We start from the raw sequence: 57,671 nt of genomic DNA, 5'->3' as shown, positions 1-57,671 counted from the left end.
GGATGTGCTGGCTGTCTCCAGGCCCGGTCCGCCGCTGGTATCAAGATCAGCCAGCAACTGCCCGTAAACCGTATGACCCATATGAGCCACATGCGCACCGCAAACAACGCCCGGTTGTCCGGTGCGCGGGCGATCGTATAGGGCATACTGGACAAGCTCTGGCCAGAACAGATAGGAATATCGGCAACTAAAACGTTAACCTGAGGCCACATGGCATTTCTGGAGAAGTGGCGGGACCTGAAGCAAGAGGTGCTGCTGGTGCTGGCCGACGGCCAGTGGCTGCAGGCCGGCGAGCTCTACGCCCAGGTCAGGGCGCGGTATGACGAAGCGCCTAGCGACAAGACCATCCGGCGCGCGCTCGAATCCCTGGAGTACGACGACGGGCTGGTGCAGAAGCACGGCGAGGCCAGGGCGCGGCGCTGGCGCGCCAACGCCAGAGGCCTTGCCGCCGGGCCGCGTCGGACCCTGCCGGTCGACTTGTCGCTAGCGCTACTAACGCTTGAGCGCCTGGCCGCCAATCACCTCCCGGGCCACGTCATCCACGGCCTCGCGGCCTACTTCGAAGGCGCCCGCCGCACCCTTGGTGCCAGCCCCATCGCGCCGGACCTGGTCAGGGCCCGGGCATGGGCAGACAAGACGGTGCGCATTGAAGCCGGCTACCCCTTGATTGCGCCCAGGCTGGACGGGCAACTGCTTGACACGGTGCGCCATGCGCTCTACCTGAACGAAGCGCTCAAGGTGCTCTACCGGAATTCGAAGCTGGCGGGCGAGCCCGCATGCTTCGACGTCGTGCCGCCGGCGCTGGTCGAGAGAGGGCCGCTGATGTTCCTGGTGGCCTGCAGGCGCCGCCGCAATGGCGAATTCCGGCGCTACATCCTGAGAATGGACAGGCTGATCAAGGCAACCAGCACCGGCCTGCCCGGCACGCCGGATCCCGCCTTCAACCTGGACACCTATGTGCGCGGAGAACACGTCTGCGACTTCTTTCCCCAGCCAAGGGAACAAGTTTTGCTGCCCGTGCGGGAACACGGCGAGCTGCGCAATCTCTTTCGCGAGCAGAAGCTCGCCGAAGACCAGGAGATCATCCAGCAAGGCGATGGCTTCCTGCTGACCGCCTCCGTCATCCCCTCCGTGGAGTTCACCAACCTGCTGCTGGAGCGCGCGCACTTTGTCGAGGTGGTGTCACCCGCCCACCTGCGCCGCGATATCGCCACCAAGCTCAGGCAAGCCTGCCTGCCCTATGCCGACGATCTCGTTGCGCAAACTCCGGTACCGGACAACGTTTCGTCCGGTAGCCCGCGTAGGATCGCTGGTCGGCGTTGTTGACGCACAGCAAGCCGGCACGGCAACGCAGCTCCACCTTGCACCCCACTGTAGAGGGGGTATTCAAGGTAGGCTGCATCTTGAATCATGCGCGAGGCATTGTGTAGGCGTGGAGGTACTCATCTTGAAAGAATATCATCGTCGGACAGTCGTCCTCCAAGGCCGGCTGGCCGCACGTGAGTGGCGCCTGAGGGCCGCGCGCGAGCGCATCCTGGGGCTGCATATCGTAAGCATCGAGCAACTGGCGGCCCGCCTCGCGGGCGGATTCCTCAAGCCGCTGGACGACGAGAGCCTGCGCGCCGCCATCCAGGCGGCATTGCCCGAGACGCAACTGGGCGAGCTCGACAGTATCAAGGACCTGCCCGGCATGGTCGACGCCGCCGCCGACAGCCTGCGCAAGGCCTGGCGCGCCGGCATCGACCTGCAGGCGCGCGCAGCCCGGCATCCCCGCCTGCACTCCATGGCACAGCTGGAAGCCGCGGTGCTGGCCCATCTGCCCGCCGCGATGAAGCGGCCCACGGACCTCGCAAACGCGGCCATGCAGCGTCTTGTCCATGTACCGGCGCTGTTTGGTCCCATTGACCTGACCAGCCTTGCCGATGTGGCGCCGTGCTGGCACGCACTGATCAAGGCCATTGCCACGCGCACGCCAACGCGCTGGGTCGCCGGGCCCCACGCGGTGCCGTCCTGGCTCGCGGGCAGCGCGCTCACGATCGAACAATCGGCGCCGCAGCAGCCCGCGTTGCAGGCGGTGAGCGCCGCCACCGCTTACCACGAGGCCATCGAGGCCATGCGCTGGGCCCGCGGCCTGCTCGCCTCCGGTCGCGCGAAGCCCGCCGAGATTGCGATTGCCGCGGTGGCTCCTGCGGAATACGACGACCACTTCCTTGCGCTGCGCGCCGATGCCAATCTCGACCTGCATTTTGTGCACGGCGTGAAGGTGAGCGCGAGCCGCGACGGGCAGGCCGCCGCCGCATTGGCGGATATCCTGGTGCGCGGCCTGTCCCAGACACGGATGCGCCGGCTGGCAGCGCTGCATGCGGGCGCGAAGGGCGCTTTCGAGACCCTGCCCGCCGGCTGGACGCGTATCTTGCCGGCGGACGCCCCGCTGACTTCGGCGCAGGCCTGGGATCGCCTGCTGGATCGCGTGCGCGCCGAGTCGTGGCCCGACCAGACCGATCACAACGCCGCGTTGCGCGCACTCATTGCGTTGCTGGACAAGGGCATCCACGCAGCAGGCGAAGTCGGCGAGGCCGTGCTCAGCGGACGCGCGCTGGGCATCTGGCGCAAAGCGCTGCTGGCGGGCCCTGCCGCATCGATCGACACCACGCTGGAGAACCTGAAGCAGGATGACGGGCTGGAGGCCTGCGTCTCGGTGGCATGGATGCCGGCCAACGAGCTGGCGGCCGCGCCACGGCGCTTCGTGCGGCTGCTGGGCCTGAACTCCTCGCGCTGGCCGCGCGGCATTGCCGAAGACCGGCTGCTTTCCGACCACATCGTGCCGGGGAAGGAGCTGGACCCGTTCCCGGTTGCCGTCGCAGACCGGCACAGCTTCAACACCATTCTCTCTAGCACCACGGACGAGGTCGTGCTGTCGCGCTCGCGGCGCGACGGGGAAGGACGTGTCATGGGACGCAGCGCCCTGTTGCAGGGCATGCCCGCCGAGACGTACCTGCGCCGCAATGCTGTGCCCGAGCACGCCTTCAGCGAGACCGACCGCCTGCTCGCGCGGCCCGCTGAGTTCCGCGAATCGGCGCAGGCGATGGCAGCCAGCCAATGCTGGCACAACTGGCACGTGGCCGAACTCACGCCGCATGACGGCCTCGTGCGCGCCGATCATCCCGTGCTGCGCGCGATCCTGGACCGCACACAATCGGCGAGCTCGCTGCGGCAGCTGCTGCGCAATCCGCTCGGCTTTGTCTGGCAGTACGGCATGCGCTGGCGGACTCCGGAAGGCGGCGCCGAGCCGATCATGCTGGACGCCATGAGCATGGGCAACTTTGTCCACCTGACGCTTGACACCGCCTTGCAGACGCTGGAAGCTGCTGGCGGCATGGCGAAGGCCAGTCAGGAACAAGTGGTGGCCGCCGTGTGCGATGCCGCCAATGCCGCAGCCGCGCAGTGGGAGGCCGAGCAGGCCGTGCCGCCGCGCGTGATCTGGCAGCGCACGCTTGACGACGTACGCATGCTGGCGGTCCGCGCGCTGACGTGGGGCGAATCGCTGCCTGGCGCACGCGCCTACGGCGAGGTCCCGTTCGGTAACGCAGCGCCTCGCCATGATGCCGCGCTTCCCTGGGACGCGACAGCGCGCGTGGAGATTCCCGGCACAGACTTTCATATCGGCGGGTATATCGACAGGCTGGACATCTCCCAGGATGGCCGCCGTGCACTGGTGCGCGACTACAAGACCGGCCGCGCGCCCGCCACCGCAATCCGGCTGGACGGCGGCAAGGAACTGCAGCGCTGCCTCTATGCCTTCGCCGTGAAGGCGCTGCTTGGCGATGACGTGCAGATCACGGCATCGCTGCTGTACCCGAGGCAAATGGTCGAGCTGCCTCTCGAGGACGCGGATAGCGCACTGGCCGATATCTCCGGCCACCTCAGCGTCGCCAGAAGCGGCCTGCTGGCCGGCACCGCGGTCATCGGCACGGACACCGGCGGCGCTTACGACGACTTCGCCTTCGCCCTGCCGGCCAACGCCGCGGCCACATACTGCAAGCGCAAGTTCGCCGGCGCGAACGCGCTGCTTGGCGACGCGACCCTCGTCTGGGGGGCCGAATAATGAACACGACTGCCATGCCACTGAACGACAACCACGCGCGCCGCACCGCCATGGCCGACCATGACCGCTCCCTGCTGGTGGAAGCCGGCGCCGGCTCGGGCAAGACCGCGGTCATGGCCGGCCGCATCGCCATGATGCTGGCCGAAGGCATCGCCCCCCGGCACATCGCCGCCGTGACCTTTACCGAACTGGCCGCCAGCGAGCTGGTCATCCGCGTGCGCGAGTTCGTCGCCGAACTCGCCGAAGGCCGCATCCCCGCGGAGCTGAGCGCCGCCTTGCCCGATGGCCTCCATTTGCACCATCAAGGCAACCTGCACGCCGCCAGCGCGCTCATCGACGAGATCACCTGCTCGACCATCCACGGCTTCTGCCAGCGCCTGATCAAGCCCTATCCGGTCGAAGCCAACATCGACCCCGGCGCCGGCATTATGGACCGCGACCAGGGTGCACTGGCCTTCTCCGACATCATCGATGGCTGGCTGCGCGAGCAACTGGACGGCGCGCAAGCCGGGCTGATTGCCGAGCTGGTCCTGCACGATCCCGATGGCACGGTCAAGCTGGTGCACCGGATCGTCGCGGAGTTGCGCAATCACCGCAATGCGACGGTGCGGCCAGCACATCCGCTGGCCCCGCTGGTTTCCGCCTTCCGGCTCGGGGCGGCAGAACTCAGCGCATTCATGGATGAGTCGGAGATTCAGGAAGCCGAGACCATGGAGATCGCCGGGCTATTCGCCGCCATGGGGCAAGCGCTGGATTTCCGGCTCGACGAGGCACATCCCGCCGACCTCGCGCGCTTGCTGATGACCCGCCCCGACCCCGCGCTTTGCAAGGCTACCGGCGAGTTCAAGGGCTTCCGGCGCAAAGGCAAATGGGCCGACGCCGCCAGAGACGCCGGCAGGCCCCGGGCCGAAGGCGAGCTGCGCTTTGCGGCAGCCGCGCTGCTCTACCAGGCGTGCTGCGAGGCCTGGGAGGAACTGGAAGAACAGGCTGCTACCCGCGTGCTCGCCGGCCTGGTTGCCGCCGTGCAGCCCGCCATCGAGCGATTCAACGACTACAAGCGCTCCGCCGCGCTGCTCGACTTCGACGACCTGATCTTCGCCGCCCGCGACCTGCTGCGCGATCACGAGGCCGTGCGCCAGGCGCTGGCCGTGCGCTACCGCCACGTGCTGGTGGACGAGTTCCAGGACACCGATCCCCTCCAGGCAGAAATCGTCTGGCGCCTGTGCGGCGAGCCCGCCAGCGCGGACGCCCGCGACGACTGGACCCGCTTCACGATCCGCCCCGGCGCCCTGTTCCTGGTCGGCGACCCCAAGCAAGCCATCTACCGCTTTCGCGGCGCGGATGTCGCCGCCTATGTGCAGGCACGCGACGCCTTTGCCACGCTGGACGCCGGCAGCGTGCTGCCCATCGCCACCAACTTCCGCTCGCGCGCGCCGATCCTCCAATTCGTGAACGAGCGCTTCGAAGCCATCCTTCGCGCCGACGGCCAGCCGGGATTCACCGCACTCGATCCGTTCCACAATGCGGACAACGCGCAGCGCTGCGTCGTCGCGCTGCACGTGGAGGTAAAAGCGGAAGGCGACAGGGTCACCGCCGAGAACCAGCGTGACGCGGAGGCCGAAGCCGTCGCCGACATGTGCGCGCGCATGATCGGCAGTCACCCCATCGCCGACCGCAAGAGCGGCGCGCAGCGACCGTGCCGGCCCGGCGACATCGCGCTGCTGGCGCCCACGGGCAGCGACCTGTGGCGCTACGAAGCCGCGCTGGAACGCCGCGGCATCCCCGTCTCCACACAAGCCGGCAAGGGATTCTTCCAGCGGCAGGAAGTGCAGGACCTCATCGCCGTCACCCGCGTGCTGGCGGACGTGCGCGACACCCTCGCGCTCGGCGCGCTGTTGCGCGGCCCGCTGGTCGGCCTGACCGAGGAACAACTGCTCGACATCATCTGGGCGCTGCCCCGCCCGGAACACGCCCCCGACACGCTGCCGCGCCTCGATATCAACGTGGACCTGACGGCCATCCAGCATCCGCTGGCGCGCGACGTCATCGCAAAGCTGCAAGCGCTGCGCCGCAAGGCCAACGCCACCACGCCGTACGACCTACTGTCGCAAGCCATCGACATGCTGCGCATGCGGCCCATCCTGCAAGACCGCCACCGCGGACAAGCAGAGCGCGCGCTGGCCAATGTGGATCTCTACCTCAACCTCGCTCGCGCCTACGCCGTGCGCGGGCTGCGCGCCTTCGCCGAAGCCATGACGGCGGCCTGGACCGACGCATCCCGCGCCAGCGAAGGCCGCCCCGATGCACAGGAAGAAGCCGTAGCCCTCTACACCATGCACGCCGCCAAGGGGCTTGAATGGCCGATCGTGGTGCCAATCAACACCATGACGCAGGTAGTGGCGGCAGACACCGCGGTGACCGAGCGCGCCACCGGCCATCTCTACTGCCCGGTCTTCGGCATCAAGCCCGCTGGCTACGAAGATGCGCGCAATGCCGAGAAGGCCGAGCTCGAACGCGAAAGGATTCGCCTCTGGTACGTGGCCGTCACCCGCGCTCGCGAGCTGCTCGTGCTGCCGAGGCTCGACGTGCCCGTTCGAGACTCGGCGTGGATTTCTCTGCTCGACCTCTCCCTCTCGCAACTCGACGCGCTGGACCTGGACGGCCTGGAACCCGGCATCGTGGCTGCAGCTGCAACCACGGCGAATCACCAGACCCACGACAGCTTCAGGAAAGAAGCGCTCAACATCGTGCTGCAGCGCAGGCACCTCGACTGGCTCGCGCCGAGCCGCGACGAAGGCGCCAACGGCCCGCTGATGCAGGAGGAAGTGCCCGAGATCCTGATTGCGTCCGAAGACGGCGAAGCAGGCCCGTCGGCCTTGTTCCCGGTGGTGCAGGGCGGGCGCGAGCGCGGGCTCATCATTCACAAGCTGCTGGAAGAAGTGCTGACCGGCGAGACCGACGATGCCGTTGAGGCACTGGCCGCGCGCGCGGCCGAGCTGATCCCAATGCTCGGGGAAGATGCACATGAGGACGCGGCAGTCGGCCTGTCGGCCGCTGAGATGGCCGGCTGCGTGGCACGCACGCTGGCCTTGCCCGAGATTGCGGCGCTGCGGCTCACGCTGGTGCCGGAGCTGCCGGTTTATGCGTCGACGGACAACGTGACTACGGAAGAGGCCACAGTGGGTATCGCGGATGCCGCAAGCTTTGCGCACGACGGTACCCCACAGGTCATTATCGACTGGAAGAGCGATGTCAATCCGGACCCGGCCACGCTTGAGCACTATCGGGCGCAGGTGCGGAGCTATCTGGGCATGACTGGGGCGGCGCGTGGGCTGATTGTCTTGGTGACGCCGGGGTTGGTGATTCCGGTGACGCCGTGGTCTGGCGCCAGCCAGCCTGCCAGCCATTGACACGGGACCCGTTCCCTTCCACAACATGCCTTCCAATCAGACTCAATGAGCGAACTTGACCCTGGCGCTACGGCCACAATGGTGCCCTCGGGGCTCCCATACTTCACGGACGCAGACCCTTCGCTGAGCCGGTCGGCCGGCGGCCGCGACCCACTTGGTCTGCTGCCGGTATGGAGCGCGTTCGGCCGCCGACTGGTACCGAACCTGGCGTCGCCGGTTTTCCAGGTCAATGGCATCAAGGCCGTAGTCCTGATCGAATGGCTTGCGCTGCAAAAGCCGATCCAGTCTCTGCTCGATTCCGACGAGCGTGTGCGCGGGTACTTTCGGCTCATGGAAGGCCTGATCGAATACTGGCTGTTCCGCAACAACCGCCCACATTGTTTCGGCACCAACTCGCTCACCGCCGCAAAGGACGGCTTCACAGTCGACACAAGAACGACAAAGACCGTGGCGAACGGCCTCTTTCAGTACTACCGCGGCAGCTGTCGGCGAGCGGGTTTTCTTGCTGACGACGGAACAATACATCCGGGCGCGGCCAGAGAGCTGGCTCGAATCTGGCCGCAAAAGGCCATGAATGAACTAGCAGGCGCGCTTGGAGATCCCCTCGAGGCAACGGCTGCACTAGTTCCAGCCGTGCATCTGGAAGGCACTGCACTGTCGAAGGCCCTCGACACCGTCTTCAGCGATGAAGCGCTATCTACCATGCTGCGCGAGGAGCTGTTCGGCCAGACCGCACAACGCCAGCTAGCGCTCGATTTCCTGCAGCTCCGCAGAGTGGCCACCCCAGGCAAGCTGCGCCTGGACGAGCGAATCGCACGGCTTGCCTCGTCGGAGCTGCGGCACGCCATCGACTGCGTGCAGTGGTGCGAGCCCTTCCTGCTCGTGATGCAGGACGTGTTTGACCTGCTGCGTGCCTCGCCCGGGAAGCGGCTTGATCAAGTCGCCGCCGAACTCAAGCACCTGCACGCCCGGATCGCAAGCCGGGCGACAAACTTCCTGCGTCTGCGTGGAGATCTGGATTCGCAGCGCATGAAGCAGATGCTCATCCTCGCCGAGACATTGGCTGGCACCTCCGTGCCTGCCACCGGCACCACCGACACCGCGCGCCTGGTCGCCTTCATGCGAGAACTGGTGCTCTATCACGCCCGATGCATGACCGAGCGGGCACGTGACCCGCTAGTTCTGATCGAGGGAGAAGTCGTGGTTGCCCCCGTAGCCGCGGACCGTGATCCTGCCGACGCCAAGGCGCGGCTCCAGGCCGGCTATCCGTGGATGAACGACTACTACCTCAACACCGCCTCGAGCCTCTACGGGCAAGTATTCAAGGATGCGCAATGAGCACGGCGCCCGACAAGCTGGCGCGCGTGATGCGCGGCACGCTCGAACACATACGCGATCGCTTCTCTACGGAGCATGAGCGCTACGCCCTGTTCACGACCTTCAACTTCGTTTCGCAGTTCTTCGAGGCGAACGTGCTGCCCTTGCTGGTGGGAGACTCGGTTGACGACCTCAAAGGCGCATCCGAGACCCGCTATGCGATCAACGACGAACTGGGCAAGCTCAAGTGCGTTGTCGCCTGCGACCGATCCACGGGACCGGAGCCGAAGGGCGACCTCCGCTACGGCGTACTACCGGTAGGACTGCCCAGTGGCCGCTTCCACCCGAAGATCATGCTGATGGCGGGCACGCTGCGGCAGACGCGGAAGCCGGGCTTATGGCTGTCTGTCGGTAGCGGCAACCTCTCGCTGTCGGGCTGGGCGATGAATCGGGAAGTCGTGGGCATGACGGCCGTCGGCGAGCAACATGCCCGCGAGCTGATTCCATTGATTGAATGGCTGAAGGGTGAGGCGCAGCGCTATTTTGAAGCCGCCGAAGCCCGTGAGGAAGGCGATATACGCACCGTCCTGGACAAGCTGTTGATGGCACTCTCGGCCAAGGACCAACTGGCCCCGGCCGCCGCCAGTGCCCCTACCTTGCACCTCTCGCTGCCCCTCGGCGAAGGCCCGCACCGCTCCCTGCTCGATTCGCTGAGCCATGGAGGGCCGTGGCGATCGGCGACCATTGTTTCGCCCTACTGGAGCAGCGTGCCGGCTCTCGTGCAAAAACTGGGGGTCAAGGAATGCTGCTTTGTGCCATCGCTGCTGCCCGACGGAACGTACCGCTTCCCCCATGAGCCGGACGCCCGGCCCCAAGCGGTCAAGCAGCGTTATGGGAAATTCTCCGCCGATGGCGAGCGCTACACACATGCCAAGGCGTTGATGCTGGAAGACGCAAGCAAGCGACAGGTACTGTGCATCGGTTCCGCCAACTTCACGCAAGCGGCCATGCTTGCGCCGGAAGGCGACGCGTTGGCAAACGTCGAGGCCATGCTTCGCTACGATCTCGGCAAATCTCCTAATCCCTGGGCCGCACAGATTGAGCCCTTGGTGGACCCATCGCTCGTGGAGCCTGACCCGGACCAGGAAGATGAGCATGCGCCGCCGCTCCCGCCCTTCGAGGCTGTCGTCCTATGCAACTGGAAGGCACACGCGTTTAGCGGGCAACTCACGATGACCAGCAAGGAGCCAATCCGCGACATCGTACTGCACATGGACGGTTTTTCCCATCGGCTCGCCCTAACGCCGATCCATCAGAAACAGGTCCTGCCAGCGTTGCCGTTCCGCGGCTCGCAGCCAGTGCGCACGTTCTCGGTCTCCTACCTATCGGCGCGCGGCACGCGCGAGACGTTCCGTGGCCTCGTCACCCAGGTCAACGCAGAACCGGACCAGCTCGGCTACCAGCCGCGCCCCCGGTTGACGAAGGTCCTTGAACTGCTCCGCGGGCTCGATCCGGATGCCCCGGGCGGCAAGACGCGACGCCGCGCAGCAGGCACCGGTGAAGGCGAGGGTGACGGTGAAGAGGAATCCGCCGAGCCGACCTACGACTTCTTTGCCCTGTTCCAGGGGACATGGAAGCTGCTCGAGTACCACCGCAAGCGCAGCGCCGCTGGCGATCCGCCCGACCCCTACGATGCACTCGCGCCCTATGGCGCAAGGAACCTGTTCCGCGCCATCACGCTGCAGCCCGCTATTACCCCGGAAGAGAAGATCGGCAGGTACATCCAACTGGCCGAAATGCGCGATGTCTTGCGCCGGCTCAACACGATCAAACTGCCTCCTCCGGAGGAGTTTGAAAGCGAGATCGAGAACAGCATCGAAGACATGCGTGACGACATCGCCTCGATGCTACGCAAATCGCCCTCATTCACGGCGATGTTTGGCAGGTACACCGACGACCGCGCCGAGCGATTCCTTGAATGGTTCCACGCGCAAATCCGCGCCGAGGTCGTTACCGAAGGCGACACGAACACCATATCCCGCACCCAGGCCCGACATGCCGACTAGCAAGAACCTGATACCCGAAAAGCTCACCGCGAGCATGGTTCGGGAATATATCGACTTTGACGGTATTGACGCGGTCGCACCGGAGGCCGCCAGCGCCCAAGCCAAGCTCCAGAGCGCAGGCGTTGCCGGGCTATGGCATCTGCTGGAGAGCAAAGGCTTCGCCTATCTCTGCGATGAGGTCGGGATGGGCAAGACCCGCCAGGCGATGGGGATTATCGCCACGCAATTCCTGCGCAAGCCCGATTCCCGCGTAGTCATCATCTGCTCCAGCGCAACGCTGCAGCGCCAGTGGCAGAGCGAGTGGTCGGAGTTTCTTCGCACCTGCTACAAACTGCTTGACGGCAGGCTGCTCGACGAGACAAACGGGCGCCAGCTCGAGACCTTGCACTTTCATGGCAATCTCCGCGACTTCGTCGCAGCCCTGCGCCTGGGTGAAGCGCGCATTCACCTGCTGCGCTATTCGTCGTTGCGCCGCCCCCTCAATCTTCAGGGCGACAGCCCGGAAGCCATCCTCCAGGACTACGCGAACCTGGTGGGCGTGGACGGCGTGGAGCGGTTGAGCGATGAGGAGCGCAAGATTGCCCAGGCCCACGCCAAGCCGTCGCAGACAAGCAGGGAGGACATTACCCACGCTCTGAGCGAGGAATACTGCAAACGCATCGGGGCGCTGATGACGTGTGGCAGGATAGGCGACGAGCCCGTCCAGCCGCTTGACCTGGCGATCTTCGATGAAGCGCAGTACCTGCGTCATACGGACAACTACCAGAACAGCCATATTGCCGGCATCTTCCGCCGTAACGTCCATCGCTGGCTGTTCATGAGCGCAACGCCACTGCACTCCAGCGCCGGAGACATCCGCAGTCTCGACGCCTATCTATGCCGCTTGCCTTCGCGGCTCAATGCCGAAGGCAAGTCGGCAATCCCCGGCGCGTGCGGGGATTGCAGCCACAAAGCGCGATGCAGCCGCGCCACCTGGACGCTCGACCCTAAGCTTGGCCTCAAGGTCGACGTGATCGACCTACTTGCCGAGATGATGGTGCGCCGGACCCGCACTTACGCGGACAGCCAGCATCAGCGCTACGGCAAGATCGAGTATCGGAAGTATGAGCGCGTGCGCTACACGGGAGCCGACGATCCCTTTCTGTCGCTGACCATGGCATTGGTGCAGAAGCGTCTGGTTGGCGTGCTGGCGGGCAAGCAAAACAGGTTCCGTCAGGGCGAATGCGCGTCGTTCGAGTCTCTGTCGACCTCGGTCCGGCGTTCCGAGGCCAGCCGCAAGGCCTTCGTAGCGAAAGACACCGTAGAGCGTGAGTACGAAACCGCACTCGACCGAAAGCAAGCGGGCGCTGACGACAAGGCAAACAGGGCAATGGACCGGACCGTCATCGACGAGCTGAATCACAGCTTTGTCAAAGCGATGAACGGACGCACGGGCGCGGAGCGCCCGGGGCAGCATGCCATGGCGCTGCCCCATGCCAAGCTGAACCGGACGGCAGAGGCGCTGTTCGAGCGCAGCCTGAAGGACGGCGCAGGCGACAAGACGCTGGTGTTTGTCCGCCGCATCGATACGGTCGAGGAAATCCGGGACCTGCTTCACGTGCAATTTCAGCGGCAGGTCGACCGGCGCATTGAGGCATGGGAAACGCTGGCCGGCCTCGACGCATTCGGCGGAAAGGGCAACCCGGGAATGACGCCTGATGCATTCTGGGCGAGCCGACTGGCTGAAGATGACTCGCATGATGCGAATGAGGGCGAAGACGCGCCGAGCGACAGCCTCGACGGCAATGACGACGATGAAGACGATGAAGATGGCGAGAACGGCGAAACATTCCGGGCCAGCGAGTTCCGCGAGGCGATCGCGTTACCGTACTTCGATGCATTGAAGCGCGCGTCGGGTGAGAGGAAGCAGAACGGCAAGCTGGTCTCGTTCATTCAACGGCTGCTTAGCGCAACCTTGCCCTCGCAGAAGCCGCTACGTGGCTTCCTGCTGAGGCGGCCCGAAGAGCCGACTGGTACCGAGGAGCAGAACGAGCGCATCTGGCGGAAGAACGCCGAACGGTGGGCGCGTTTTCTCGACATCGTTCTCGGCGCAGCCCGCATCGATGCGCTTCGCGTCGATCCGCGCAACAAATGGCTCTTCGATGACACGGATGAACCTGCGGATGCGGGGTGGAAACGCGCGGCTTTGCAACGCTGCATACTGCAGTCGATGCGGCAGACCGACTTCATCGTGGATCTGTACGTGCTGCACTCGCGCGTGGCCCGCACGCCCGACAACGCAACCGAGCTGCCGGAGAAACTCCTGTGGCTGTTGGAGCATGCCGGCGACCCGGTTCTGGGTGAGCTATCCGTCTACGTAGCCAACTGGAAGGAGAAGTTTCGGCGCTGGATCGAACACTTCGACTTGATCGTCGACAAATGCCTGCGCGGCGGTGACGCCACAGACTGGAAAGGGATCTGTGAAGAGGAGATCAATCGTGCATTCAGTTTGATGTCGCCAGTGATAGGGCGATCCAGCCGGCTCAAGAACCAGAATGCGGTCAGGCAATTCAAGTTCCCCACCCATCCGAACGTGCTGATCTGCACCGACGTGCTCAAAGAAGGGGTGGACATGCACCTCTTCTGCGACTCAGTTGTGCACTACGGCGTCGCCTGGACCTCCGGCGACCTCGAGCAGCGCATCGGACGCGTTGACCGGCTCGGCAGCCTCATCGGCCGGCGCATCGAGCAGTACGCCCGGGCTGAGCAAGCCGGCGGGCCGGCCGAGCTACCACGCCTGGGCGTAGCCTTCCCCTATCTTGACGGCACGCTCGATCGATACCAGGTGGACCGAATCATCCGTGCAAAGATCACCAGCGACCTGCGGATGGATCTTGGCAAGCGCAAGGACGAGATGGGGGAGGTCGATGTTGCCTCGCTGGAAGCCGACGAGCGCGTTTTTCTGACGGCAGCAGGCAACAGCGCGTCTGATGAGCCGTTCTTCCCCGAGTCAGCCAGGTTCGTAATGAATGACGAGGCCTCGGTGCCGCTAATGTTGCCCACCAACCTCCGCGACGGGCAAGCCGAACGCGGCAGCCCTCGCGAAGCGGGCACGGTGGGAGAAGGTCAGTACCTCACCGCCATCGACGCCGTCCGCGTGCGGCGGCATGTGGACAGCCAATCGCCCTTGCTGCGCGTCGTTCCAGGCGAAGACAACGGAGCACGCAAGAAAGGCAAGGCATCGCGCAAGGAAACTGCGGTCAGGCGAACGGAAGAAGTGCTGGTACCCTGCGCAAGCAATCAAGGCGGCACGACTGCGGCCAGTGCCGACCGCGCCGGATCGCCCGCTGCGGAACTTTGCATCACGGTTCCGGCGGGGGTGCGCAGCGTCCATGGCCACGGATTCGCTATCGATGACAAGTTGAAAACGCTGACATGCACGGCGGACGTGTCGTTTGCGCTGGCTGCCGCCGGCCCCATGAGCGGCAAGGCGTTGCTGGAATCCATCGGCGACACGCTCTGGCTGCTCCGCGCAGCCGTATGCGATGCATGGGATGAGAAGAACAAACTGGACGACACGCTGGCCGGCCACAACGCCATGAGGCAATGGGGCTACCTGATGAAGGATGCCGGCATCATCTGGCTAGCCGCCGTCGTCCAGAAGAGCGCAGGCGATGAATGGCACTTGCTGACGCGGCTCGCAGCCGACATCGCACGCGCAGCGCTGCATTACCGCAGGGTGCTCCCAGTCTCGGCTGACGACAAGGTGAAGAGCTTTCGATCGCGTAGCGCATTTCCCTCATTAATCGCATTCAGCAGCCCCCGCAGCAATCCGGCAATGCGCCTCTCTGCGCTAGCCGGACAATTTACCAACAATACTCTCCCAAATATGCAGAATGATGACCTGTTGGCCTGCGGCCAGATGCTCGCCGGCGTGAGGACCTGGTTCTCCGAAGCTTTCCAGGCCGTATTAGACAGCCTCCACGAAGCCAGTGGTGACAGTGCCGAGCGCAAGCTGGCCGTCGCGCCACTGGCATTCCTGGAAAACGGATTGCTGCATCTGCGCACTACCGGCAAACAGCGCTACAGCCTGCAAGGCTATCTGGATCTAAGCGGCGTGATCGCAGGTAAGGGCGTGATGGACGGGCCTAAGCTTGTCTGGGAACTTACCGCCAGCCCGATCCAATCCGGCAGGTTTCCCACTCTTGAGCATTCGGGGCTTGAGCAACTGCCTCACGCCCTGCCGGACATCTGGGAGGGGCAACCCGCAGACGGCTACGGCGCATTTACCTGCAAGGACGACAGGTATCGCTATCTCGCGCTCTACCATGAGCCTGCGTTCTGGGACAGCGCCCGTGACGAGCTGCTGGGCGCTTGGCAGGTGGCACTAGGGAAGATGCAATCGTCCCCCAATTTTTTACGACAAAGCTGTCGCGACGCGTTTCTCGAGGCCATGATCGCGCAGCGCATTGCGGCGTGAACCTAAGCGCATTGTGGCTGGGTCCTCTCCCCATGAGGGCTCAGGACCCACTGCCTGCCCCCTCGATTCAATAGCCATCCATGAACAATACCATTTCCACCAGCCGCGCGGTCCAGCGTGTCGCCTTGCCGTCGATCAGCAGCGCAGCGATGCCAAGGCGATTTAGTTCATCGCGGATCTCCCGCACCAACGCGCTGCCCGCAAACACCGCGGGCCAGCTGCGGTAGCCACTCGGCCAGGGCAACGTGTAAGCGACCTGCTTGCGCGTGCCGCCCCTGCCCGGCACATGGCCAATATGCTGGAGGTAAGATGGGATACCCAGCTGCCCGTCGGCAACCAGCAATGCATCGATGCGCCGGATAAGCGAGTGCGCAACCCGGCTGTCCCAGATGACCAGACCGTTGTCTTCCCCAACGTGCCCGGTGGCAAACGCAGCCACCTTGGTCCAGCCGCTGTTCATCAGCGCGCCAGGCTGGGAGATGCCGCCGATGGCGGACAGGAATACCGCTTCCACCGTGCGGGCATCGAACGGCTTCTGTGGCACACCGCCCCATTTGAAGACCGCTCTGGCAAAGTCGTTTGCCTGCTCTTTCTCCTGATGCGTCCAGCGTCCTGCGGTTGCTGCAAGCGCCTGCGCAGTGTTCAACAGGGGAGTCAGACGCAGCTGCGTAGCGCGATGATCAACGTCGGGCGTTGGCCAGAAGTAGGCCTCAAGCCGTTCCGCCCAGCCCTGCACTTGCCCCCGCACGGCCTTACCGCGGTATCGCGGCTGAAACGGCTCTTGGTCAATCCACTGAACCAGGCGCGCAACCAGGTCGCCACGGCTGCCGGCTCCGCCAACAGGAGCGGCCATCACTGCCGCCGTGCCCTGCTCGACATAAGGATCCAGCGACGCCGCTAGCAATTCGTCCACGCCACCAGCCTCCACCTCAATATCTGCCGCCAGCAAGGCCTCGATTTCTTCGGCCCATGCCGGATCGCTAGCAGATGTCTTCAATAGTGTCTGGGCGTCCGGCGTGAGCCGCGCCCCTTCCACAAGCCGTCCGGACGCCGGGTTGCGGACGCCACCCAGAGGTTCCAACAGATGAGCATTCGCCGCCATCAGATCGCCGGTAGCCTGCATCGTGTTCCGGTACGGCGGCGTTGCGAGGGTCCGGCAAAGGACATTTAGTGAGAAATGTCCGCCCGCGGCAAGCTGCAGCGCCAGAGGATCTATGCTAGGCAACCTCGGCATGGCGTCAGTCAGGGGGTCAAGCGATGGCTGAAAGCGCTGGAACCAGATCGACCATGCAGCGAGGAATTTCTCATCGGGAATTTGCTGCCCGTTTGCGTGGGAAAGTGTGAACACTGTCTTGTCTAAATATTGTGTGGATGGAAAGCCAATGGGGAGACTGCCTAGATCTTCTCCAGCAATGTCTCCGCAGCCCGCTCCGAGATCACCAGCACCAGCTTCATCGTCGCCCGGGTAGCACCAACAAAGAGCCGCCGGATCTCCTTCTCGGTCATCGACTCAAAGTCGATCTCAGCAAAAACCACGGCTGGCGCCGACTGCCCCTTGAACCGAAACACCGATTCCGCCAGCACATCGCCCTGCGAGTAAATCGGCCGCCCCAGCGCATCGTAGTTGCCCGTGAAAGTGCGCAGCTTGTGTGGGCCAAGCTGGTCATAACCAAGCAACCGCGAATTCTCCCGGCCACGATAGCTCAGTAGCGCAACGTCTTCCTTGCGAAAGCCCGCCGAGTAGCACATGCGGATGCCATCCTTCACCGACTGCAACAACCCCGCGTTGTCCTCATAGACTAGGAACTCCACCTCCGCCGCAGAAATCGGCGCGGTAGCTTCAATCTCCACATCCGGCGGCAGCAACGGCTGCAGCATCTTCACCACCGGCCGCGGGCTACGGAAGTTGCTCTTGGCGCGCAGGCGCACCCACCCCGGCAACTCCGCCGGCGGGTGCCCGTACAGGTTCTGCATCGGATCCTCCAGCCACAGCACGCGCGCTGCCGGCCTGGCATGCCGCAAGACCAGGTCGCGCCACTCCGGCGCAAGGTCCTGACCCTCATCCACAATCACCGTGTCGAAGAGAAACGCCTCCGGAACGGCAAGCCGCGCCACGTCCGCAACCAGCTCCGAGAACGCCTCCGGTCGCGTGAAATCCGGCAACCCACCGCTATGCCTGAGCAACTGATCGCACAGCATGTGAAACGTACAAACCAACCCGCCAGCCGGCGCAATGCGCCCGAAGTGATCAGCCAGCGGCCGGTTGAAGCAAACATAAAGCGGACTCCGCCCACGATCGATGGCATCCCGATACTCTGCCAGGGCCAGCTGCGTCTTGCCCGATCCGGCCGTGCCGGTTACCCGCAAGCGAAACGGCTCGATATCCAGCTGGCGCGCCCAATGCGACAAGCCACCGGAAACCCGCGTAACCAAGGTACGAGCCTGCCCGATGAGCGCGCTAACGTCTGTTTCCAACTGGATGGTGTCGCACAAGAAACGATGCACCCGCTCCGCCAGCGCCTGCTTTTCGCCAAGCGGCAGGAACGTCTGAATCAACCCGCACAGCTGGTCGCGCCGCCTGGCATCGACGATGCGCTCAGGGGTCAGGCCCGCCGTCGACGGAGACTGGACCGTATAGTCCGGGCAGTAAAGCAGATGCTCGATGACCACCGGCTGCCCATGCAGGCAGCGCATCAACTTGTTGCGAAGCCCATCCGCCGTGCGGCCCATCTGGACCGACACAAACTTGATCTTGCCGGCATAGTTCTTGGCCAGGCCGTCGGCAGTCTCCTCAAGAAAGCCGCTCTTCTGCTCAATGATCAGTAACTGCCCCGCGCGGTTCACGACGACAAAGTCGATTTCCCCGTAGATTGCATGTGCGCGCTCGACGTTGGTCCAGTGGACGGAGTGGTAGACGGAATAACCATCAGGGAGCCCATTGGCCAGGGTAGCTAGTGTGTCGAGCTCGCGCTGAACGGGGCCGCTGGCTTCCATGGTTTCCCAGCCGTCGGGGATGACGCGTGCCACTGGTGTTCTCCGGTGTATTTTAGGATGGGGGGAGGATACATCAGTGGAGCGTATTTGGTGGGGCTGGTTAGCAATGGTTGAGTACCATGAACCGTTCGCAGTCAACGCCTCTTGCGGCGGCATCCCAGCTAGGGAATCGCTTATGTGGACGCCTCCCGGACTGCAAGCTGATTGACATGGTGGTCGACAGGTGAAGGCAGCACGCTTATGTCCGGCCTGTTTGTGCAGGCCGTACAGCCTGCTGGCCCATATGGAATTCGCTGACGAGGTCCCCATCTGCTCATCGAGCATGGCTGCTCACATTCCCTATCGGGTTTTCCTCGTCCCGGTCCAACCTGTTAGCCATCATGCGATCGTTGCTTGCGCTCCTTGAGAAAGGTAAGTTCAGGCCATTGTGAGGCACCCGTCTGGCTATAAAGCGGTGGCGGGTGCCGTGTATCTCATGTCCTTCGCCAATACCGCCCAGATGGTCCTGGCGAGTTTGTTGGCTACCGCAGCCACCACGACATTAAAGGGACATCGTTTGAGCAATTCCTCGAGCCAGGCGGTTCGTCCACCTTTGGTGACCACTGATCTGGCGCCGTGTATGAGCAGGGTACGGAGATAGGTGTCGCCTCGCTTGCTAATGCCGAGCTGGCGCACGCGACCTCCGGTGCCCGTTTGTTTCGGTACCAGGCCTAGCCAGGCGGCGAACTCACGCCCGGAGCGAAAGGTCTTGGCATCCCCGGTGGCGGCTACCGCGGCGGTCGCTGTGAGCAGGCCCACGCCAGGAATTTCAGCGATCTTCTGGCATTCCTGATTGTCGCGAAGCGCAACCTTGAGTCGACGCTCCAGCGCAGCGATTTCCTTGTCGGTTGCCTGCACGCGTGTCCATTGCTCTCGTAGGCTGTCGATGAGCATGGCCGGCAAGCGATCCGCGATCTTGGCAAGCGCCCCAGAAATCTTCGTGGCAAATTCCCGGTAACCTTCCGGAAGCACTTCACCAAACTCATAGAGTAAGCCGCGCAATGCATTAGTCTGCATGATCCGGAACTTCATCAGTTGAGCCCGGATGCGGTGCAGCGCCAGAATGGTCTGTTGCTGCTCGCTCTTGATCGCAACAAACCGCGCCTCGGGCTGCCGGACTGCTGTCCAGATAGCTCTGGCATCGGCAGCGTCGGTTTTATTACGCAACACAAAGGGACGAACCGATCGCGCAGAGATCAGCTTTACCTCGTGGCCGAGTGCCTGCAACTGCCGCGCCCAATGGTGAGCGCTGCCGCACGCTTCGATAGCAACGAGTGAGCGCTCCCGCTTTGTGAAGAACTCTGTCACTTGGCCTCGCTTGAGCTTGATCCGCTCGATCTCGCCAGTGTTCGCATCGACCGCATGCAGTTGGAAGATATGCTTGGCAATATCCATGCCGATCACAGTGAGCTTCATTTGGGACACCTCCCGCTAAGGTGGTTGCACGCTCTCCACTTTGGCACAACGGCGCCCTCGTGGTGAAGTTCCTCTCGCAGGTGAGCACCCGTTGCCGGGGGGAGGCGTCCATACCATCTGATCAACGAGGTCTTCGTATGACGCTGCCAACGGCTTTAGCTTTGGCTTTTCACAAAGAGGGAGAAACGGGCCAGCTTCGCCACGCTTTTCGCTCATTTCGCGCCATTTCTGGCGCGCTTTGCGCGATCAGGACGGATTGCTCCCCTGTGAGGCCAACAACAGCTTCCTGGCGAGCACCAGATTCGCCAGACCAAACAGGCTGAACAACTGCGCCGTGTTCTCGACCAGGCCCTTGTAGCGAACCTTGCGATGACCGAAGAGATTCTTAATGACGTGGAATGGATGCTCGACCCGTGCCCGGATCTGGGCCTTGGCCCGTTCGACGGCGATCAGCAAGTCCTTGACCGCACCGTCACGCATCGCCTTGATTTTGCCGCGCTTGACGGCCACCTGCCACTTCACGGACTTGCCTTGCATCTCCTCGCGCTTCTCCACGCCCGTGTAGCCCGCGTCGCCAAACGCGTGCTTCTCGTGGCCATGCAACAAAGCGTGTGCCTGCGACACGTCCGACTCGTTCGCTGCGGTGCCCGCCACGCTGTGTACCAGCCCAGAAGCCGCATCCACGCCGACATGGGCCTTCATGCCAAAGTGCCACGCATTTCCTTTCTTGGCCTGGTGCATCTCCGGGTCGCGGCTCTTCTCTTTGTTCTTGGTCGACGGTGGCGCCTCAATTATGGTGGCATCCACAATCGTGCCTTCCTTCATCATCAGCCCCCGCTCGCACAGCATGATGCCGATCTCGTCGAACAGTTTTCGCGTCAGTTCATGCTCGACGAGCAGGCGGCGAAACTTGAGCAGCGTGGTCGCGTCTGGCACCGCTTCGACTGCCAGGTCGATCCCGGCAAACGCCCGCATCGCCATGCTGTCATACAGCGCGTCTTCCAGCGCCTCGTCCGACAGGCCGTACCACTGCTGAAGGAAGTAAATGCGCAGCATTCGCTCCAGTCCGATCGGCGGCCGTCCACGTTTGCCCTTGGGGTAGTACGGCTCGACCGCCGCAATCAGGCGCGACCACGGCACCACGCTTTCCATCTCCGTCAGGAAGCGCTGGCAGCGCTGGCGGCGCGTCACCCGCTTCTTGCCGTGGCTTTCCGCTTCCGCAAAACTGATCTGTCGCTTCATCACCGGACCTGAATCATGGACACGCTTATGACAACGCACTCACCCAATGCCTCGATGACTCGCGCACTGATTTAGCGGGCCTAGTGTCTTGCGCGGACATTCGTTGAGCCGCCTGGCTCCAGCTTTTGTGGGCCCGAGCGGCAATTGGGCGTTGTCAGAAGCAGACATTTCAAATGGGTCAGAAAGGGGTGCTGGCAGTTGAGGCACACCTAATCGCGAATGAGAGCTGTCAGCTCACCGGCGCGCCATGCCTTGATGATCCGCATCCTCTCCTCATTCGTTAGAACACCCGTGAAAGGCGATGCGTTTCGCAATCGGATGCCCCGTGGGCCGGGATCCACCAGGATGGCCAGGATACCGTCAACCGGCCCTTGCAACAGTTCGCGCCATTCCAGACGATCAGCCGATTCCGTGCCGTCAGCGGACTTCCAGCGGTTCAGAGTGCTGATTGCCTGTCTCAGTAGCGATGGATCAGCACGAAGCTTCTCCGCGATAATCTTGTGAAGGGCGAGGCTACGCACTTCCGGCCGTGGAGGCGGCGCCCACGTCGAACCGCTGTCACCTTTCATGGCTATACTCCGGTCGAATAATTCCTCAATGCTGGTGTCTGTGCCGGGCCGCAGGCTCCTCGATGGGCTGCATCCCAGCGAGCATCTTTGTCCTGGCCAATGAATGGGCTGAGTGTGCCGTGATTTTCGCCGGCACGAACCCGCGGACAGCGATCGCGTCCTCAATCCAGCAGATCACGTCGTAGTCCCACCCACGCTCGTCGTCGCCAAGGTCTTGGTCAAGGCTCAGTTCTTCGACCCGAGCGGTCTGCAGCATGCCGATGACTTCGCTTGGCCAGTAGGCTCCTACCTATCCACAAGATCGGCTTGAGTTCCCGCACCAAATCGGGTCGGCGCTGGCATAGGTACCGTTGGCGGGCGCCCTTGGCGGCCGTTGTTTCCCCGAGCGTAGCATTGATCGCGCCTCCCGGAACACCCAAGTGTGACACCATTCACAAAGATGCAATCATACTATCCCGATCGTCACAGCAGATGAGCAAAGTGCATCTCCAGCTTCTTACGCTCGCAGGGGATCGCTGATATTCCGCGATGGTCGTAATCAGCCGGGAAACATTTCTGGCTTCCTCTTGACCGCGCCGCAGTTGATGATGCCTTCGTCCGGGAAGGCGGTATGCTGCTGCGACGCCGAACATGGGGCAATCTCGAGCTTGCGAGCTTCAGCCCCGATGGCGTTGATGGTGTCTGCCCTATCCAGCGGGACGGCCCGTATGTGCCGGCTCAATGCTGGCGAGAGTCCCGACGCCAGAGCCACCCGCATAGCCTTCTGTTGTCGCTTATGCGGCATTTTTTGTGCTTATGGATCAAGTGAGGTAATTTCCAAGATCGCCTCGAATTCTCGGAGTAAGTCGGGTTGTCTTTGACTCAGATATTTCACTAACGACTCGTTTTCCAGTAGCTTTGCTAGATAGCCCCGCGCGAGGACAAGGTTGAGCACGTCTTCGCCGTATGTTTGCTCGACAAGTTTGTATTGCTCCTGTAAGTTGCCCATCTCCCGCTCCATTCTTGCCATCTGTTCCGGGCTAACGCCACTCAACTTTCCAGGCTTCTTGCCATTAGTCAGACGGCCCGCCGGTGTCGCAACGAGCAAGGCCTCGGCGTAGGCCACGGTGATGTTGTTCGCTGCCACCATCAACTCCACGCACTCAACTTGGCGCGTTGGCTTCATCTTGCGTATAGCCCGCGCTACTTCGGGTGAAAACTGCCGCTCCTTGAGCAACTCGACTGCCTCCGGGCAGATCCCATCGAGCAAGTTCACCTTCTTCATGATTTGGCTTACGTCAACTGAAAGCGCTCTCGCCAAGCGCTCGGGCGTCACACCCCTGTCGATAGCGCGACGAATCATGTAGTGCTCTTGAATGGTGGCTAGGCGGTTGATGCGGTTGTTATACGTGTACGCCTCGTCGTCGGTAGCCACTAGGCACGCGGCCTCAACGAAGCCTAGTTCGCGTAGTGCCATCAACCGGATATGTCCGTCTAGCAGCATGTGATGGCCGGACTGCTGATCGACGGCAGTTACAGACAGCGGCTCAATCAGACCTATTTCTTCAATGGAGGATCGGATCTGCTTAAACTTGCGCGTGTTCGCGACGCCGGCAGGCGTCTTGCGAGAAGGAAGAATGCAGATGACAGGAACGGAGAGAGGTTCGGGCACAAATCCGAGCGTCACACTTGTCATGGCCCGCTCCCACCAGGCCACACCCGGTCAGCAAGGTACTTTGGCAGTGTTGCCAATGACTCTGCTCGTAGAAGATTCATGAAATTCTCGTCGGCGAACAACTGCCGAAGGGCTCCAACGACGAACAGTAAACGTTGCTGGGTGAACTCGGCCTTGCGGACCATAGTCTTCTGGCGCTCGACCTCCGTCTCATACGTTCTTACTAGACTCGACGTCGTGATATCTGCCTTTTTACTCTTCATGTATCTCGCGGCCGATATCCCCAATGTCTGTCGTCGCTCGATGATCCGGCGAGCGGTCATGAGTTGCTTGCCGCGGAGTTTGCCGGATTCATATGCCTCCTGTAGCGCTGCCTGTATCGCTTTGTCGTCGTCGCCCGCGCCGGCAATTGCTAGGGCTGCAGTCATTGGGATCGTACCCTTCTCAACGGCAATCAACAGGCGCTCCTCCCCATGTTGAAGTAGCGTCAGGATCCCCTGGACATATGCTTGGGTCAGGCCGGTCTTCTCGGCGATGGTCTTCGGAGAGTAGCCCTGGTCTTGCAGTTGCCGGATACCGGCGAGCAGTTCAAGCGGACGACATTGCCGGCGTGCGATGTTTTCAGCGAGGCTCATGATGAAAGCGTCCTCGTCGCTAACGTGGACTACCATTGCTGGGATGGTGGTTTCACCGAGCGAGCGAAATGCCTTCAGGCGGCCTTCGCCACACACCAGAAGAAATTTCTCCGCCCCATTCGAAGCAGTTCTCGGTGTCACGGTAATTGGCTTCTTAAGCCCGATCGTCTTTACGTTGCCTACTATCTCTTCGAAGACGCGACTGTTGCGCTCGCGTGGATTAATCACCTCGATCTGATCAATCGGGATCATGCGGATCTCTCCGGCCCGCTGCTTCACATTCATGCTGTCCTCCGCAGCTTCGCCCGCTCAGCCATCCGATAGAGGTAGTCCAGCGTGTCGAAGCGATAACTCTCGTACTCGATCGAGTTGCGCTCCGCCAGGCGAATTCCGGGCAGTGCGAAATCAAGCCGAGGTAGCAAGTAATAATCGAGCGGCGCGTTGTTCTGACCGTTTAGCCGTACAGCGACAGTGATATCTGGCAGCAGGCTCGTGTCAAAGCGAACTTTCCAATGGTTTCCGCCATTCTCATGCGGTTGGCAACGCGACAATACCAGCGATACAGTGAATTCTTCGTTTACGTCCAGGATGTCGGTGGCCAGATCGCGGACTACGCTTCCGCCAAGATCGGCGATGGCCTTCTCGGTTTGCTTGACGATCTCCGGATGCAACTGGCGCAGAAACCGGTTGATCTCGAGGTACCGATAGTCCCTGTCCGGCGTGAATCCAACGGTTTGGTAAGCGCGGATAAGGCTGCCGAAGCGGTATGCGTACACCGCTGAGGATGGCATGCCTTCGGTCTCGTCGATGATCAAGCCGGACAAGAAGCCGCGGTTCCTGTACAGGTTCCGCAGGCGCTCGATTAGTTCATCGCAACTATATCGGCGTGCCCTGGCCCGCATGATGCCTTGCGCGGTGTAGAAGACATCCGGTGGCACAATTGGCTTGAAGGCGCCGTCCTTGCGGATCCACATGTCGGACGAATTTGTGACGCGTGCTCGCTTGAGTTTGAATGAGACGCGGTTATAAACGTTATTGCCAATGTACTTTTCGTTGGTAAGTACCTCCCTCACGGTTGCGCGAGTCCATTCTCGGTCCAGATCCGTACGCACCCTCATGCCGTTTAAGCGTGCGGCGATCTCATACTCGTTCAACGATTCGTCGATGAACCAGTTGTAGATCAAGTTGATCATGCGGACCTCGCTGTCCGATCCCGGCATCAGGATGACCCGGTCAGTCTGCAGGCTCTTAAGCTCCCCGCGGTGAAGCTCGGTCTTCATGAGGCCATGCTCGTCAACCAGTACCCTCCGCAGACCGTAGCCAGCGGGCCCACCTTGTCGAAATCCAAGTTCGACCAGTCGGCATTGGCCCGCGAACACCTTGGCCGATAGCTCGCGGCTGTATTCGCCGGCCATTGCACGCTTTACGCCCTTTACGATCGTTGAAACTGGTGAGCCGTCGTTCTCGAACTGCTCGGCACAGTACGCGACTTGGATGCCGGCGCGCCGACAGATGTACTCGTAATACGCACTCTCGTCGGCATCTTGAAACCGACCCCAGCGGCTCACGTCATAGACGAGAATAGCTTGAAAGTCGGTGTTTCCTCCGGTGACCTCTTGGATGAGGCGTTGCAGGGATTCACGCCCATCAATGCGCAGCCCACTCTTCCCTTCATCGGCATACGTTCGGATGATCTCGAACCCTCTTCTTGCGGCGTACTCGCGAATCTTGTCGCGCTGATTCTCCGTCGAGTACTGCTGATGCTCGGTCGACATCCGAACGTACTCGACGGCACGAAGGGCTTCCGGCGTCCTTGGCGCCGTCCCATTGATTTGATCGATTGACATGATGATCACGAGCCAATGTGCGAACCCGCTCTCACGCTAACGGCCACTGTTGCCTCGAGCTACGCCCGGTATCTGTGGACTTGTGCACGGGCGCGATCGGGTTCGTCTGGAAGCCGCTCAGGGCCTGGGGAGAGCGCACGAATCCACAGTAGCAGGTGACGGCGCAGAGCGCCTCACGTCATCTCTTTGCAATCATGATTCGATGGGCCTCTGGCTGGAGGCAGTACTACGATCTGGACCGTCCACGCGTCCATCTTTGCAATCCCATGGGAGGAGTGGCGCTGCAGGAGGTAGACGCCAGAGGGGAGCGGCGCTTGGACGGAGGACACATCCATCTTTGCAATCGACCGTCGTCGATGGTTTCGTGTGCGCTGGAACTCTCGATTGCGCTCGACGTACGCAGGATGCGTGGCGCGATAGCTGGACCAATAGTCCCGGTGGCGCTTGCGCCATGCGGTGCATGCGCGCGTTTGGTTGTCGCGATAGTCGGCGTCGGTCTGCAGGCGCTGCTTTTGCCATCGGCGCCGGCGCTCGCGCTGACAGGCTGTGGCAGAGCAATAGCACTGCCTCGGCACTTGGGGACGTGGAAAGAAGGATTGGCCGCAGGCGGCGCACCGTCGCATCGCTTTCATAGCTCGCTCCAGTCAACGAGCCGAGTATGCGGCGGGCAAGCGGTGTGCTATTAAGCAACTGCAGAATACGCGGTGTTGGTTCCGATGCGACGAAGGCGGTGGGACTCACAAGTTCCTAGGAAGCCGGTCTGAGGGATCACGTCATTTATTTTGTGACTTCGATAGGAAATTTCCAGCTTTTTTGAGAGTACTGAACTTTAGATTCTCAGAAAAGCTGGTTAGGTCCTTGATTTGTAAGGGCCGTGTTGTCAGCTATTTTGTGGGACGACAGGCGCAGTACTGAAGCTCACGAGAGTTCGCCCGCTATCCACACCGGCGTCGCGGCCCACCGGGCCGTGGCCGGCTGGAGTCCGCCTGTGCAATTGAAGCGCAACGCCTCGCAAAGGAGACGATGCAATGTCACGCAAGACCACCCTTGACCTGAACGCCGACATGGGCGATGGCTTCAGCGCGTTGACCATTGGCGCTGGCGTCGACGCGCAGATCATGCTCTTGATCAGCTTGGCCAACGTCGCCACCAGTTTTCACGCGAAGGATCCCAACATCGTTGATGCTCAGAGCTTCGCAACCGCCATCAACTCCGCAACCGTAACCTCAAGCGCAGTAGCAATCCTCAAGAGATGCATCACCCCCAGGTTCTGCCCTCCCCGCTCAACTGAACTCATATACGAGCGGTCGATGCCAGCCCGATGGGCGAGCTCTTCCTGGGACAGGTCCTGCCTGAGTCGGACTTCGCGGATCGCGTTGCCCAGTTGAACAAGAGGGGCGGCACCACCGTGCCTTGGGGAAGCTATTGGCATCTCGCCATGCTCGGTCTATGATGACGATAAGACCACGGACGATATTACCCAAACGAGCCACGCTTTCACGTGAACAAGGCCTCTGAACACGCTCGTCAGATTTCGCGATATCGCTATACACACCGATCGAGGCAAAACTCGCTGTTGCCCCATGTTGGAGACGATGGTTGTTGAATCTGCCCATCGAAATTCTGGCGCCGGCATCCTTGCCGGCGCCGAACTGGAGCACACTCTCACCATGAGCGGCATGTTTGTCCTCTGGCAAACGGCACGCCACGCCGGCGATCTCGCCCGGACGGCCGCGCCGTACCACGCCCTAGGCGCCACCCTGGCGCAGCGGCCGTTTCGCCTTCCGGCTCCCCAGCAGGCTGCCGCGCTGCAACTGCAGGGGCTGGTGGCGGCCTAACTGCAATACCAGGAGGGCCAGCTGGCCCACTACCAGGCAGCCGTACAGTGCGTGGCTGCCTGTACCGCCTACTGGCAGGGTAGAGGCGCGCTGCCGTGCCATTGGCGCCGGATCCGCAACCAGGTGCTGCGCTTTGAATTCAGCCTGGCACCTCCACTGTTTCTGTCGAGCCGCGTCCACGCGGTCAGGCAGGAGTTATATCCCTATATCTCACACTGTAGTCTGGGAGCATCGCTATGACGATCGGTCTAGCCGTCTTGGCCGTGGGCGTGCCCATCGCGGCCTTCTTCATCTGGGTTGCCCGGAACAGTCTTCGCGCACAGGAGGCGGAACGGGCGGAGCGCCGTGGGTGCAGCTGCCACTGCGGGCGCCGGCAGACCAGCGCCGACCACCAACTGCCTCCATAGCCCTCTGGCAAGAAGGACAGCCAAGGCTTATCGGTGTCAGATCCACCCCAGGGCACAATCGCCCGGCGCGAGCAGCGCAGTGCCCAGCGGGTGGGCTCCACTATCCCTCCCGTTTTCATGTCTTCTACCGTTCCTTCGCAACTTTCCTGAGCCGTATCCGCGCGATATACGAAACGCCGCGTGGCAATTGGAAGAGTATCGGCTGTCCAAGGAGGACGCGGGTAGCACCGCCCTTTTTGTCATCGCGGGGCAACTTAGCGCTGGGGCACGGGACATCTTGTGCGAGCGCAACATTGGCTATTTCGACGCCAGTGGAAGTTTGTACTTCAAGCACAAGGACTGGCTGATCAACATCGATCGCCCGGCGAAACCTGTTTCGCCCCGGCGAGCGGGATCACTCTTCACCGGCGCGAGGGAGCAAGTCGTACATGCCCTGCTCCATTCCAACCAGAGATGGCTGACCGGACTCGAGATTGCTGACCTGGCCGAAACCTCCGCCTATACGGTGTCACTCACCCTGCGTGAATTGGAGCGCCTGGAGCTGGTAGAGTCCAGAGGCAGTGGGCGAACCCTGCGCCGGCGCCTTATACAACCAGGCGTGCTGCTTGATTTGTGGGCCGATGCCTGGCGCGTTCGGAAGGAACATAAAACCCGCTGGTTTGCGTACACCCGCAACCCGAATGCGATACTTTCGGCCATCACCGACAAGCTGGAGAGCGAGGCGCTAACGGGCTGGGCCTTCACCGGCACCGCCGCGGCGAACGCGGTGTCGCCACTGCTTAGCACGTGGAGAGCGCGGACACAATCGTTCCTCTCGGCAGCACGCCCGACTACGCAAAGGCGCTGGGGTTGCAGGAAGTCGAGAAAGGCTCGAATGTCACCCTCATCGAGCGTGGCGGTGCGAGCTCCCTATTCACCCGGGAACACTCGGATCATCCCTCGCACCTTGCCAGTGCGTTCATCATGTACCTGGACTTGCTGGACGGCCGTGGCCGCAACAAGGAACTCGCTTCGCAACTTCGCTCGGACATCCTGAAAATCTGACCTCATGGACTTCTCCAAACCGGCAACCGCCGACGGTTACAACGTAGAACACACCCTTGCGTGCGAACGGGCACCGATCGCCCTGCTCGGTAAACTGGTGAATCCCGAGCAACGCCAACGTGCGGCGACATGCCGCAGCAGAGGTCGATGTACACCTTCAAGACTTGAATCGGCGGTCTATTTGCGTTCAGTCAGAAGCTTGCGGATGGCGGCTTCCGTTTCGGCATAGCGCCCTTCCCCAAAGTGCTGGTAGACGATGCGGCCCTCGGCATCGATCAAGTAGGTGGCAGGCCAATACTGGTTGTGAAACGCCGACCACGTGGCGTAGTTGTTGTCCTGCGCGACCGGATAGCGGATATCGAAGCGCTTGAGCGCCGCCTGTACGTTGGCAGTGGACTTCTCGAGCGGGTATTCGGGAGTGTGCACGCCCACGACGACAAGCCCCTGGTCCTTGTACTTCTCATGCCACTGCTTCACATAGGGCAACGTGTGGATGCAGTTGATGCAGGAGTACGTCCAGAAATCGACCAGCACCACCTTGCCGCGCAGCGCCTTCATCGAAAGCGGCGGCGAGTTCAGCCATTGGTCGATGCCGGCGAACTCGGGCGCGGTGCTGCCATCCGCAACGGGCGCGCTGAAGGCGGGCGCGCCCGTTCCGATGACATAGACGGCGGCAATGCCGGCGGCAACCAGGGCGGACAGTAGAAGTTTGCGCATGATTTCAAATGCTTCAAATGCTTCAAATGCAAATGCGTAAGGAGTGGGAAGCCGTGCCAACGGCGCTGGCACGCTTGCGATCCGCCCGACGGCATCGGGCGGATCACGGCACGGGTCAGACCAGATGCAGTTCGACGTGGATGTTGCCGCGCGTGGCTTTTGAATACGGGCAGAGCTGATGCGCCGCTTCAACCACCGCCTGCGCCACTTCCCGGTCGAGACCCGGCAGGCTGACGTTCAGGCGGGCCTGCAGGAAAAAGGCGCCGTCGGTGGTGCCGAGGTCCACCTCGGTATCCACTGCAAGGTCCGCTGGCAGCTTGATCTTCATCTGGCTGGCGGCGCGGCCCATTGCCCCGATAAAGCAAGCCGACCACCCTGCGGCAAACAGCTGCTCGGGGTTGGTGCCGGCGCCGCTGCTGCCCGGTGAGGACAGCTTCAGATCCAGCCGGCCATCGTTGCTATGGGCTTGGCCTTCGCGGCCGCCGGTGACGTGGACTTTGCCGGTGTACAGGACGTTCTCGATGCGGGTCATGATGTTTTCCTTGAGATGGTTTTGCGCGGAGAATTGCGCGGCCGGAGATCGCTTCGCTTGTGCTCGGCATCGGGCCACGGAACGTATTAAAGGCGGTCGATGTATCAGGCACGTAGCACGTCGCGGCCTGTTCTGTCTGGCTACGTATCCCGATTGCCGCGTGATACAGACGCATACAAAAATCCCGCGGCAAGTGGCGAAGACGCGGCGCAGGACAGCGCTGTGGGATGCAGTTTTGTATCGCTCTGTATCCGGCGGCCTGCCGGATACGCAACGTTTCAAATCGGAGGGTTCGGGAAACAGGCGCGATACGCGGGTCGCCAATACTTCCCATCGGCAATCATTCCCAATGGAGAGAACCATGTCCGAACCGATCAATCAAAAACGGCGCCGCCTGTTTGGCACGGCCGCGCTCACGCTGGCCGCCGCGCCACTTGGCCTGTATGACCTGGCGCACGCGGAATCCGGCAAGACGGCAGCGCGCCCGCCGACCGCAAAGCCGGGTACGCATACCCAATTCACGACGATCAAGCAGGTGACTGCCGGCGAACTCAATATCGGCTATGCCGAGACAGGTCCTGCCGATGGGCCCCCCGTCATCCTCCTGCATGGCTGGCCGTATGACATTCACAGCTTTGTCGACGTCGCGCCAGCGCTGGCGGCGGCGGGGTACCGCGTGATCGTGCCGTATGCACGTGGCTATGGCAGCACACGCTTCGTTTCCGACGCGACGTTTCGCAATGGCGAGCAGGCGGCGCTCGCGCTTGACACCGTCGCCCTGATGGACGCGCTGGGCATCGGCAAGGCGATCCTCGCCGGCTACGATTGGGGCGCGCGCACGGCATGCATCGTCGCGGCGCTCTGGCCGGAGCGCTGCAAGGCGCTGGTTTCCGTCAGCGGCTACCTGATCGGCAGTGTCGAGGGCAACCGAAAGCCGCTTGCGCCGCAGGCCGAACTCCAATGGTGGTATCAGTTCTATTTCGCCACCGAGCGCGGGCGGGTCGGTTATGAGCAGCACCGGCATGCGTTCACGAAGCTGATCTGGCAACTCGCCTCGCCGAGATGGCACTTCGACGACCGCACGTTCGATCGCAGCGCCGTGGCGTTCGACAATCCGGACCACGTGAGCATCGTGATCCACAACTACCGCTGGCGGCTCGGCCTTGCCGAGGGCGAACCCCGATACGCCGATCTGGAACAGCGGCTTGCTGCGTTTCCGAGCATCGGTGTGCCAACCATTACGATGGAAGGTGACGCCAATGGCGCGCCGCACCTGGAACCGAGTGCCTACGCCAGCAAATTTTCAGGCAAGTATCAGCATCGGCTCATCACAGGCGGCATTGGCCACAACTTGCCGCAGGAGGCGCCGCAGGACTTTGTCAGCGCCGTGATCGACGCAGACCACCTCTGATCGCTGGTTGCCTGGTCAGGCTCGTTGCCGGGAGCGTGGCCAGGCTGCTTCGAGGTGGACAGCGACGCATTGAAACCGTGGCCCCGCCGGGCAACCGGGCAGGCCTCTAGCCTCCCCCTTTGGTCAGCCTAGCCTGACGATCGCTGCCAGCCCGCCCCCTTCACGGTTGCGCAGCTTGAGCGAGCCGCCGATGGCCACCGCAAGCTGATATGCAATGGCGAGGCCCAGGCCGGAGCCGCCGGTCTCGCGGCTGCGCGAGCTTTCGAGTCGCACGAACGGCTGCAGCACGGCTTCGAGCTTGTCTTGCGGGATGCCCGTGCCGCGATCGAGCACCTCGATGATCACGGTGTCGTGCTCGCGGTCCACGCGCAGTTCCGCCGCGCCGCCGAACTTGATCGCGTTGTCCATCAAGTTGGTCAGGATCCGGCGCAACGCATGGGGGCGCGTCACGATGGCGCCGCCGATGTTCTGCTGGATGGTCACTGCCTTGCCGATGTCCTGATAGTCGTAGGCCAGGCTCTCGATGAACGATCCGAGGTCGATTCTCGATGGCTTCTCGCCATCGCCATGCGTGGATCGCGCGTACGCCAGCCCTTCCTGCACGAGCCTTTCAATCTCGGCCAGGTCCTGCACCATCTTGCGCTTCTCCTCGGAGTCCTCTGCCAGCTCGGCGCGCAGTTTCATGCGCGTGATCGGCGTCTGCAGATCGTGCGAGATGGCCGCCAGGATCTGCACGCGCTCCTCGATGAACTGGGCGATGCGCTCGCGCATGGCATTGAATGCCCGCGCGGCGCGGGTCAGCTCGGCGGGGCCTGTTTCGGCCAGCGGCGGCGTCTTTATGTTGGGATTGAGCGTATCAGCGGCATCGGCCAGTGCCACCAGCGGCCGGATCGACACGCGTACGGCGAACCAGCAGCACCCGACCAGCAACAACAGTTGGATCACCAGCACATAGGGCAGCCACTGGGCGATCGGGATCATGCGCGGATGCACGTCGATGGTCAGGGGGCTGCCGTCGCTCAGCGTCAGGTGCGCCTGCAACTGCTTGCCGTCGCCCGGGATCGACTCCACCGTGACGGGAAAGCGGCCCTCGCTGGCTTGGGTGATCCGCGCGGCAATATCCTTGCCGCGTTGCGTCATCTCGGGCACGCCCGGCGAGCCCGGCCCCAATATGTATTGATAGTTGCCGCGATTCACGCGCGGCAGCCATTGCGCACGCTCGGCGGCGGGAACGCGGTCGAGGATGGCAACCGAGGTGGCCACGTCGGTTTCCAGCGTGCCCAGCATGACTTCGTGCGCTGTCATGTATCTCTCGGAGAACAGCACGCCAAACGACAAACCATGCGCGATCACCAGCCCGGCAAGCAAGATCAGGAACAGGCGCGAACCCAGCGAGCGCGGCCAGGGCCAGAGGCGCGTGCTCGTTGTGCTCGTTGTGCTCGTTGCGTTCAATGTGCTCATTGGCGGGCCTCCTTGATCTCCACCGGCATCGCAAGCACGTAGCCCTCGCTGCGCACGGTCTTGATGTAGCTGGGTTCGCGTGCGTCGTCTCCCAGGCGCTGGCGCAGGCGGCTGACCAGCAGGTCGATGGAGCGCTCGAACATGTCCGCCTCGCGGCCCTGCGTGAGGTTGAGGAGTTGATCGCGGTTGAGCACGCGCTGCGGATGGTCGACGAACACGCGCAGCAGCCGGTACTCCGCGCCGCTGAGCGTGACGATGGTGCCGTCGCTGTCGATCAGGTGGCGCGCGGTGGTATCCAATTGCCAGTGACCGAACGCGAGCATCTGCCCTGCTTCGGTGATCTGCAAATTGGGCGGCAGCATCCTGGTGCGGCGGAGCACGGCCTTGATGCGCGCCAGCAGCTCGCGCGCGGCAAAGGGCTTGGCGACGTAATCATCCGCGCCCATTTCGAGGCCGATGATGCGATCCGTTTCATCGTCGCGCGCGGTCAGCATCAGCACGGGCGTGGCCTTGTGCTTTCCGGCACGCAATTCGCGGCACAGCACCAGGCCGTCATCGCCCGGCAGCATCAGATCGAGCACGATCAGGTCGACGGTATTGGCCTCCAGGAACGAGCGCATGTGGCGGCCATCCGGCGCCACCGTCACGCGCAAGCCGTTCTTGGTGAGATAGGTCGAAACGAGTTCACGGATTTCCCGGTCGTCATCGACGATCAGGATATGGTCGACGTGCGATTCCATCGGGTTCACCTCGGCAGGATTGGGAATGTTCGGCCAGTCAGTTTCGTCGCCATTGTATGGGGGCCTTCGGCCCCGCGTGTATCGCAATGTATCCGGGCGCCGCGCTGCCACAAAGAGGTACAAACTCGCTTGTTTGCGACGCATGTTTGCGACACACCCAGGCGACGTCCGCGGTGCCTGATCAAGGGCAACCCAGCCACGCCAACAGACCCGATCATACCTCTGCTGCTACTTGCTTGCCTGGGTGGCGCACCGACCATCCTGAGCCCATGCATCCTGCCCGTCGTGCCATTTGTGCTCAGCGGCGACGCGCCCACTGGGCCAGTCCGGCGCAGGCGACCAGCAACCCACCCGTGACAAAGAACACCGAATGCAGGCCGAGGCTCACGCCGATCTGACCGCCGATCACCGGCCCGATCACCTGGCCGCTGAACTGCGCCGATTGCAGATACCCCAGCATCTGCCCCGTCGCGTGTTCGTCAACCGATTGTCTCGTGAGCTTGCCGATCGCAGGCAGCAGGCCAGCGAGCGTCATGCCCATCAGCATGCGCAGCGCGGCCAGTTGCCACCAGTGCGTGACAAACGCTTGCGGCAGCATCGCAAGCCCCGTCAGAACCAGGCAGCCGATGATCACGTTCCAGCTACCGATGCGGTCGGCCAATGCGCCGAGCCGCGCCGCCGTCAGCACGCTGCCGAGCGCCGAACACGCCATCACCACGCCCGCGATGCGGGTCAGGTGATCCGCGCCCACGCCCAGGCTGCCGATATAGACCGTGATGATTGGCTCGATCGACATGTTGGCGAGCAACACCATCATTGCCGTCACCAGCAGTGCGGCCACGACAGCGTAGTTCGTGCGGCGCACCGCGCCCGCAGCCGGATTGGCCGTGCGGCCCCTAGCGTCGCTGGCCGGATGAAAGTCCTCCTTGACGACAAAGATCGTCAGCAGCGCGGTGACCGCGATCATCGCCCCGCCCGCGAAGAACGTGCCCCGGATGCCGATCCATTCCGGCAGCAGCCCGCCGACCAGCGGCCCGACGAGGTTGCCGGCGAGCGCGCCGGTCGACAGGATGCCCAGCGCCCAACCCGCGCGCTCGCGCGGCGCCTGGGTGCCGACCATCACCGTAGACGCCGACGCAAAGCCGCCCACGAGGCCGGCGATCAGCCGCAGCGCGACAAGCTCGTAGACATTGTGGGCGACGCCGATCAGCGACATCACCACGGCCATCCCGACCGCCGCCCGAATGAGCATCGGCTTGCGGCCGAAGCGATCGGCCAGCCGCCCCCAGAGCGGCGCGGTCAGCGCCGTGCCGAAAAACGTCGCGCCGAACGCAACGCCCGACCATTGAATCACGCTCGACTGCGATTCGACGCCAAGCTGCCTGACGTACACGGGCAGGAACGGCAGCAGCATGCTCAGGCTGACCAGCGTTGTGAACGAGCCGAACACGCAGACCGCAAGATTGCGCCGCCAGTAGTGTTCGTTGCGCGCGGCGTAGCCGATGTTGCTCGCCCGGCCAGGCGCGGCGGACGTCGATTGGGCGGCCTGGTGGGCAGCCTGGTTCATTTTTGCGGATTGCATGGCTACCCCCCGAAGTCGGTTGAGCCCGTGATGGATTCCCAAGCCCCGATCTCTCTGCCCAAGGCCCTGAGGCGCGCCTCGACAAGCCGCCGGGCGTCGTCGCCGAGCAGCAGATGCGTCGGCGGATCCTCAGCGTCGACAATGCGCAGGAGCGCGAGGGCCGCCTTGGCCGGATCCCCCGCCTGGTGGCCGCTGTATTCCTGCCGGCGCCGGCGCACCGGCTCGAACACGGCGTCGTAGTCGGCAATCGAGCGGCCGGAACGGACCATCGAGCGCCCTGCCCATTCGGTGCGGAAGGACCCCGGCGCGACGGCCGTGACCTTGATGCCAAGGCCGCTGACTTCCTTGGACAGCGCTTCGCTGATGCCTTCGAGCGCGAACTTGCTGCCGTTGTAATAAGCGACGCCGGGCAAGCCCACGTAGCCGGCCATCGACGTGATATTGACGATGTGGCCACGGCGCCGCTGGCGCATGGCTGGCAGCACGGCCTTGATCATGGCCACCGCGCCGAACACGTTGACCTCGAACTGGCGGACCAGCTCGGTCAGCGGCGACTCCTCCAGGATGCCCTCATGGCCGTAGCCCGCGTTGTTGACGAGCACGTCGAGCGGGCTCCAGTCATGTTCGATCCTGCGCACGGCGGGCTCGACCTCATCCAGCCGGCTGACATCCAGGATGACGGCCTTGGCGCGCGTGCTGTGCAGGGCCTCGAACGCGGTGCGATCATCCTCGCGCCGCACGGTGCCGACCACGCGGTGCCCGGCGTCCAGCGCCGCCTCGGCAAAGGCGCGGCCCAGGCCGCCGCTGACGCCGGTGATGAGAAAGGTCTTCTTGATGGTCTTCATTGCAGACTCCACGGACTCCAGGTAGGGGCTGGCGCCGCCCAAGGCGGTTTATCGGCTGTCCTGCGCACCGGGGGCTGAAGCGGCATTCGACTGCTTGCGAATCTCGGTGGTCGTCCGGCCCCCGAAACCCCAGTTGTCGGTATCCACCTCTTCGATTGCGATGTGCGTCCATTCGGGCGGTTTGTGCAGCACGCGCTCCAGGGTCTCGGTCACTTCCTTGATGACCTGGGCTTTCTGCTCGGCGGTGGTTCCCTCGCGGGTAATGCGAATGCTGACGAAAGGCATGGCGGCCTCCTGCATGGATTGACGTTTCGAGATGAGAGCAATGGATTCCGGGCCGCGGCAGGACACACGTCCGGCCGCGGCTGCCGGCTTCAGCGGCCTGCGCTGAAGCCGCCGTCCACCGGCAGCACGGTGCCGGAGACAAAGTCGGCCTTGGCCAGGTAGAGCACGGCGTCGCTGATCTCGGCGATGTTGGCGATGCGGCCCAGCGGGTGCAGGCTGCCGAGTGCCGCATGGGTTTCGGCGGCATGCATCGGGGTGTCCACGACACCCGGGGCGACCGCGTTGACCGTCACGCCGTGGGGCGCCAGTTCCAGCGCCAGCGCGCGCGTGGCCTGGTTGATGCCGCCCTTGAGGGCCACGGCCAGCAGCGCTGGCACACCGCCGTGCGGCTGAAGCGCCAGGGACGCGGTGATGTTGATGATCTTGCCGCGCTTGCGTTCGCTCATGTGCCTGGCCGCTTCCTGCGACGGATACAGCACGCCCTTCAGGTTGGTGGAGATCTGCTCCTCCACTTCGTCCGGCGTGAACTGCACGAACGGCTTGGCCGTGAAGATGCCCGCGTTGTTCACCAGCACGTCGACCTTGCCGTACTTGGCAATGGCCTGCGCGAAAACCTGGCGCGCCGATTCGGGCTTGCCGACGTCGCCCGCGACGCCCAGGAAGCGCTCGCCAGCATTCAGCTGTTCAGCGGCGGCTTGCAGGCGCTCGGTGGAACGGCCGGTGCCAACGACGTTGTAGCCCGCCTTGAGGAAGGCTTCGGCCAGGCCCAGGCCGATGCCGCTGGTGGCGCCGGTGATGATGACGGTGTTGTCGGTGCTGTGGGTGTTGTGGGTGTTGCTCATGATGGTCCTCCGATGGATCCAGGTTCAGGTTCAGGGTCCGGTGTCGGACTCCAAAGCCGTCACCGGTGTGGAGGTACTATATTGCTGCTGTAGAACGCAAAAAACGGGGTTTCCTGCACTTTTCCTATTACATCGTGTAAAGAATATGCACCGGCAATTCGACGACATCCTGCTCGGCAGCATCGAGCTGTTTTGCCTGGCCGCCGAGGCCGGCAGCTTCACGGCGGCCGCCAATACCGCAGGCGTCACGCCTGCGGCCGTCAGCCGCTCGATCTCGCGCCTGGAAAAGCGCCTGGGCGTGCGCCTGTTCGTGCGCTCCACGCGTAGCATCCGGCTGACTGAAGGTGGCAAGGAATACTTCGAGCAATGCCGCGCCGCGCTCAATCAGCTGGTCGAAGCCGAGCGCAAGGTCACCGGCGAGCAGGTGCAGCCCTCGGGCACGATCCGCATCAGCGCGCCGACCACCTACGGGCACCATCGCCTGTTGCCGCTCCTGCCCGCGTTTCGCGCCAAGTACCCGCTGATCAAGGTGGAAGCACATATCAGCAACCGCAACGTCGACTTCCATGAGGAAAACTTCGACGTGGCGATCCGCTTCCGCGCGCAGCCGGACTCGCTGATGGTCTCCCGGCACCTTGAAGACGCGGCACTGGTCGTGGTCGCGAGCCCCGCCTATCTGAAGCGCGCAGGGATACCCAAAACGCTGTCGGACCTGGACCAGCACGAGTGCATCCAGTTCGATCTACCGAGCAGCGGGCGGCAGATCTCGTGGCTGTTCAAGGAAGGGGGGCACGAGAAGGAGATCTTCTCGACGGGCAACTACATGTGCGCGGAAGACGTGCTGGCCGGCGTGACGCTGGCCAAAGCGGGCGCAGGGCTGTTCCAGACCTACCGATTCGTCGTCGAGCGGGACCTGGCGCAAGGCGAGCTGGTCGAGGTCCTGCAAGCTTTTGCCGGGCGCATGCGCCCCGTCAGCCTGATGTATCCGCACGGCCGTTTACTGCCATCGCGCGTGCGGGCGTTCGTCGAGTTCATGATGGAACAAGCGCGTGGGCCAACTGCTGATCAAAGCGGGGCTCGCCGACGTTGAAGTCCGGCGCAGGCGTAGCAAGAGCGCTCGCGTGCAATCTCGCGCAGGTGCAGCTCTTCACCTTGAGCGAGCGCCCACCCTCTCCCCCGGCCCCTCTCCCATTTCATGGGAGAGGGGAGCAAACCAGCGCATTGCATCGTGTCGCTCTCGCTCGGATGGAGGATCGAAAGTCTGATGAACCCATACAAAGATCTGGCCAGGCGGTTGCCCTCGCTCCAGCTCCATTGATCTGCCAACACTCGTTCTGCCCCGTCGCCAAGACGCCATCGCGCCACTCTCCAAACGGGAGAAGGCGCTAGCTGCCCGAGCCCGACGCATGCCGGCAACGCCTCCCAAAACAAATTACACTTCACCCCATCAGATCAGGTCGCGAGAACAGTGACCACGGGAGACAGCATGGACCTGTTCATGTCGATGGAGGCCTTCGTGCGGGCCGCTGAGGCCCAGAGTTTTGCCAGTGCCGCGCGCCAGTTGGGCGTCGCCAAATCCGTGGTGACCACGCGCGTCAAGCAACTGGAAGAACATTTCGGCGTGCCGCTCTTTCATCGTTCGACACGGGCGGTGCGCTTGTCGGAACTCGGTGAGACCTATTACCGCGATTGCGCCGAACTGGTCAACAGGGTCCACGATCTGTCGGGGCGCTCGCGCGGCGAGCCCCATTCGCTATCCGGCACGCTCAACATCCACGTGCTGCCCGGTTTCGCTCTCGGGCATTTTTCGCAGACGCTGATCGAATTTCGCGCGGCGTACCCGCGCGTGGAGTTCGTCGTCACGGTCAACGACCGGGTTATCGATCCGGTTCAGGAGGGTTTCGATCTCGCGCTCCAGATCTATCCGCCGGCGTCGAACCTGCTCGTCGAGCGGCAGCTGTTTCCGGTGCGCGGCGTGCTGTGCGCGGCGCCCGGTTACCTGAAGGAAGAGCCCGTGATCGAGACACCGCTCGATCTGCTGCGGCACGACTTTGCGCGCTACTCCTACTACCCGTGGGGCGACAAGTGGCCGCTGATGCGGGGCAACGAGTGCTTCGAAATCGCCCTTAATCCGGTGCTGAAAACCAATAGCGTGCATCTTCTGCTCGAGTTCGCGCGAGCCGGCGCGGGCGTGGTCTATCTGCCGACGATGGTCGCCGCCGCCGATCTGCTCGAGCGGCGCCTGGAGCGCGTGTTGCCGGAGTATGCGGCACCGCCGTTGTGGCTCTCGGCCGTCTACCCGGCGTCGCACCGCTCGACGACCAAGGTGAAGGCGTTTGTCGATTTCCTGCGCACACGCTACCCGCGCGAGCCGCAGTGGGACAAGGCGCTAGGCATTGCGCCGCCGGACGACGAGACGAAGAGCGTCGACGAGGAGCTGGCCGAAGATTGACCTTCTGCCTGCCTCCTGGGGTTACCCTCTAGGTACTTTCCCTGGGGCCTTTTTGATGCACCCATGGTTCGCGATTCCCGACCCTCGGATCATTGCTGTCCAGCCTGTCGCCACTTAATCTTCGATGCAAGGAACAACGCATTCAGGGATCAACGGAGGCAGACATGCAACAGACCTGGTTCGGCAGCCTGGACAATTTTCGGAAGGGCTCCATCGAAATCATCAAGGGCAAGCCGGAGCATTACGCGATGTCGAACGTGTTCGAAGTCGCGAGCCGCGCGCAGCCCTATCAGAAAGTCGTGGTCGGCAAGAATCTCAAGTACGTGATCGAGACGCTGCGCGCGGAAGGTTCGTCGCCGTGGTTTGCTGCATCGCACGATGAGTTTGCGGTCGTGCTCGACGGCGAGATCGACGTGTACTTCATCAAGCCCTCGGCCGGACCGCTCGTCGATGCAAAGACGGAAGGCACGGTGCGCCTGGACGGCGAGCCGGCGGGCCAGCCGATGGGCTACGTGCGCCTCAGGCGCGGCCATCAGGCGCTGCTGCCGGCGGGTGCTGCGTACCGTTTCGAAGCGGTGACGAAGGGCGTGCTGCTCGTGCAAACGATCCTTGGGCAATGCTCGGTCGAGAAGTGGGCCGAAATCTGCATCCAATGACCCTCTCTACGCGATCTACGCGATCTATCAACGAATGGAGTCAATCATGGACAAAGTAACCGGGCTGCAAAGCGTCACCGCGACCGAGCCCGATCCGACCACCGGCTACCGCGTCTTCCATCTCGGCGACTTCGAGTTCAGCCGCGATGCGTATTTCGCCACCGTCAAATGGCCCGCGAACGGCCAGACGCGCTCGCACCAGATGCACGCCGACGACTTCCTGCGCGCGATGATGCGCGACGTGGCGTGGGGCTTCTTCTACGGCTGGGTCAATTTCGACGAAGTGATCGGCACGCGCAATCACTACGGCAAGGTCGACATGTATGCGGGCTCGTACAACGCGAGCTACAAGGATGCGGGCATCGATCATACGCAGCAGTTCGATACGCCGCTCATCATGGCAACGTTCAAGGCGATCCTGCGGGACTGGGTCAACGAGGGCTTCGACCCCTTTGCCGCGCCCGAGGAGACCGGCTCCGCGTTCGGCGCGAAACATGGCGACAACATCGCGGCAATCGAGCGCACGCGCATCGCCACCAAGCGCATGCCGGGCCTCGAAGGTGATTCGCCGTTGCGCGACGACCTGCCGGTCAATCGCCAGTTCGCGGACGTGGTCCAGGACGAGCCGGAGATTCATGCGGAGCCGGGCTTCGAGGGCGCGCTGCATGCGTTCAGCCTGTTCAAGTACCTGTCGCGCTCGGATGTGACCTGGAATCCGTCGGTCACGTCGGTCTGCCAGCAGAGCCTGTTCTGCCCGACCACCGAGGAATTCGTGCTGCCGGTGTTCCACGGCAACGACCGCGTCGAGTGGTTCCTGCAACTGTCCGACCAGATCATCTGGGACGTCGCCGACAAGGATAGCGGCGAGCCGCGTGCACGCATCACGATGAACGCGGGCGACATCGCCGCCATGCCCGCCGACATCCGTCACAAAGGCTATTCGCAGAAGCGTTCGATGTTGCTGGTCTGGGAGAACGCCACGCCCGATCTGCCGAAGCGCTACGAAAGCGGCGAGCTGCCGCCCTACCCGATCCAGATCTAACTCTCCGGCATTCCCCCGATCGTCGATCGAACGGCGCCAGAACGCTGGCGCCGCGGGGGATGTCACGTCCAGGTTTTACTGTTTTACTGTTTTCCTATTGCAGGACCAACATGCAAACTCAACTCTTCATCGGCGGCCAGTTCGTGCCGGCTGCAAGCGGCGAAACCCTCGCCACCCTGAATCCGCACGACAACTCGGTGATCGCCGACGTTGCGATGGCCGGAGCCGCCGATGTGGACCGCGCCGTTGCGGCCGCGAAGGCGGCGTTTCCGAAGTGGAGCAATCTCGCCGCGATGGAGCGCGGCCGGCTGCTGCTGAAGCTGGCCGATGCGATCGAGGCGAATGCCGACGCGCTGGCCCGGCTCGAATCGCTCGACACCGGCCATCCGATTCGCGATACGCGCAATCTCGATGTGCCGCGCACGGCCGCCACGTTCCGCTATTTCGGCGGCATGGCCGACAAGTTCGAAGGTTCGGTGATTCCGGTCGAGCAGGGCTTCCTGAACTACCTGACGCGCGAGCCGGTGGGCATCGTCGGGCAGGTGGTGCCGTGGAATTTCCCGCTGATGTTCACGAGCTGGAAGATGGCGCCCGCGCTCGCCGCCGGCAACTGCGTGATCATGAAACCGGCGGAACTGACGCCGCTGTCGAGTCTTGCGATTGCCGAGCTGATGGCGGAGGTGGGGTTTCCCGCCGGCGTCGTCAATATCCTGCCAGGGTTCGGCAATGTGGCCGGTCAATACATCGCGGAGCATCCTGAGATCAGCAAGATCGCTTTTACGGGTTCGACCGCGGTGGGCCGCAAGATTGTGCAGGCATCGAGCGGCAACCTGAAGAAGGTGCAGCTCGAACTCGGTGGCAAAGGCGCGAACATCGTATTCGGCGACGCCAACATCGATGCCGTTGTGCAAGGGTCCGCGTTCGCGATCTTCCACAACCAGGGGCAGGCGTGCATCGCGGGTTCGCGGATGATCGTGCATGAGTCGATCGCCGACGAGGTGCTGGAGAAATTCACTGCGTTGAGCCGCACGATCAAGATCGGCGATCCGCTCGACCCATCGACCGAGATGGGCCCGCTCACCTCGCGCCAGCATCGCGACCGCGTGCTCTCCTACGTGGACATTGCGCGGGAGCAGGGCGGTCGCGTGCTGGCCGGCGGCAAGGCACCGGAGGCGGCGGCGCTGGCGAACGGCTGCTACGTGGAGCCGACCATCGTCGCGGCGAAGCCAGAACATCGGGTGTCGCAGGAAGAGGTGTTCGGTCCGTTCATGACCGTCACCACGTTCCGCACGGACGAGGAAGCGCTCGCCATCGCGAACGGCACCGAGTATGGTCTCGGCGCGGGTCTCTGGACTCGTGATCTGCAACGCGCGCACCTGGTGGCCCGCGAGATCCGCGCCGGCATGGTGTGGATCAATTGCTACAAGCGCGTCAGCCCAGGATCGCCGTTCGGCGGTGTCGGCGCAAGCGGCTATGGCCGCGAGATGGGCTTCGAAGCGATGCGCGAGTACACGCAACCCAAGTCGGTCTGGGTCAACGTGGATGCGCAGATACCGCCTTACTATCCGCGCTAAACCGCGCTAAACCGCGCTGAACCAGGCTGAACCGCCATGAACCCCTTCGTCTACAACGGCTTGCCATCGCGCGTGGTGTTCGGCGCGGGCAGTCTCGACCAGCTGGGCCGCGAGATCGAGTTGCTCGGCGCGACGCGCGCGCTCGTGCTGTCCACCCCGCAGCAGCGCGCGCAGGCGGAAGCGCTGGCCGCACAACTGGGCGCGCGTGCGGCCGGCGTCTTTGCCGAAGCCGTCATGCACGTGCCGGTCGAGACCGCCCGCCAGGCGCGCGCTTTCGCAGCACAGGTCGGCGCCGATTGCGCGATCGCGATCGGCGGTGGATCGACGACCGGGCTCGGCAAGGCCATTGCGCTCGAAACGTCGCTGCCGATCATCGCCATCCCGACCACTTATGCGGGTTCCGAGATGACGCCGATCTACGGCCTCACCGAGGGCGGCGTGAAGAAGACCGGGCGCGACCTGCGCGTGCTGCCGAAGACGGTGATCTACGATCCGGCGCTGACGACCTCGCTGCCGCCCGCGCTGTCGCTCACCAGCGGCATAAATGCCATCGCCCATGCGGCGGAAGGTCTGTACGCGCAGGACGCCAACCCGATCATCAGCCTGATGGCGGAAGAGGGCATCCGGGCACTGGGAGACGGTCTTCCACGCGTGATGGACGAGCCAGCCGATCTCGCCGCGCGCTCGGACTGCCTGTATGGCGCATGGCTGTGCGGCGCCGTGCTCGGCAGCGTCGGCATGGCGCTGCATCACAAGCTATGCCACACGCTCGGCGGCACGTTCAATCTGCCGCACGCGGAGACGCACACGATCGTGTTGCCGCATGTGCTGGCTTACAACCGCGACGCCGCCCCTGAAGCGATGAAGCGCATCGCCCGGGCCCTGCGCGCCGAGGATGCCGCGCAAGCGGCGTTCGATCTCGCACACGACCACGGCGCGCCGACTGCGCTAAAGGACATCGGCCTCACCGCGGCGGATCTGGACGTGGCGCTCGATCTCGCCTTGAAGAATCCGTACTGGAACCCGCGGCCGGTCGAACGCGCACCGCTGCGAGCGTTGCTGGAAGCCGCCTTCGAGGGGCGACCACCGACGTAGCTGCACGCACTGATACACCTACACATCGACACAATAAGACAGGAGACAACCATGGACGGACATTCCTTCGATGCCGGACGCCGCCGCTTCGTCACGCTGGCGGCGGGCGGCGCGCTCGCCGCCTCGACCTCGGCGCTGTCGCCGCTGGTGTTCGCAGCCGGCCCGCGTACCTTGAAGATCGGCTATGTATCGCCGCAAACCGGCCCGCTCGCGCCGTTCGGGGAAGCCGATCGCTTCACGATCCAGCAGATGCAGACGGCGCTGAAGAGCGGCATCGTGATCGGCGGCAAGCCGTACCCGGTATCGATCGTGGTCAAGGACAGCCAGTCGAATCCGAATCGCGCCGGCGAAGTGGCGAACGACCTGATTCTCAAGGACAAGGTCGACATCATGCTGGTGTCGGGTACGCCTGAGACCGCGAATCCCGTCAGCGATGTGTGCGAACTGAACGAGATGCCGTGCGTGTCGACCGTGGTGCCGTGGCAGCCGTGGTTTTTCGGCAGGAAAGGCGATCCGAAAAAGGGCTTTCGTTTTACCTATCATTTCTTCTGGGGATTGGAGGACGTGATCGCCGTCTATACCGGCATGTGGCAATCGGTGCAGACCAACCACAGCGTGGGCGCCCTGTTCCCGAACGACGGCGACGGCAACGCATGGGGCGATGCCAAGCTTGGGTTTCCGCCCGTGCTGGCGCAAAAGGGTTTCACCCTGAAAGACCCGGGTCGTTTCCAGAGCATGACGCAGGACTTCTCCGCGCAGATTTCGGCGTTCAAGCAGGCGAATGCGCAGATCGTCACCGGCGTTGTGATCCCGCCCGACGCGAAGAACTTCCTGGTCCAGGCGCGCCAGCAGGGCCTGAAGCCCAAAGTCATCTCGATTGGCAAGGCGCTGTTGTTTCCGACCTCGATCGAAACGCTGGGCGATCTCGGCGACGGTCTGTCGACGGAGGTGTGGTGGTCGCCGTCGCATCCGTTCAAGTCGTCGCTGACGGGACAGAGCGCGCGGCAGGTCGCCGACGATTACGAGCGCGTGACGTCGAAGCAGTGGACGCAGCCGATTGGCTTCGCGCACGCCCTGTTTGAAATCGCGGTCGATGCGTTGAAACGCGCCAAGGATGTCGACTCGAACGAAGCGATTCGCGACGCGGTCGCGTCGACCAAGCTCGATACGCTGGTCGGCCATGTCGCATGGGGCAGCGGCCCGGTGAAGAATGTCGCGAAGACGCCACTCGTCGGCGGCCAGTGGGTGAAGGGCCAGAAGCATCGCTTCGACCTGGCGATCGTGAACAACCAGCTCGCGCCGACCGTGCCGCTAAGCGGCCCGCTCAAGCTGATCGCGTGACCAGTGCGTGGAGAACTGCCATGAGCCCTGTCCTGAAACTGACCGGCGTCTCGAAGCGCTACGGCGCGTTGCTGGTCACCGACGATATCAGCTTCGCGGTCGAGCGCGGGGAGACCTACGGCATCCTCGGCCCCAACGGTGCCGGCAAGACGACGCTGTTCAACCTCGTCAGTGGTGATGTGCGGCCCGATAAGGGCGGCATCGAGTTCGACGGTGCCGACGTCGGGCACCTGCCGCCGCATCGCCGCTGCGTGGCTGGCATTGGCCGCTCATACCAGGTGCCGCGGCCGTTCGGCGGCATGACCGTGTTCGAGAACCTGCTGGTGGGAGCGACGTTCGGCGGTGAGCTGACGGAGCACGCCGCTTACGAGGTTTGCGTCGACGTGCTGGAGCGCACCGGCCTCAAGGCCCGCGCCAACCAGCTGGCCGGAACGCTCGGCCTGCTCGATCGCAAACGCCTGGAGCTGGCGCGGGCGCTCGCCACGCAGCCGCAATTGCTGTTGCTCGATGAGATCGCGGGCGGTTTGACCGAACCCGAAACGCACGAACTCGTCGATGAAATCCGCCGGGTGAAGGAGCACGGCGTGACCATCGTGTGGATCGAGCATGTCGTGCATGCGCTGCTCGCGGTGGCCGACCGGCTGCTGGTCATCAATTTCGGCAAGCGGCTCGCCGAAGGACTGCCCGCCGCCGTGATGGAAGACCCCGAGGTGCGGCGGGTGTATCTCGGACTGGAGGCATGACCATGTCGACACTATTGGAGACGCGCGGCCTGACCGCGTTCTATGGCGATTTCCAGGCGCTGTTCGGGATCGACGTGACGGTAGCGCAAGGCGAAGTGATCGCGCTGATCGGCTCGAACGGCGCGGGCAAGTCGACCTTCCTCAAAGCGGTGGCCGGGCTGCTGCGCGCGCGCGCCGACCAGATCCTGTACCGCGGCGAACCGCTCGGCGGGGCGGCTGCGGAGGGCATCGTCGGCAAGGGCATCGCGCTGGTGCCGGAAGGGCGACGTCTGTTTGCGAGCCTCACGGTCGAAGAAAACCTCCTGCTCGGCGCGTATTGCAAGCGGCCCGGACGGTGGAATTTGCAAACCGTCTATGCGCTGTTCCCGGCGTTGCGGGAACGCCGCCACCACGCCGCCACGGCACTGTCGGGCGGTCAGCAGCAGATGGTTGCCATCGGCCGCGCGTTGATGAGCAACCCGGATCTGCTGATGTGCGACGAACTCTCGCTCGGTCTCGCCCCGGTGATTGTGCGCGAGATCTATGCGGCGTTGCCCGAGATTGTCGCGGGCGGCATGAGCGCGATCGTGGTCGAGCAGGACGTGCAGCTTGCACGCCGCGTGTCGTCGCGCTTCTATTGTTTCCAGGAGGGGAGGGTGTCGCTGTCGGGCGTGTCGGCCAACGTCTCCGACGAGGCTATCACGCAGGCGTACTTCGGAGTCGTCGCATGAATACCTTGATCAATATCGTCGTCCAAGGCGTGCTGCTGGGCGCGCTGTATGGGCTCTTCGCCATGGGCCAGTCGCTGGTGTTCGGCGTGATGCGGCTGACCAATACCGCGCATGGCGACTTCATCGTGCTGCTGGTCTTCGTGCTGTTTGCGCTGACGGGCCTGGCGCATCTGCCGCTCGCCGCCGCGATCGCGCTGCTGCTCGTGATCGCATTCGGTGCAGGCTACGCGGTGCAATACACCATCCTCAACCGGGTCAGCAGCCGCGACCCGCTGCCCTCGCTGATTGTCACCTTCGGGCTGTCGATCGTGATCCAGAACGTGCTGCAGCAGGTGTTTTCCGCGGACCCGCGCTCAATCGCGACGGGTAGCTTCGAAGCGAAGAGCATCACGCTCGCGGGCGGCATCACGCTCGGCTATCTTCCGCTCGCCGCGCTGGCCGCAACCATCGCGTTGGCGTTCGCGATGCAATGGCTGTTCGGCCGCACGCCGCTCGGCAGGGCTTTTCGGGCGACCTCCGACGACCGCGAGATTGTCCAGTTGATGGGCGTCTCATACCGCCGCACCTACGCGCTGGCGATGGGCATCGCGTTCGTGCTGATTGCCGTCGCCGCCGCGCTCTATTCGATGCGCACCGCGGTCTCCCCGACGGATGGGCCGGCTTTGCTGCTGTACGCGTTCGAGGCCGTGATCATCGGTGGGATGGGCTCCTTCTGGGGCACGTTCGTGGGCGGCATGGCGCTGGGCATCGCGCAACAGGTGGGCTTTTACTTCGACCCCGGCTGGGGCATCTGGCTTGGCCACGTGGTGTTTCTTGCCGTGCTGGTGGCCCGGCCGCAGGGCTTGCTGCCCAAAACCGCATAGAGGTATCGACATGACCACGTACTTGAACAGCGCTGCGCCAGGCTTCGAGGTGCAGCGCGCGACCCGCGCGAGCCGGGTGGCCGTAGCCGGCTTGCTGATCGTCGCACTGGCGGTCGCCAGCGCGCCCTGGTGGGCCGGGCGCGATGCGTTGCGCGATTTCGTGCAGCTTGCGTCGTATCTCGTCTTCGCGATGATGTGGAACCTGCTCGCGGGGTACGGCGGCATGGTGTCGATCGGCCAGCAGGCGTTCTTCGGCATCGGCGGCTATGGGATGTTGATACTCGCGAACTATTGCGGTGTATCGCCGTTCATCGCGGTGCCGCTCGCCGCGGGAATCGCCACGGTGGTGGCGATTCCGGTGTCGCTGGTGGCGTTCCGTCTCGAAGGCGGGTACTTCGCGATCGGCACGTGGGTGATCGCCGAAGTGTTCCGCCTGAGCGTGGCGAACGTGTCGGTGTTGGGCGGCGGCTCGGGCACCAGCCTGACCGCGCTGCGGGAGGTGCCGCGCGCGCTGCGCGAGTCACTCACACTCTGGCTCGCGCTTGCCATCGTCGCGGCCGCGGTCGGCCTGCTCTACGTGTTCCTGCGCTCGAAGGCTGGCCTTGCGTTGACCGCGATGCGCGACAACGCGGTTGCGGCCAGCAGCCAGGGCGTGGACGTGAAGCGCGTGCGGCTCATCGTCTATCTGGTATCGGCATGCGGCGCGGCCCTGGCGGGTGGCCTGTATTTCCTTGGCAACCTGCGCATCTCGCCTGACGCTGCGTTCTCGGTGAACTGGACCGCATTCGGCATCTTCATCGTGATGATTGGCGGTTTGGGGACGCTCGAAGGGCCGATAGTCGGCGCGCTGATCTTCTTCGTCTTGAACAAGTTCCTGTCCGACTACGGCACCTGGTACCTGATCGGGCTCGGGGTCCTGGCCATTGTCGTGACGATGTACTTTCCGCAGGGCCTGTGGGGCTTCGTGTCACGCCGCTTTGGCCTGCAACTGTTCCCGGTGGGCCGGCGCGTGGTGTTCGACGAGACCGCGCCGCCGCAGAAGCGATCGCCCGGCGGCATGGCGGACTCGCTCGATACGCCGCCGGCCACGCATCGGGCATGAGGTGAGCGATGAACACGGCCATTTCCGAACCGCAGCCCGGCTTCCTGTGCGCGCTCGACGACATTCCCCACGGCGGCGCGCTGGAAATTCCGGCCGGGCAGGCCGGCGTGCCTGGCATCGTCTTGCTGCGCCGGGGCGATGACGCCTGGGCGTATCGCAACGTCTGTCCGCATTTTTCGATTCCGCTGAACTACGAGCCGAACACGTTCTGGGCCTATGACCCCGGCTTGCTGATGTGCGCGCATCACAGCGCGATGTTCCGCTTCGAGGACGGGCTGTGCGTGGACGGGCCATGCGAGGGCGCGGCACTCACGCCGGTTGCCATATGCATTGAACAAAGACAGATCTTCAACCACGACAAGAGCGGACAGGCCTGAAGAATGCGCGGCGCGCCTCGATATCCGCGGGCGCTTGCGGGCAGTGCGCTACGACTTCGTCGTGGCCGGGGAGGGGCAATGATGGGTTACTACTTCGCGGTATTCGCCACCGACAAGCCAGGCATGGGCGCCGTGCGCGAGCGCGTGCGCCCGGCGCACCGGGCCTACCTGCGGGCGCCATCCGCCCAGCGGGTGATCGTGCGGCTGGGCGGGCCGACGCTCACCGAAGACGGTGCCGGCATGAACGGCACCCTGCTGGTGGTGGAAGCCGAGGCGCTGGCCGACGTGGAGCGCTTTGTCAACGCGGATCCCTATGTGCGCAACGGCATCTTTGAGCGCGTTGAAATCCGCCCGTGGCAATGGGGGTTGGGAAATCCGGACAAACCAGCATGAGCGGCACCGCTGCAACGCTGCAACGCTTCGTACCGTCGCCGGGAGTCCGGCGGCGACGCGCCGCGCAAACCAAAAGAACCCATATCGGGACACCACAATGGAGGAAGCAATGAAGTGCTCACGGATTGAATGGCGCATTGCCTTGCGCCGCGGCGTGTTGGCCGCCACCCTAGCCGCCGCCGCGGGCGGCGCAACGGCTACCGAAAACGGCGGCTCCATCTACCCGATGGGCGCGGAGAACTACATGACCGGCGCGCTGCCGCCGCCCGGCCTCTACGGCATGGTATTCCTGAACCGCTACGAGGCGGATTCACTTCGGGACAATAACGGCAATCGCGTGCCCCTGGACTTCAGTGTCCACGCCAACGCGATCTCGCCGCGCCTTGTGTGGGTGCCCGGCGTGAAAGTGCTGGGTGGCGACGTGGTGCTGCACACGATCCTCCCGCTGGTGAACCTGCGGGTGCAGGCCGGCAACGCCAGCCAGACCAAGACAGGCATCGGCGACATGGTGTTCGGCACCGGCCTCGGCTATCACTACAGCGAGAACCTGCACGCCGTGTTTGGCGTGGACGTGTTCGCCCCCACCGGCCAGTACAACAAGAACGATCTGGCCAAGATCGGCCGCAACTATTGGGCCGTCCAGCCGCTGGCGAATTTCACCTACGTGGATCCCACCGGCCTGAACGCCGATATCAAGGCGATGTACACCTACAACTTCAAGAATCCTGCGACCAATTACAAATCGGGGCAGGAATTCCACTTCGACTACGCATTGGGATGGGGCGTAGGTGGCGGGTGGGTGCTCGGTGCGGGCGGCTATGCCTATTGGCAGGTCAGCGATGACAAAGTCAACGCCCAGACGGTACCGGACAACAAGGGACGCGCCTTCGCAATCGGCCCCTCGCTCAAGTACGACAGCGGCAAAGGCTGGTTCGTCACGGCGAAATGGCAGAAGGAACTGGGCGTGCGCAACCGGGCGCAGGGCAACGCGTTCTGGGTCAAGGTGGTGTTTCCTTTGTGAGCTTCGCTGTGAACAAGGGGGATGCGGCAGCAGCAGCCGTGCGCCCCCATCTCTCACGGCGCGTCACGCCTCAAACACCAGCTCCGGCACCACGATCTCCCACTCCTTGCATCGTATCTGCTGCCTGAAGCCGTCCTCCTCATCGTCCAGCCGCCGTACCACGATGGCATGCACCTGCCCCCTGACGCGCACAACGCGCAATGGTGATCGATAGCGGCGCGACAGGCGCCCCACCACGATGCCGGATGGGCTTGACAACTCCCACCTGTCATCGTCGCGACGCACCTGGAGCGCATCGCCGGGGCGCAGCGCCGCGATTGCGAGGTGCATGGGGTCGCCTGGTTCGCGACGCCCGGGGAAGCCCAGATCCACGTCGCCAAGCGTAAGGCGTTGATATCGGGTCGACAGCGCAGCGACAGGGCTCGGCAGCTGCACCGGCGCGCGTCGCATCGTGCCGTCTGAATTCGCGAGCGCATCGATGAACTTGTTGCCGCCGGACAGGCGGCACAGAAACAGCAGGCTCCTTGCCCGCGTCATGGCAACGTAGTACAGCCGCCGAGGCGCATCGGCGTCTTCGTTCTTCCCAACCTTATCCCAGCCACCATCAAGCACTACGACGTGCTCAAACTCAAGACCCTTTGCGCGATGTGCAGTGAGAAGAAGCAGGCCGGTCTGGCGCCGCTTGGTTTCGCGGCCCCATTCGGCAAGCCACTCGGTGAAGTGGTCCTTTGGCAGGTCCGCGCCCGAAATCTCCAGCTCGTAGCTGTTCACTGCCTCCCGAAGCAGCGCCCACCAGGGGCCATCCTCTTGCTTGCCAAGCCAGCTCAGCATGGCAGCGACATCGACCAGGTTGCCGGGGGTGCTACGCAGCCATGCCAGCATCGCCTGTGTTTCACGCAAGCGCCAGAAATTCGTGGATTCCTCATCGGCCATCTGTACCGGGATTCCCAGGAACTCGCAGTAGGCGCGAACCGGTTCCAGATAGCTCCATTCCCGGGCGATGACCGCGCAGTTGCTCCAGCTCCACGCTCGGTCGAGGGAGGCAAGGCGCTTGAGTTCCGAGATCGCCGCGAGCGCCTGCGAGGCGATTGAGTCGGCGGCGGGCAATATCTGAACCCGGCCCTGCCCGACAGGGTCGCGAGACTGCCACTCACCGCCAGGCGGAACCCTCCGCCTGGCGCGATCGACGGTGATGGGTTGCGCCTTCTTCATGCGCTCGGATGCCGGTTCTATGACGGTATTGGCCGCGTCGATGATGTGCGCTGTCGAGCGGTAATTCTCGATCAAGAACTCCGGCTTGGCCTGATAGTCGTCGGCGAAGCGGCGGATGAATTCGACCGAGGCGCCATCGAACGCATAGATGTTCTGGTCGTCGTCGCCCACGGCGAAGATGCTGAGCTTGCTCTCTTCATCCTGGAGCGTGCGGCCCGCGAGGGCGGAGATGAGTGCATATTGCTCGGGACCGATGTCCTGGTACTCATCGACAAGGATCCAGCGGAAGCCGGCCAGCAGCCGCTGGCGTTGTTCATCGGCCTCGTCCGGCGGGAGATCGCTTCCGTCGAGCAGCTTGATGGCTTGCTGCAGCACTTCCCTGAAGCGGTCGCTGTCGGCCTTCTCGGCCTGTCCCGCGAAGCTCGCGCCGACAAGCCGCATGGCCAGCGCGTGGCAGGTCAATACCGTAACGCTCCTGGCATCGTCTCCGATCAGGGCCGACAGGCGCTTTCGGATCTCCACCGCCGCGTGCCGGTTGTACGCGAGCGCGAGGATGCCGTGGGGATTCTCGCGCCTGGCCCGCACCAGATAGGCAATGCGGTGTACCAGCACGCGAGTCTTGCCTGAGCCCGGGCCGGCGAGTACCAGGACATTGGTTTGCTCACGTTCGTCGGTGACGATGCGTTGCTGGGTCGGGTTGTTGAGTGCTTCGACGACCCGACGCCAGGAGTCCGGCGTGGTTTGCCGGGACAATTCCTTGTCGCGTCCCGGAAGCCAGCGCAGCAGGAATTCGTTCCGTGCCAGGCTGAAGTATTCCATTGCCAGCCTCGACGCATCGGCGATGGCCTGCAGCCCGCGCTGGGCGTACTCGGACATCACGTGAATCTGCGTGACCTGTTCGTCGTAGTGGATCTGCAGCGGCACGAAATCCGCCTTCACGAAGGCGCGCTTTTCCTTGTCGAGCAGAATCGTCATGGCGGGCCGGAACACCGCCAAGCCTTTGTTGAGGCGGATGATTTCCTGCTCGTGCAGCCACAACAACGCGCGGTCGAGCAGCTTGGTCGGTTCCTTGACCTGTGCCAGGAGCACCAGGTCGGATTGCATCGCCGATAGCATCTTTCCGAGCGTCGTCTCTGCAAGTACGTCTGTGCCGCGTGCCGCGGCCGGAGTACAGGACAGAAGATGTGTCAGCAGGCGTTCGGCTGCGGTGCGCCGCAGCTCTGCCGTCTTGTCCAGGCTGTCCCAGGAGCGCTGAAGCTGGATCCCGATGCTCTCCGCATCCAGGCGCCGTACCAGCATGCTACCCATGCCCCCTTCGTCCGTGCGGCCATCATTGGCGATGCTCCGGATAAGGCGCCAGACCTTCTCGGGCAAGGCAGTGGGGTGGCCCTCGTCCTTCAAGCGCTGGGCCGCACGTCGTAGCTGCAGCACGGACCACTCGCCCTTGCCGAGATCCGGGGCCGCTTCGCGCAGCAGCAGGATCAGGGCCCGTTCGATGGACTGGGCTTCTTCCAGCCGCTTGGTGGACGAGCGCTCCACCGCGACGTGAACGAATGCCGTCAACGCGGTGTCATTGCTGGCGATACCAAGGTGTTCCAGGTCGAAGAGCGCTGCGCGCACCTTTTCGGCACTGAGGCCCGATATCCCCATCAGCTCGTCCGTCGAGATGCCCTCGTCCGCGTTCGCGCCTAGCAACGCTTCGACCAGGGTCATCAGCTTCTGGCGATAGGTGTCGTTCAATTGCGCTGTGGCCAGCTTCTCTTTGGCTTCCTCGCTAGAGCCCACACGTAGTGAGGAGGGGAAGATCTGTACCTGGTTTTCCTCGCGCGTCAGCAGCATGGCCTCTTCGAGCCAGGAGATCGCGGTGCGCACGCGCGTGTCGTCGGTGGCCGAGTCTCGCTCGAATTTTCCGTCCTGGTCTTCCGCGAGTATCTCGCCTGGCGTAGCGATGACCTCGCCGCCCAGGCGCTTCTTGCGATCCAGGCTCCGGAGCGATCGGAGAACCGTTTGTATCTCCGCGCGAGTCAGCCGGGAACGGGCGGACATGCTGAACTGCCGCTCCACGTCGTCCGTCGTGTAGAGCAACACGCACCGGGCCGCGCTGCGGTCGCGCCCTGCCCGGCCGGCCTCCTGCAGGTAGTTCTCCAACGAACCCGGGATATCCGCATGGACTACCAACCGGACGTCGGGCTTGTCTATGCCCATGCCAAAGGCATTGGTGGCCGTGATGACGCGCAGGTCGCCACGGATAAATCGCTCCTGAACGCTCCTCTTGGTTTCCGGTGCAAGTCCCGCATGGAAGTACTCGGCCTGGATATCCTTCTCGCGCAGGAAGCTTGCTACCTCCTCGGTTCTTTTCCGGGTTGCACAGTAGACGATCGCGCCATCCTTGCTCTCCGGGGAGAGCTCGGACGCGAGCACCTGGGAAATATGATCGAGCTTGGCCTCGGACGTGGTGGGTATGACCGAGAACTCAAGATTGTCGCGATTGGCCCCGCCGTTGAACAGCCTGAGGCCGACCCCCACTTTTTCGCGAAAGTGCTCGAGGATGTCATTCATGACATCCGGCTTCGCCGTCGCGGTCAGGCAGAGCACGGCGGGTACCGGGCCTTGGCCGGCCCGCTCCTTGATGAAGCGGCCCACATAGCGATAGTCCGGGCGGAAATCATGCCCCCATTTGGACAGGCAGTGCGCCTCGTCCAGGACCCAGGCGCCAATTTCACGCTGCGCCAGCGCTTTGCGAAGGGCGCGGTTGCGCAGTTGCTCGGGCGAGACGATCAGGATGCCGATATCGCCTAGTCGGACCCGGTCCAGGACGTCCGCCCTCTCTGGCATGGAAAGCAGGCCGTTGACAGCGGCGCAGCAGGTGATGCCTTTTGCTTCCAGGCCGGAAACCTGGTCGGCCATCAACGCAACCAGCGGGGAAATGACCACCGTCAGCGCGCCCGTCTTTTCAAAGCGCGAGAGCGCCGGGATCTGGTAGCAGATCGACTTGCCTGTGCCAGTAGGCAAGATCCCGAGCACATGCTCGCCGCGCATCGCCGCCTCCACGATGCTCTGCTGCAAGGGCCTGCCATTCTCGTCCATCGGCTCCGGGCGAAAGCCGGTCAGCGCCGGAAACCAGCGAACCAGCTCCTTGACCGCGTTGTGGCGCTCCTGACACCACGCGCATGCGGGATCCTCGCACGGCGTGTCCCGGAGCAGCTTGACCAGCCGCCCCGCCTCAGGAAACTGGTGGCGTACCCAGGGCGGCATCACGGAATTTCCGCCCGCCACGGAGAGCCACGCAATTGCATAGGCGAGGGCCCAGCCATCCCGCTTCGCGTCCGCCAGGATATGGCGGCGATGCGTACTGCACGTATCACGACCCAACAGGGACTCGATTGCCGCCGCGGCCTCCTCGTTTGTTGGCCTGAGCTTGCGGCGCACGGTGATGAAGAAGGCGTTCAGTCCGGAATCCGGTCCGTCGATCGTCGTCAGCCAGTGCCAGGCGGCGAGATATTCCGGATTCGTGGCATTGAGCGACTGCAGGGCCCGGTGCTGATCACGAAACACCTCCAGCGTCAGACGCGCATCCAGCTCCGGATCATTAAGCCGGCCCCGCTTCAATTGTCCATCCTGGTAGTGCTTGACCAGATGGTGATAGGGATTGCGAGGGAATGCCAGCGGATTGATTCGCAGCGTGTCAACCGCAGGCATTTGGAGCAGGTGCAAATTGGGATGCGCAGCCGCCAAATGGGGGAGATCGAAGGCGATCAGGTTATGGCCAAGAATAAAGGCGCCACCACGGGAGAATGCATCGAGTTTCTCCAGTGCTGCAAACAGCTCGCCATGCCGATGGACGAGAGATTCCCCTGTATCGCCGCGCACGGCGGCAAACTGGTGAATGCGCTGATCGTGGACCCCGACTTCGAGATCGATCGAGACGCAGCGTGGTGAGAAACTGGCTTCCCCCTCGACTTTTGCTTCCTGGCCCTGCATCAACATCAACCCCTCGGTACGTTATTGTTATGGGTTCAGCGGCGCGTCCCGTTATCTCGGCGCGCCAGGCCGTAGTCAGGTGATAACCGAGCAGACTGGCGGCATAATGTGTGCAATATTGCACCAAAATGTGTCTGCGTGGGATGGCCTCGTGGTGAAGGGGTAATGTCGGCTACGGCGCGCATGGCATGCATGGCGACCGCCGGGAAGGTAAGAGCCCCAAATGGGGCGCCATCCGCACGCTAAATCTGGATATCGGACATGAGACGCCTGAGCGGCAATATGGCCGAGCTTGCCATGGCCGACTGATCGGGCTTGTACAGAACACTCGGCCGGCCGGACATTGGTCAAGCGCGAACGCGCACGCATGTCGTACGACAAGGGATTTTTGATTGAAGTGCCTTGAGTGCGTACACGATAGTGTTGGTTATTGGTTCTAGGATCAGATTCGACGATGGCCAGCCACGTAGAATGGATGCTCTCGGTGATGTCGCAAAATCAAACCTCCGATAAAGGCAAAAAGCATCTCCCGCCTCCTCTGGGAACTCCATCTCGTTCCCGCTGACAACGACAGGCGTCTGCACTCCAACGTCGGCCGTCCTTACATCGATGACCTGGGCCAGTTCGGAGGCTTCGAAGGAGAGGGTGTCGTAGCCAGTACCTTCGCCGAGCCGGTCAGATGGCTAATCGATTCGTGCATTTGCGAAGCCTTGACCCAGTAAGGCTGGAACGATCGGGTCGCTGCGCGCCGTCGATCGGGCGGCCAGCGGCCTCGCCGACTTTGCCGCTAGCGACTGCGTTGCTAACGACAACGCTGCGAACCGCACCTCCACGCGTCACAAATCGGTCACGATCCCTTCCTATGCTGGCAAGGCTCGGATGCATCATTGCGCGAGCGCCCACATCGCCGGAGAGCCATCGTGTCGATCAGCCAGGACAGAAGCCGCAGGCGGCGAAGCAAGGGATTGCCAGTGGCGTGCCGACACGGCTTGGTGGTGTCGGTCATCGCGTTCGGCTCAGCGATCGTCGGCGCGTGCGGCGACCGCGGCAGCGCGCCCACCGCAGTATCTTCTGGCAACACGCAGGACGCGCCCGTCATGCGCGCGCCAGCGGATGCCCAAGCGGCACCCGAGCCGCCGGTCTCCACCACGAACCAGCCGAACCAGCCGAACCAACCGTTTGACACCACCGCCGCATCCGCCTCCGGCGGACTCGCTCCGCCTGTGATTCACAGCGCTGACTGACCACGTTTGCGCAGCGCCCACGGACGCATGCCGCCCGCCGGCAGGTTCGTGTCCTTCCTCCCCACCTATTTCGCCGGAAGACCGAATATGACATCCAACAGCCGACGTGATTTTCTGCGCTCTGCCGCCCAGGCGGCGGGAGCCGCCGCCGCGATGGGCGTACTGCCGGAGGGCATTCGCAATGCGCTAGCGATCCCTGCTCACGATGCGAGCCGCAGCATCGAGGATGTGAAGCACATCGTTGTGCTGATGCAGGAGAACCGCTCCTTCGATCACTATTTCGGCACGCTCAAGGGCGTGCGTGGTTTTGGCGACAAGCGCACCATCACGCCTTACTTTCCGCAGGTCGCCGATTGAATTTCCGCGTAATTTCCCGGGCGCCGGTAGGTCAGGGTTTGCGGGGCGCTT

The 57,671-nt window shown here is 63.3% G+C and carries 42 protein-coding genes and 4 pseudogenes; 26 read left to right on the top strand and 20 right to left on the bottom strand.

From position 1 onward, the window contains the following. Positions 1-210: 210 nt before the first annotated feature. The 6 genes from ACGLHR_RS16140 to ACGLHR_RS16115 all read left to right on the top strand — a co-directional run bounded on the left by ACGLHR_RS16140 (position 211) and on the right by ACGLHR_RS16115 (position 15,357). On the top strand, positions 211-1,326 hold the full coding sequence (locus tag ACGLHR_RS16140; RefSeq protein WP_400095136.1) for a helix-turn-helix transcriptional regulator: 1,116 nt from the start codon (positions 211-213) through the stop codon (positions 1,324-1,326). Between the two features lie 121 nt (positions 1,327-1,447). Further along, positions 1,448-4,105, top strand: a complete 2,658-nt coding sequence (locus tag ACGLHR_RS16135) for a PD-(D/E)XK nuclease family protein (RefSeq protein ID WP_400095135.1) — start codon at positions 1,448-1,450, stop codon at positions 4,103-4,105. 14 nt (positions 4,106-4,119) lie between these two features. Next, positions 4,120-7,515 carry a UvrD-helicase domain-containing protein gene (locus ACGLHR_RS16130; protein WP_400095134.1) on the top strand — a complete coding sequence of 1,132 codons (3,396 nt, stop codon included), beginning with the start codon at positions 4,120-4,122 and terminating at the stop codon, positions 7,513-7,515. A gap of 45 nt (positions 7,516-7,560) precedes the next feature. Continuing rightward, the gene (locus ACGLHR_RS16125; RefSeq protein ID WP_400095133.1) at positions 7,561-8,853 is read left to right on the top strand and encodes a hypothetical protein; all 1,293 of its coding nucleotides are present in this window, start codon (positions 7,561-7,563) and stop codon (positions 8,851-8,853) included. Next, positions 8,850-10,898 carry a hypothetical protein gene (locus tag ACGLHR_RS16120; protein ID WP_400095131.1) on the top strand — a complete coding sequence of 683 codons (2,049 nt, stop codon included), beginning with the start codon at positions 8,850-8,852 and terminating at the stop codon, positions 10,896-10,898. Before ACGLHR_RS16125 ends, ACGLHR_RS16120 begins: the two co-directional genes overlap by 4 nt. Continuing rightward, positions 10,888-15,357 carry a helicase-related protein gene (locus ACGLHR_RS16115; protein ID WP_400095130.1) on the top strand — a complete coding sequence of 1,490 codons (4,470 nt, stop codon included), beginning with the start codon at positions 10,888-10,890 and terminating at the stop codon, positions 15,355-15,357. The genes ACGLHR_RS16120 and ACGLHR_RS16115 overlap by 11 nt, the downstream gene beginning before the upstream one ends. A 67-nt stretch (positions 15,358-15,424) precedes the next feature. Here ACGLHR_RS16115 and ACGLHR_RS16110 read toward each other — a convergent pair whose 3' ends face one another. The 9 genes and pseudogenes from ACGLHR_RS16110 to ACGLHR_RS16070 form a co-directional block, all read right to left on the bottom strand. Continuing rightward, positions 15,425-16,705: a hypothetical protein gene (locus tag ACGLHR_RS16110; protein WP_400095128.1), complete on the bottom strand. Its 1,281-nt coding sequence runs from the start codon at positions 16,703-16,705 to the stop codon at positions 15,425-15,427. Positions 16,706-16,752: 47 nt separating this feature from the next. Continuing rightward, a complete protein-coding gene (locus ACGLHR_RS16105) occupies positions 16,753-18,507 on the bottom strand; it encodes an ATP-binding domain-containing protein (protein WP_400095126.1) in 1,755 nt (584 codons plus the stop codon). Positions 18,508-18,795: 288 nt separating this feature from the next. Next, positions 18,796-19,806, bottom strand: coding sequence for an IS110 family transposase (locus tag ACGLHR_RS16100; RefSeq protein WP_400095125.1), 1,011 nt, complete (start codon positions 19,804-19,806; stop codon positions 18,796-18,798). A 246-nt stretch (positions 19,807-20,052) separates the two neighbouring features. Further along, on the bottom strand, positions 20,053-21,048 hold the full coding sequence (locus ACGLHR_RS16095; RefSeq protein ID WP_400095124.1) for an IS5 family transposase: 996 nt from the start codon (positions 21,046-21,048) through the stop codon (positions 20,053-20,055). A 209-nt stretch (positions 21,049-21,257) separates the two neighbouring features. After that, the gene (locus tag ACGLHR_RS16090; protein WP_400095123.1) at positions 21,258-21,617 is read right to left on the bottom strand and encodes a hypothetical protein; all 360 of its coding nucleotides are present in this window, start codon (positions 21,615-21,617) and stop codon (positions 21,258-21,260) included. 25 nt (positions 21,618-21,642) lie between these two features. Further along, positions 21,643-21,888: pseudogene (locus tag ACGLHR_RS16085) on the bottom strand (cyclic-phosphate processing receiver domain-containing protein); the annotation flags it as partial. Positions 21,889-22,410: 522 nt separating this feature from the next. Continuing rightward, positions 22,411-23,292: a plasmid partitioning protein RepB C-terminal domain-containing protein gene (locus ACGLHR_RS16080; protein WP_400095122.1), complete on the bottom strand. Its 882-nt coding sequence runs from the start codon at positions 23,290-23,292 to the stop codon at positions 22,411-22,413. After that, on the bottom strand, positions 23,289-24,191 hold the full coding sequence (locus tag ACGLHR_RS16075; protein WP_400095120.1) for a plasmid partitioning protein RepB C-terminal domain-containing protein: 903 nt from the start codon (positions 24,189-24,191) through the stop codon (positions 23,289-23,291). Before ACGLHR_RS16075 ends, ACGLHR_RS16080 begins: the two co-directional genes overlap by 4 nt. Further along, entirely contained in the window at positions 24,188-25,753 is a 1,566-nt protein-coding gene (locus ACGLHR_RS16070) for a recombinase family protein (RefSeq protein ID WP_400095118.1), read from the bottom strand. Before ACGLHR_RS16070 ends, ACGLHR_RS16075 begins: the two co-directional genes overlap by 4 nt. Before the next feature lie 1,028 nt (positions 25,754-26,781). Here ACGLHR_RS16070 and ACGLHR_RS16065 point away from each other — a divergent pair. Further along, positions 26,782-26,883, top strand: a pseudogene (locus ACGLHR_RS16065) (lactam utilization protein LamB); the annotation flags it as partial. A gap of 56 nt (positions 26,884-26,939) precedes the next feature. Here the strand turns inward: ACGLHR_RS16065 and ACGLHR_RS16060 are convergent. Further along, a complete protein-coding gene (locus ACGLHR_RS16060) occupies positions 26,940-27,185 on the bottom strand; it encodes a helix-turn-helix domain-containing protein (protein ID WP_267604912.1) in 246 nt (81 codons plus the stop codon). A 163-nt stretch (positions 27,186-27,348) separates the two neighbouring features. Here ACGLHR_RS16060 and ACGLHR_RS16055 point away from each other — a divergent pair, with 163 nt between their 5' ends. Next, on the top strand, positions 27,349-27,591 hold the full coding sequence (locus ACGLHR_RS16055) for a hypothetical protein (RefSeq protein WP_400095116.1): 243 nt from the start codon (positions 27,349-27,351) through the stop codon (positions 27,589-27,591). A gap of 1,193 nt (positions 27,592-28,784) precedes the next feature. Continuing rightward, positions 28,785-29,042 carry a hypothetical protein gene (locus ACGLHR_RS16050; protein WP_400095114.1) on the top strand — a complete coding sequence of 86 codons (258 nt, stop codon included), beginning with the start codon at positions 28,785-28,787 and terminating at the stop codon, positions 29,040-29,042. A 177-nt stretch (positions 29,043-29,219) separates the two neighbouring features. Here ACGLHR_RS16050 and ACGLHR_RS16045 read toward each other — a convergent pair whose 3' ends face one another. Together ACGLHR_RS16045 and ACGLHR_RS16040 are read right to left on the bottom strand one after the other, a co-directional pair. After that, on the bottom strand, positions 29,220-29,759 hold the full coding sequence (locus ACGLHR_RS16045) for a thioredoxin family protein (RefSeq protein ID WP_400095113.1): 540 nt from the start codon (positions 29,757-29,759) through the stop codon (positions 29,220-29,222). Positions 29,760-29,874: 115 nt separating this feature from the next. Beyond that, the gene (locus tag ACGLHR_RS16040; protein ID WP_400095112.1) at positions 29,875-30,291 is read right to left on the bottom strand and encodes an organic hydroperoxide resistance protein; all 417 of its coding nucleotides are present in this window, start codon (positions 30,289-30,291) and stop codon (positions 29,875-29,877) included. Positions 30,292-30,652: 361 nt separating this feature from the next. Between ACGLHR_RS16040 and ACGLHR_RS16035 the strand changes: the two genes are divergently transcribed. Further along, positions 30,653-31,702, top strand: coding sequence for an alpha/beta hydrolase (locus ACGLHR_RS16035; protein ID WP_400095160.1), 1,050 nt, complete (start codon positions 30,653-30,655; stop codon positions 31,700-31,702). A 123-nt stretch (positions 31,703-31,825) separates the two neighbouring features. Here ACGLHR_RS16035 and ACGLHR_RS16030 read toward each other — a convergent pair whose 3' ends face one another. The 6 genes from ACGLHR_RS16030 to ACGLHR_RS16005 all read right to left on the bottom strand — a co-directional run bounded on the left by ACGLHR_RS16030 (position 31,826) and on the right by ACGLHR_RS16005 (position 37,457). After that, on the bottom strand, positions 31,826-33,163 hold the full coding sequence (locus ACGLHR_RS16030; protein ID WP_400095110.1) for an ATP-binding protein: 1,338 nt from the start codon (positions 33,161-33,163) through the stop codon (positions 31,826-31,828). Then, positions 33,160-33,903 (bottom strand): response regulator, encoded by a 744-nt coding sequence (locus tag ACGLHR_RS16025; RefSeq protein ID WP_318231319.1) that lies wholly within the window; start codon positions 33,901-33,903, stop codon positions 33,160-33,162. Before ACGLHR_RS16025 ends, ACGLHR_RS16030 begins: the two co-directional genes overlap by 4 nt. Before the next feature lie 298 nt (positions 33,904-34,201). After that, the gene (locus ACGLHR_RS16020) at positions 34,202-35,485 is read right to left on the bottom strand and encodes an MFS transporter (RefSeq protein WP_400095108.1); all 1,284 of its coding nucleotides are present in this window, start codon (positions 35,483-35,485) and stop codon (positions 34,202-34,204) included. A 2-nt stretch (positions 35,486-35,487) separates the two neighbouring features. Beyond that, positions 35,488-36,330, bottom strand: a complete 843-nt coding sequence (locus ACGLHR_RS16015) for an oxidoreductase (RefSeq protein WP_400095107.1) — start codon at positions 36,328-36,330, stop codon at positions 35,488-35,490. A 48-nt stretch (positions 36,331-36,378) separates the two neighbouring features. After that, entirely contained in the window at positions 36,379-36,615 is a 237-nt protein-coding gene (locus tag ACGLHR_RS16010) for a 4-oxalocrotonate tautomerase family protein (RefSeq protein ID WP_267604920.1), read from the bottom strand. An 89-nt stretch (positions 36,616-36,704) separates the two neighbouring features. Further along, entirely contained in the window at positions 36,705-37,457 is a 753-nt protein-coding gene (locus tag ACGLHR_RS16005; RefSeq protein WP_400095106.1) for an SDR family NAD(P)-dependent oxidoreductase, read from the bottom strand. A 145-nt stretch (positions 37,458-37,602) separates the two neighbouring features. On the opposite strand from ACGLHR_RS16005, the gene ACGLHR_RS16000 reads away from it, so the two are divergent. The 14 genes from ACGLHR_RS16000 (at position 37,603) to ACGLHR_RS15935 (ending at position 50,826) form a co-directional block, all read left to right on the top strand. Beyond that, the gene (locus tag ACGLHR_RS16000; RefSeq protein ID WP_400095159.1) at positions 37,603-38,547 is read left to right on the top strand and encodes a LysR substrate-binding domain-containing protein; all 945 of its coding nucleotides are present in this window, start codon (positions 37,603-37,605) and stop codon (positions 38,545-38,547) included. Positions 38,548-38,943: 396 nt separating this feature from the next. Further along, positions 38,944-39,909 carry a LysR family transcriptional regulator gene (locus ACGLHR_RS15995; protein WP_400095104.1) on the top strand — a complete coding sequence of 322 codons (966 nt, stop codon included), beginning with the start codon at positions 38,944-38,946 and terminating at the stop codon, positions 39,907-39,909. Positions 39,910-40,073: 164 nt separating this feature from the next. Beyond that, a complete protein-coding gene (locus ACGLHR_RS15990) occupies positions 40,074-40,565 on the top strand; it encodes a hydroxyquinol 1,2-dioxygenase (RefSeq protein WP_400095102.1) in 492 nt (163 codons plus the stop codon). A 46-nt stretch (positions 40,566-40,611) separates the two neighbouring features. After that, entirely contained in the window at positions 40,612-41,607 is a 996-nt protein-coding gene (locus ACGLHR_RS15985) for a hydroxyquinol 1,2-dioxygenase (protein WP_400095101.1), read from the top strand. Between the two features lie 110 nt (positions 41,608-41,717). Continuing rightward, positions 41,718-43,181, top strand: coding sequence for an aldehyde dehydrogenase family protein (locus ACGLHR_RS15980; RefSeq protein ID WP_400095099.1), 1,464 nt, complete (start codon positions 41,718-41,720; stop codon positions 43,179-43,181). A 36-nt stretch (positions 43,182-43,217) separates the two neighbouring features. Continuing rightward, positions 43,218-44,276, top strand: coding sequence for a maleylacetate reductase (locus ACGLHR_RS15975; RefSeq protein WP_400095097.1), 1,059 nt, complete (start codon positions 43,218-43,220; stop codon positions 44,274-44,276). A gap of 51 nt (positions 44,277-44,327) precedes the next feature. Then, on the top strand, positions 44,328-45,617 hold the full coding sequence (locus ACGLHR_RS15970) for an ABC transporter substrate-binding protein (RefSeq protein WP_400095095.1): 1,290 nt from the start codon (positions 44,328-44,330) through the stop codon (positions 45,615-45,617). 20 nt (positions 45,618-45,637) lie between these two features. Then, entirely contained in the window at positions 45,638-46,360 is a 723-nt protein-coding gene (locus tag ACGLHR_RS15965; RefSeq protein WP_400095093.1) for an ABC transporter ATP-binding protein, read from the top strand. Continuing rightward, positions 46,357-47,070, top strand: coding sequence for an ABC transporter ATP-binding protein (locus tag ACGLHR_RS15960; RefSeq protein WP_400095092.1), 714 nt, complete (start codon positions 46,357-46,359; stop codon positions 47,068-47,070). Before ACGLHR_RS15965 ends, ACGLHR_RS15960 begins: the two co-directional genes overlap by 4 nt. Continuing rightward, entirely contained in the window at positions 47,067-47,933 is an 867-nt protein-coding gene (locus ACGLHR_RS15955) for a branched-chain amino acid ABC transporter permease (RefSeq protein ID WP_400095091.1), read from the top strand. Before ACGLHR_RS15960 ends, ACGLHR_RS15955 begins: the two co-directional genes overlap by 4 nt. A gap of 10 nt (positions 47,934-47,943) precedes the next feature. Further along, complete coding sequence (locus tag ACGLHR_RS15950; protein ID WP_400095090.1) at positions 47,944-49,035, top strand: branched-chain amino acid ABC transporter permease; 1,092 nt, start codon at positions 47,944-47,946, stop codon at positions 49,033-49,035. An 8-nt stretch (positions 49,036-49,043) separates the two neighbouring features. Then, the gene (locus ACGLHR_RS15945; RefSeq protein ID WP_400095088.1) at positions 49,044-49,412 is read left to right on the top strand and encodes a Rieske (2Fe-2S) protein; all 369 of its coding nucleotides are present in this window, start codon (positions 49,044-49,046) and stop codon (positions 49,410-49,412) included. A gap of 81 nt (positions 49,413-49,493) precedes the next feature. Further along, complete coding sequence (locus ACGLHR_RS15940; protein WP_267604933.1) at positions 49,494-49,805, top strand: YciI family protein; 312 nt, start codon at positions 49,494-49,496, stop codon at positions 49,803-49,805. Between the two features lie 109 nt (positions 49,806-49,914). Beyond that, complete coding sequence (locus tag ACGLHR_RS15935) at positions 49,915-50,826, top strand: transporter (protein ID WP_400095087.1); 912 nt, start codon at positions 49,915-49,917, stop codon at positions 50,824-50,826. A gap of 63 nt (positions 50,827-50,889) precedes the next feature. Here the strand turns inward: ACGLHR_RS15935 and ACGLHR_RS15930 are convergent, their stop codons facing one another. Beyond that, positions 50,890-56,025: a RecQ family ATP-dependent DNA helicase gene (locus ACGLHR_RS15930; protein WP_400095086.1), complete on the bottom strand. Its 5,136-nt coding sequence runs from the start codon at positions 56,023-56,025 to the stop codon at positions 50,890-50,892. 341 nt (positions 56,026-56,366) lie between these two features. Further along, positions 56,367-56,681: pseudogene (locus ACGLHR_RS15925) on the bottom strand (protein NO VEIN domain-containing protein); the annotation flags it as partial. Positions 56,682-56,939: 258 nt separating this feature from the next. Here ACGLHR_RS15925 and ACGLHR_RS15920 point away from each other — a divergent pair. Both ACGLHR_RS15920 and ACGLHR_RS15915 read left to right on the top strand, forming a co-directional pair. Continuing rightward, positions 56,940-57,263: a hypothetical protein gene (locus ACGLHR_RS15920; RefSeq protein ID WP_400095084.1), complete on the top strand. Its 324-nt coding sequence runs from the start codon at positions 56,940-56,942 to the stop codon at positions 57,261-57,263. Positions 57,264-57,350: 87 nt separating this feature from the next. Next, positions 57,351-57,593 (top strand): annotated as a pseudogene (locus ACGLHR_RS15915) (alkaline phosphatase family protein); the annotation flags it as partial. Positions 57,594-57,671 lie beyond the last annotated feature (78 nt).

Source organism: Cupriavidus sp. CuC1 (assembly GCF_044627735.1).
Taxonomy (GTDB): domain Bacteria; phylum Pseudomonadota; class Gammaproteobacteria; order Burkholderiales; family Burkholderiaceae; genus Cupriavidus; species Cupriavidus ulmosensis.
Note: the sequence above shows the minus strand (reverse complement) of the source record. Positions and strands in the feature narration are given on the sequence as shown.

What these genes read in the sequence shown, in the direction of transcription:
- ACGLHR_RS15985 (WP_400095101.1), top strand. Translation starts at nt 40,612, where the DNA reads ATGGACAAAGTAACCGGGCTGCAAAGCGTCACCGCGACCGAGCCCGAT.
- ACGLHR_RS15955 (WP_400095091.1), top strand. Translation starts at nt 47,067, where the DNA reads ATGAATACCTTGATCAATATCGTCGTCCAAGGCGTGCTGCTGGGCGCG.
- ACGLHR_RS15975 (WP_400095097.1), top strand. Translation starts at nt 43,218, where the DNA reads ATGAACCCCTTCGTCTACAACGGCTTGCCATCGCGCGTGGTGTTCGGC.
- ACGLHR_RS16040 (WP_400095112.1), bottom strand. Translation starts at nt 30,291, where the DNA reads ATGACCCGCATCGAGAACGTCCTGTACACCGGCAAAGTCCACGTCACC.
- ACGLHR_RS16005 (WP_400095106.1), bottom strand. Translation starts at nt 37,457, where the DNA reads ATGAGCAACACCCACAACACCCACAGCACCGACAACACCGTCATCATC.
- ACGLHR_RS16120 (WP_400095131.1), top strand. Translation starts at nt 8,850, where the DNA reads ATGAGCACGGCGCCCGACAAGCTGGCGCGCGTGATGCGCGGCACGCTC.
- ACGLHR_RS15970 (WP_400095095.1), top strand. Translation starts at nt 44,328, where the DNA reads ATGGACGGACATTCCTTCGATGCCGGACGCCGCCGCTTCGTCACGCTG.
- ACGLHR_RS15950 (WP_400095090.1), top strand. Translation starts at nt 47,944, where the DNA reads ATGACCACGTACTTGAACAGCGCTGCGCCAGGCTTCGAGGTGCAGCGC.
- ACGLHR_RS16075 (WP_400095120.1), bottom strand. Translation starts at nt 24,191, where the DNA reads ATGAATGTGAAGCAGCGGGCCGGAGAGATCCGCATGATCCCGATTGAT.
- ACGLHR_RS16010 (WP_267604920.1), bottom strand. Translation starts at nt 36,615, where the DNA reads ATGCCTTTCGTCAGCATTCGCATTACCCGCGAGGGAACCACCGCCGAG.
- ACGLHR_RS15980 (WP_400095099.1), top strand. Translation starts at nt 41,718, where the DNA reads ATGCAAACTCAACTCTTCATCGGCGGCCAGTTCGTGCCGGCTGCAAGC.
- ACGLHR_RS15965 (WP_400095093.1), top strand. Translation starts at nt 45,638, where the DNA reads ATGAGCCCTGTCCTGAAACTGACCGGCGTCTCGAAGCGCTACGGCGCG.
- ACGLHR_RS16000 (WP_400095159.1), top strand. Translation starts at nt 37,603, where the DNA reads ATGCACCGGCAATTCGACGACATCCTGCTCGGCAGCATCGAGCTGTTT.
- ACGLHR_RS16020 (WP_400095108.1), bottom strand. Translation starts at nt 35,485, where the DNA reads ATGCAATCCGCAAAAATGAACCAGGCTGCCCACCAGGCCGCCCAATCG.
- ACGLHR_RS16100 (WP_400095125.1), bottom strand. Translation starts at nt 19,806, where the DNA reads ATGAAGCTCACTGTGATCGGCATGGATATTGCCAAGCATATCTTCCAA.
- ACGLHR_RS16095 (WP_400095124.1), bottom strand. Translation starts at nt 21,048, where the DNA reads ATGAAGCGACAGATCAGTTTTGCGGAAGCGGAAAGCCACGGCAAGAAG.
- ACGLHR_RS15960 (WP_400095092.1), top strand. Translation starts at nt 46,357, where the DNA reads ATGACCATGTCGACACTATTGGAGACGCGCGGCCTGACCGCGTTCTAT.
- ACGLHR_RS15940 (WP_267604933.1), top strand. Translation starts at nt 49,494, where the DNA reads ATGGGTTACTACTTCGCGGTATTCGCCACCGACAAGCCAGGCATGGGC.
- ACGLHR_RS16045 (WP_400095113.1), bottom strand. Translation starts at nt 29,759, where the DNA reads ATGCGCAAACTTCTACTGTCCGCCCTGGTTGCCGCCGGCATTGCCGCC.
- ACGLHR_RS15930 (WP_400095086.1), bottom strand. Translation starts at nt 56,025, where the DNA reads ATGTTGATGCAGGGCCAGGAAGCAAAAGTCGAGGGGGAAGCCAGTTTC.
- ACGLHR_RS15990 (WP_400095102.1), top strand. Translation starts at nt 40,074, where the DNA reads ATGCAACAGACCTGGTTCGGCAGCCTGGACAATTTTCGGAAGGGCTCC.
- ACGLHR_RS16025 (WP_318231319.1), bottom strand. Translation starts at nt 33,903, where the DNA reads ATGGAATCGCACGTCGACCATATCCTGATCGTCGATGACGACCGGGAA.
- ACGLHR_RS16130 (WP_400095134.1), top strand. Translation starts at nt 4,120, where the DNA reads ATGCCACTGAACGACAACCACGCGCGCCGCACCGCCATGGCCGACCAT.
- ACGLHR_RS16070 (WP_400095118.1), bottom strand. Translation starts at nt 25,753, where the DNA reads ATGTCAATCGATCAAATCAATGGGACGGCGCCAAGGACGCCGGAAGCC.
- ACGLHR_RS16030 (WP_400095110.1), bottom strand. Translation starts at nt 33,163, where the DNA reads ATGAGCACATTGAACGCAACGAGCACAACGAGCACAACGAGCACGCGC.
- ACGLHR_RS15935 (WP_400095087.1), top strand. Translation starts at nt 49,915, where the DNA reads ATGAAGTGCTCACGGATTGAATGGCGCATTGCCTTGCGCCGCGGCGTG.
- ACGLHR_RS16090 (WP_400095123.1), bottom strand. Translation starts at nt 21,617, where the DNA reads ATGAAAGGTGACAGCGGTTCGACGTGGGCGCCGCCTCCACGGCCGGAA.
- ACGLHR_RS16125 (WP_400095133.1), top strand. Translation starts at nt 7,561, where the DNA reads ATGAGCGAACTTGACCCTGGCGCTACGGCCACAATGGTGCCCTCGGGG.
- ACGLHR_RS16060 (WP_267604912.1), bottom strand. Translation starts at nt 27,185, where the DNA reads ATGCCAATAGCTTCCCCAAGGCACGGTGGTGCCGCCCCTCTTGTTCAA.
- ACGLHR_RS16055 (WP_400095116.1), top strand. Translation starts at nt 27,349, where the DNA reads ATGGTTGTTGAATCTGCCCATCGAAATTCTGGCGCCGGCATCCTTGCC.
- ACGLHR_RS15945 (WP_400095088.1), top strand. Translation starts at nt 49,044, where the DNA reads ATGAACACGGCCATTTCCGAACCGCAGCCCGGCTTCCTGTGCGCGCTC.
- ACGLHR_RS16140 (WP_400095136.1), top strand. Translation starts at nt 211, where the DNA reads ATGGCATTTCTGGAGAAGTGGCGGGACCTGAAGCAAGAGGTGCTGCTG.
- ACGLHR_RS16035 (WP_400095160.1), top strand. Translation starts at nt 30,653, where the DNA reads ATGTCCGAACCGATCAATCAAAAACGGCGCCGCCTGTTTGGCACGGCC.
- ACGLHR_RS16115 (WP_400095130.1), top strand. Translation starts at nt 10,888, where the DNA reads ATGCCGACTAGCAAGAACCTGATACCCGAAAAGCTCACCGCGAGCATG.
- ACGLHR_RS16080 (WP_400095122.1), bottom strand. Translation starts at nt 23,292, where the DNA reads ATGACAAGTGTGACGCTCGGATTTGTGCCCGAACCTCTCTCCGTTCCT.
- ACGLHR_RS15995 (WP_400095104.1), top strand. Translation starts at nt 38,944, where the DNA reads ATGGACCTGTTCATGTCGATGGAGGCCTTCGTGCGGGCCGCTGAGGCC.
- ACGLHR_RS16015 (WP_400095107.1), bottom strand. Translation starts at nt 36,330, where the DNA reads ATGAAGACCATCAAGAAGACCTTTCTCATCACCGGCGTCAGCGGCGGC.
- ACGLHR_RS16105 (WP_400095126.1), bottom strand. Translation starts at nt 18,507, where the DNA reads ATGCCGCCGCAAGAGGCGTTGACTGCGAACGGTTCATGGTACTCAACC.